The organism is Burkholderia sp. JKS000303 (assembly GCF_002563755.1).
Lineage (GTDB): Bacteria > Pseudomonadota > Gammaproteobacteria > Burkholderiales > Burkholderiaceae > Burkholderia > Burkholderia anthina_B.
On sequence record NZ_PDBZ01000001.1, the window covers coordinates 3,990,270 to 4,047,940 of the forward strand.

At 68.0% G+C, this 57,671-nt stretch carries 53 protein-coding genes (2 of these 53 cut by a window edge); 19 read left to right on the plus strand and 34 right to left on the minus strand.

Annotated elements, in window-relative coordinates; all coding sequences use genetic code 11:
- The 3 genes from shiA to BX604_RS18805 all read left to right on the plus strand — a co-directional run.
- Positions 1-724: the 3' portion of a shikimate transporter gene (shiA, locus tag BX604_RS18795; protein ID WP_098552116.1), read on the plus strand. The gene continues 584 nt to the left of window position 1, outside the view; the window shows 724 of its 1,308 coding nt (coding positions 585-1,308); its start codon lies off the left edge, out of view; it ends in the stop codon at positions 722-724.
- 209 nt (positions 725-933) lie between these two features.
- Positions 934-2,235, plus strand: a complete 1,302-nt coding sequence (locus tag BX604_RS18800) for a UDP-N-acetylglucosamine 1-carboxyvinyltransferase (protein WP_098552117.1) — start codon at positions 934-936, stop codon at positions 2,233-2,235.
- 275 nt (positions 2,236-2,510) lie between these two features.
- A complete protein-coding gene (locus BX604_RS18805) occupies positions 2,511-3,281 on the plus strand; it encodes an IclR family transcriptional regulator domain-containing protein (protein ID WP_098552118.1) in 771 nt (256 codons plus the stop codon).
- Between the two features lie 45 nt (positions 3,282-3,326).
- Here BX604_RS18805 and BX604_RS18810 read toward each other — a convergent pair whose 3' ends face one another.
- From BX604_RS18810 to BX604_RS18830, 5 genes are all read right to left on the minus strand, one after another.
- Complete coding sequence (locus tag BX604_RS18810) at positions 3,327-5,627, minus strand: ATP-dependent DNA helicase (RefSeq protein WP_098552119.1); 2,301 nt, start codon at positions 5,625-5,627, stop codon at positions 3,327-3,329.
- Positions 5,624-7,318, minus strand: coding sequence for a VRR-NUC domain-containing protein (locus BX604_RS18815; RefSeq protein WP_098552120.1), 1,695 nt, complete (start codon positions 7,316-7,318; stop codon positions 5,624-5,626). Before BX604_RS18815 ends, BX604_RS18810 begins: the two co-directional genes overlap by 4 nt.
- Before the next feature lie 96 nt (positions 7,319-7,414).
- Positions 7,415-8,296: a MipA/OmpV family protein gene (locus BX604_RS18820; RefSeq protein ID WP_098552121.1), complete on the minus strand. Its 882-nt coding sequence runs from the start codon at positions 8,294-8,296 to the stop codon at positions 7,415-7,417.
- Between the two features lie 203 nt (positions 8,297-8,499).
- Entirely contained in the window at positions 8,500-8,811 is a 312-nt protein-coding gene (locus tag BX604_RS18825) for a hypothetical protein (RefSeq protein WP_096498664.1), read from the minus strand.
- A gap of 306 nt (positions 8,812-9,117) precedes the next feature.
- A complete protein-coding gene (locus tag BX604_RS18830) occupies positions 9,118-9,417 on the minus strand; it encodes a hypothetical protein (protein WP_098552122.1) in 300 nt (99 codons plus the stop codon).
- A gap of 139 nt (positions 9,418-9,556) precedes the next feature.
- On the opposite strand from BX604_RS18830, the gene BX604_RS18835 reads away from it, so the two are divergent.
- Both BX604_RS18835 and BX604_RS18840 read left to right on the plus strand, forming a co-directional pair.
- On the plus strand, positions 9,557-9,805 hold the full coding sequence (locus tag BX604_RS18835; RefSeq protein ID WP_098552123.1) for a hypothetical protein: 249 nt from the start codon (positions 9,557-9,559) through the stop codon (positions 9,803-9,805).
- A 341-nt stretch (positions 9,806-10,146) separates the two neighbouring features.
- Entirely contained in the window at positions 10,147-10,578 is a 432-nt protein-coding gene (locus BX604_RS18840; protein ID WP_098552124.1) for a CBS domain-containing protein, read from the plus strand.
- Between the two features lie 170 nt (positions 10,579-10,748).
- Here BX604_RS18840 and BX604_RS18845 read toward each other — a convergent pair whose 3' ends face one another.
- The 4 genes from BX604_RS18845 to BX604_RS18860 form a co-directional block, all read right to left on the minus strand.
- On the minus strand, positions 10,749-11,321 hold the full coding sequence (locus tag BX604_RS18845) for a DUF4142 domain-containing protein (protein WP_257146357.1): 573 nt from the start codon (positions 11,319-11,321) through the stop codon (positions 10,749-10,751).
- A gap of 134 nt (positions 11,322-11,455) precedes the next feature.
- Complete coding sequence (locus tag BX604_RS18850; RefSeq protein ID WP_098552126.1) at positions 11,456-12,001, minus strand: hypothetical protein; 546 nt, start codon at positions 11,999-12,001, stop codon at positions 11,456-11,458.
- A gap of 82 nt (positions 12,002-12,083) precedes the next feature.
- Complete coding sequence (locus BX604_RS18855; RefSeq protein WP_098552127.1) at positions 12,084-12,494, minus strand: BON domain-containing protein; 411 nt, start codon at positions 12,492-12,494, stop codon at positions 12,084-12,086.
- A gap of 37 nt (positions 12,495-12,531) precedes the next feature.
- Positions 12,532-14,517 carry a hybrid sensor histidine kinase/response regulator gene (locus tag BX604_RS18860; protein ID WP_098552128.1) on the minus strand — a complete coding sequence of 662 codons (1,986 nt, stop codon included), beginning with the start codon at positions 14,515-14,517 and terminating at the stop codon, positions 12,532-12,534.
- A 396-nt stretch (positions 14,518-14,913) separates the two neighbouring features.
- Between BX604_RS18860 and BX604_RS18865 the strand changes: the two genes are divergently transcribed.
- Positions 14,914-15,888: a sigma-54 interaction domain-containing protein gene (locus tag BX604_RS18865; RefSeq protein ID WP_257146358.1), complete on the plus strand. Its 975-nt coding sequence runs from the start codon at positions 14,914-14,916 to the stop codon at positions 15,886-15,888.
- 76 nt (positions 15,889-15,964) lie between these two features.
- On the opposite strand, the gene BX604_RS18870 is transcribed toward BX604_RS18865, so the two are convergent.
- Together BX604_RS18870 and BX604_RS18875 are read right to left on the minus strand one after the other, a co-directional pair.
- On the minus strand, positions 15,965-17,764 hold the full coding sequence (locus BX604_RS18870) for a methyl-accepting chemotaxis protein (RefSeq protein WP_098552130.1): 1,800 nt from the start codon (positions 17,762-17,764) through the stop codon (positions 15,965-15,967).
- 194 nt (positions 17,765-17,958) lie between these two features.
- Positions 17,959-18,213: a DUF3562 domain-containing protein gene (locus BX604_RS18875; RefSeq protein ID WP_098552131.1), complete on the minus strand. Its 255-nt coding sequence runs from the start codon at positions 18,211-18,213 to the stop codon at positions 17,959-17,961.
- A gap of 584 nt (positions 18,214-18,797) precedes the next feature.
- Between BX604_RS18875 and BX604_RS18880 the strand changes: the two genes are divergently transcribed.
- Positions 18,798-19,214, plus strand: a complete 417-nt coding sequence (locus BX604_RS18880; protein WP_098552132.1) for a hypothetical protein — start codon at positions 18,798-18,800, stop codon at positions 19,212-19,214.
- 512 nt (positions 19,215-19,726) lie between these two features.
- Here BX604_RS18880 and BX604_RS18885 read toward each other — a convergent pair.
- The 5 genes from BX604_RS18885 to BX604_RS18910 all read right to left on the minus strand — a co-directional run bounded on the left by BX604_RS18885 (position 19,727) and on the right by BX604_RS18910 (position 25,310).
- Positions 19,727-20,662, minus strand: coding sequence for a universal stress protein (locus tag BX604_RS18885; protein WP_098552133.1), 936 nt, complete (start codon positions 20,660-20,662; stop codon positions 19,727-19,729).
- 251 nt (positions 20,663-20,913) lie between these two features.
- Positions 20,914-22,296, minus strand: a complete 1,383-nt coding sequence (locus BX604_RS18890; protein ID WP_098552134.1) for an amino acid permease — start codon at positions 22,294-22,296, stop codon at positions 20,914-20,916.
- 438 nt (positions 22,297-22,734) lie between these two features.
- Positions 22,735-23,763, minus strand: a complete 1,029-nt coding sequence (locus BX604_RS18900; protein ID WP_098552135.1) for a DedA family protein/thiosulfate sulfurtransferase GlpE — start codon at positions 23,761-23,763, stop codon at positions 22,735-22,737.
- Positions 23,764-23,983: 220 nt separating this feature from the next.
- Positions 23,984-24,490 carry a cupin domain-containing protein gene (locus tag BX604_RS18905; protein WP_098552136.1) on the minus strand — a complete coding sequence of 169 codons (507 nt, stop codon included), beginning with the start codon at positions 24,488-24,490 and terminating at the stop codon, positions 23,984-23,986.
- 349 nt (positions 24,491-24,839) lie between these two features.
- Complete coding sequence (locus BX604_RS18910) at positions 24,840-25,310, minus strand: universal stress protein (protein WP_098552137.1); 471 nt, start codon at positions 25,308-25,310, stop codon at positions 24,840-24,842.
- Positions 25,311-25,629: 319 nt separating this feature from the next.
- On the opposite strand from BX604_RS18910, the gene BX604_RS18915 reads away from it, so the two are divergent.
- Together BX604_RS18915 and BX604_RS18920 are read left to right on the plus strand one after the other, a co-directional pair.
- Positions 25,630-27,741, plus strand: a complete 2,112-nt coding sequence (locus tag BX604_RS18915) for a PAS domain S-box protein (RefSeq protein WP_098552138.1) — start codon at positions 25,630-25,632, stop codon at positions 27,739-27,741.
- Positions 27,738-28,385 (plus strand): response regulator, encoded by a 648-nt coding sequence (locus BX604_RS18920; RefSeq protein ID WP_006755659.1) that lies wholly within the window; start codon positions 27,738-27,740, stop codon positions 28,383-28,385. The genes BX604_RS18915 and BX604_RS18920 overlap by 4 nt, the downstream gene beginning before the upstream one ends.
- 67 nt (positions 28,386-28,452) lie before the next feature.
- Here the strand turns inward: BX604_RS18920 and BX604_RS18925 are convergent, their stop codons facing one another.
- The 7 genes from BX604_RS18925 to BX604_RS18955 form a co-directional block, all read right to left on the minus strand.
- Positions 28,453-28,857 (minus strand): lysozyme inhibitor LprI family protein, encoded by a 405-nt coding sequence (locus BX604_RS18925; protein ID WP_098552139.1) that lies wholly within the window; start codon positions 28,855-28,857, stop codon positions 28,453-28,455.
- A gap of 286 nt (positions 28,858-29,143) precedes the next feature.
- Positions 29,144-29,473 (minus strand): DUF4148 domain-containing protein, encoded by a 330-nt coding sequence (locus BX604_RS18930; protein WP_098552140.1) that lies wholly within the window; start codon positions 29,471-29,473, stop codon positions 29,144-29,146.
- 290 nt (positions 29,474-29,763) lie between these two features.
- Positions 29,764-30,639, minus strand: coding sequence for a PilZ domain-containing protein (locus tag BX604_RS18935; protein ID WP_098552141.1), 876 nt, complete (start codon positions 30,637-30,639; stop codon positions 29,764-29,766).
- 79 nt (positions 30,640-30,718) lie between these two features.
- Positions 30,719-33,292, minus strand: a complete 2,574-nt coding sequence (locus BX604_RS18940) for a penicillin-binding protein 1A (RefSeq protein WP_179894826.1) — start codon at positions 33,290-33,292, stop codon at positions 30,719-30,721.
- Between the two features lie 199 nt (positions 33,293-33,491).
- Positions 33,492-34,499, minus strand: coding sequence for a trans-3-hydroxy-L-proline dehydratase (gene lhpH, locus BX604_RS18945; protein ID WP_098552143.1), 1,008 nt, complete (start codon positions 34,497-34,499; stop codon positions 33,492-33,494).
- Between the two features lie 63 nt (positions 34,500-34,562).
- On the minus strand, positions 34,563-35,684 hold the full coding sequence (locus BX604_RS18950; protein WP_098552144.1) for a branched-chain amino acid ABC transporter substrate-binding protein: 1,122 nt from the start codon (positions 35,682-35,684) through the stop codon (positions 34,563-34,565).
- A gap of 120 nt (positions 35,685-35,804) precedes the next feature.
- Positions 35,805-36,542 (minus strand): FadR/GntR family transcriptional regulator, encoded by a 738-nt coding sequence (locus BX604_RS18955; protein WP_098552145.1) that lies wholly within the window; start codon positions 36,540-36,542, stop codon positions 35,805-35,807.
- 264 nt (positions 36,543-36,806) lie between these two features.
- On the opposite strand from BX604_RS18955, the gene lhpI reads away from it, so the two are divergent.
- The 3 genes from lhpI (at position 36,807) to BX604_RS18970 (ending at position 39,117) form a co-directional block, all read left to right on the plus strand.
- On the plus strand, positions 36,807-37,742 hold the full coding sequence (gene lhpI, locus BX604_RS18960; protein WP_098552146.1) for a bifunctional Delta(1)-pyrroline-2-carboxylate/Delta(1)-piperideine-2-carboxylate reductase: 936 nt from the start codon (positions 36,807-36,809) through the stop codon (positions 37,740-37,742).
- 173 nt (positions 37,743-37,915) lie between these two features.
- Positions 37,916-38,320, plus strand: a complete 405-nt coding sequence (locus BX604_RS18965) for a response regulator (protein ID WP_098552147.1) — start codon at positions 37,916-37,918, stop codon at positions 38,318-38,320.
- Between the two features lie 17 nt (positions 38,321-38,337).
- Positions 38,338-39,117, plus strand: coding sequence for a helix-turn-helix domain-containing protein (locus BX604_RS18970; protein ID WP_098552148.1), 780 nt, complete (start codon positions 38,338-38,340; stop codon positions 39,115-39,117).
- Between the two features lie 23 nt (positions 39,118-39,140).
- On the opposite strand, the gene BX604_RS18975 is transcribed toward BX604_RS18970, so the two are convergent.
- The 6 genes from BX604_RS18975 to BX604_RS19000 form a co-directional block, all read right to left on the minus strand.
- Positions 39,141-39,494 (minus strand): metal ABC transporter ATPase, encoded by a 354-nt coding sequence (locus BX604_RS18975; RefSeq protein ID WP_098552149.1) that lies wholly within the window; start codon positions 39,492-39,494, stop codon positions 39,141-39,143.
- 176 nt (positions 39,495-39,670) lie between these two features.
- On the minus strand, positions 39,671-39,910 hold the full coding sequence (locus tag BX604_RS18980) for a UDP-glucose 4-epimerase (protein WP_098552150.1): 240 nt from the start codon (positions 39,908-39,910) through the stop codon (positions 39,671-39,673).
- 16 nt (positions 39,911-39,926) lie between these two features.
- Positions 39,927-40,217, minus strand: a complete 291-nt coding sequence (locus BX604_RS18985) for a DUF1488 domain-containing protein (protein ID WP_098552151.1) — start codon at positions 40,215-40,217, stop codon at positions 39,927-39,929.
- A gap of 115 nt (positions 40,218-40,332) precedes the next feature.
- The gene (locus tag BX604_RS18990; protein ID WP_098552152.1) at positions 40,333-40,731 is read right to left on the minus strand and encodes a DUF488 domain-containing protein; all 399 of its coding nucleotides are present in this window, start codon (positions 40,729-40,731) and stop codon (positions 40,333-40,335) included.
- A gap of 127 nt (positions 40,732-40,858) precedes the next feature.
- Positions 40,859-42,061, minus strand: coding sequence for an amino acid aminotransferase (locus BX604_RS18995; protein ID WP_098552153.1), 1,203 nt, complete (start codon positions 42,059-42,061; stop codon positions 40,859-40,861).
- A 64-nt stretch (positions 42,062-42,125) separates the two neighbouring features.
- Positions 42,126-43,511, minus strand: a complete 1,386-nt coding sequence (locus BX604_RS19000) for an amino acid permease (protein WP_098552154.1) — start codon at positions 43,509-43,511, stop codon at positions 42,126-42,128.
- Between the two features lie 321 nt (positions 43,512-43,832).
- Between BX604_RS19000 and BX604_RS19005 the strand changes: the two genes are divergently transcribed.
- Positions 43,833-44,306, plus strand: a complete 474-nt coding sequence (locus tag BX604_RS19005; protein WP_006479071.1) for an Lrp/AsnC family transcriptional regulator — start codon at positions 43,833-43,835, stop codon at positions 44,304-44,306.
- A 45-nt stretch (positions 44,307-44,351) separates the two neighbouring features.
- On the opposite strand, the gene BX604_RS19010 is transcribed toward BX604_RS19005, so the two are convergent.
- Positions 44,352-45,263: an EamA family transporter gene (locus BX604_RS19010; protein ID WP_098552155.1), complete on the minus strand. Its 912-nt coding sequence runs from the start codon at positions 45,261-45,263 to the stop codon at positions 44,352-44,354.
- A gap of 349 nt (positions 45,264-45,612) precedes the next feature.
- Here BX604_RS19010 and BX604_RS19020 point away from each other — a divergent pair, with 349 nt between their 5' ends.
- Together BX604_RS19020 and BX604_RS19025 are read left to right on the plus strand one after the other, a co-directional pair.
- A complete protein-coding gene (locus tag BX604_RS19020; RefSeq protein ID WP_098552156.1) occupies positions 45,613-47,286 on the plus strand; it encodes a phospholipase C in 1,674 nt (557 codons plus the stop codon).
- A gap of 114 nt (positions 47,287-47,400) precedes the next feature.
- On the plus strand, positions 47,401-48,819 hold the full coding sequence (locus BX604_RS19025; RefSeq protein ID WP_098552157.1) for a cytochrome-c peroxidase: 1,419 nt from the start codon (positions 47,401-47,403) through the stop codon (positions 48,817-48,819).
- Between the two features lie 24 nt (positions 48,820-48,843).
- Here BX604_RS19025 and BX604_RS19030 read toward each other — a convergent pair whose 3' ends face one another.
- On the minus strand, positions 48,844-49,575 hold the full coding sequence (locus BX604_RS19030) for a class I SAM-dependent methyltransferase (RefSeq protein WP_098552158.1): 732 nt from the start codon (positions 49,573-49,575) through the stop codon (positions 48,844-48,846).
- Between the two features lie 76 nt (positions 49,576-49,651).
- The gene (locus BX604_RS19035; protein WP_098552159.1) at positions 49,652-50,095 is read right to left on the minus strand and encodes a type VI secretion system amidase immunity protein Tai4; all 444 of its coding nucleotides are present in this window, start codon (positions 50,093-50,095) and stop codon (positions 49,652-49,654) included.
- A 357-nt stretch (positions 50,096-50,452) separates the two neighbouring features.
- Between BX604_RS19035 and BX604_RS19040 the strand changes: the two genes are divergently transcribed.
- From BX604_RS19040 to BX604_RS19055, 4 genes are all read left to right on the plus strand, one after another.
- Complete coding sequence (locus BX604_RS19040) at positions 50,453-51,163, plus strand: GntR family transcriptional regulator (RefSeq protein ID WP_098552160.1); 711 nt, start codon at positions 50,453-50,455, stop codon at positions 51,161-51,163.
- A gap of 73 nt (positions 51,164-51,236) precedes the next feature.
- On the plus strand, positions 51,237-52,034 hold the full coding sequence (locus BX604_RS19045) for an SDR family oxidoreductase (protein ID WP_098552161.1): 798 nt from the start codon (positions 51,237-51,239) through the stop codon (positions 52,032-52,034).
- A 36-nt stretch (positions 52,035-52,070) separates the two neighbouring features.
- A complete protein-coding gene (locus BX604_RS19050; RefSeq protein ID WP_098552162.1) occupies positions 52,071-53,003 on the plus strand; it encodes a 3-keto-5-aminohexanoate cleavage protein in 933 nt (310 codons plus the stop codon).
- 229 nt (positions 53,004-53,232) lie between these two features.
- Positions 53,233-54,561: an MFS transporter gene (locus BX604_RS19055; RefSeq protein ID WP_098552163.1), complete on the plus strand. Its 1,329-nt coding sequence runs from the start codon at positions 53,233-53,235 to the stop codon at positions 54,559-54,561.
- Between the two features lie 66 nt (positions 54,562-54,627).
- On the opposite strand, the gene BX604_RS19060 is transcribed toward BX604_RS19055, so the two are convergent.
- Together BX604_RS19060 and BX604_RS19070 are read right to left on the minus strand one after the other, a co-directional pair.
- Positions 54,628-55,950 (minus strand): TIGR00366 family protein, encoded by a 1,323-nt coding sequence (locus BX604_RS19060; RefSeq protein WP_098552164.1) that lies wholly within the window; start codon positions 55,948-55,950, stop codon positions 54,628-54,630.
- 413 nt (positions 55,951-56,363) lie between these two features.
- Positions 56,364-57,671: the 3' portion of a chloride channel protein gene (locus BX604_RS19070; RefSeq protein ID WP_098552166.1), read on the minus strand. Its footprint extends 27 nt past the window's final position; 1,308 of the gene's 1,335 nt are visible here — the last part of the coding sequence; its start codon lies beyond the right edge, outside the window — the gene reads right to left on this strand; the stop codon is at positions 56,364-56,366.

The window sequence follows — 57,671 nt, forward strand, 5'->3', positions numbered from 1 at the left end:
GTGGGGCTGGCGCCTGCCGTTCCTGTTCAGCATCGTGCTGGTGCTGATCGGGCTGTGGGTCCGCAAGAGCATGGACGAGTCGCAGGAATTCGTCGAGAAGGTCGAGCACGGCAACCGCAAGCTGCGCCTGCCGGTGCTCGAAGCGCTGACGCGTCATCCGAAGGCGTTCCTGCTGATCATCGCGCTGCGTCTTGCCGAGCTGTTCACGATGTACATCGTCACCGCGTTCGCGCTCAGCTACTCGACGACCAACCTGGGCATGTCGCGCGACCTGTTCCTGAACATCGGCCTGCTGGTCGGCGCGGTGAGCTGCGTGACGATCCCGTGCTTCGCGTGGCTGGCCGACCGCTTCGGCCTGCGCCGCATCTACCTGATCGGCGCGCTGATCGGCGTCGCGGCCGCGGTGCCGTTCTTCGTCGCGCTGGAGTCGCGCTCGACCGTATGGATCGTGATCTGTTCGATCCTGCTGGCGAATGCCGCGCACGACATGGTCGTCAGCGTGCAGCAACCGCTCTTCACCGAGCTGTTCGGTGCGGAATACCGTTACAGCGGCGCGGGCGTCGGCTACCAGTTCGCGAGCGTCGTCGGCGGCGGGTTCACGCCGTTCATCGCGGTGGCCCTCGTCAGCATGGCCGGCGGCTCATGGCACCTCGTCGCCGGCTATCTCGCCGTGGGCTGCCTGATCTCGCTGGTGGTCGCCGCGCGGATGCGGGCGGCGCAGTAATCAGGTGGGCTGAATGGCCGGCGCGCGCCGCCGGTCATTCCCTCGCGAACCACCCTCCTCGGGCAAACCGGACGGCACCGCCATCCCCCAACGTCAAACACCGTCAATCACACGCGCAGAACCCCTTTTTCCCCTCTGAACATTCCACGCCGCCCGCCGACCAATGGCATCATATGGGCCTACGTCAGTCACCGATACGCCCCCATATCATGTCGAATCTCATCGTCCACGGCGGCACCCCGCTGCGCGGGGACATCAAGCCGTCCGCGAACAAGAACGCCGTCCTGCCGATTCTGTGCGCCACCCTGTTGACCGATCAGCCGCTGCGCCTCGTCGGCGTGCCGGACATCACCGACGTACGCAAGATCCTCGACATCTTCCGCGCGCTGGGCAGCGACGTGTCGGTCGACTTCACGACAGGCATCCTCGAACTCCACCATCGCAACACGACGTTCGATCCGGCCGTCCACCGGCTGCCGGAAGCGATGCGCTCGTCGATCATGCTGATTCCGCCGCTGCTCGCGCGCTTCGGTGTCGCACGCCTCGAGAACGACGTGAAGGGCTGCACGCTCGGCGTGCGCGAGATCGACCCGCACGTCGAGGTGTTCGAGCGCTTCGGTGCGCACATCGAGCGCACGCCCGATTCGCTGATCGTCCGCGCCGACGGCCCGCTGACGGCCAACGATCACTGGTTCGACTACGCGTCGGTGACGACCACCGAGAACTTCGCGCTGTGCGCGACGGCCGCGAGCGGCACGTCCACGCTGATGAACGCGGCATCCGAGCCGCACGTGCAGGAGTTCTGCCAGTTCCTCGCGATGATCGGCGTCGCGATCGAGGGCATCGGCACGTCGCGCCTGTGCGTGACGGGCGACGGCAAGCTCGGCGGCGGCGAATTCCGCTTTGCCGAGGATTTCCACGAAATCGCGACGTTCCTCGCGCTCGGCGCGATCACGGGCGGCGACATCACGGTGCGCAACTCGTCGCCGGAGCATTTCCCGCTGATCGACCGCACGTTCGCGAAGTTCGGCGTGAACGTCACGCACCGCGACGGCTGGTCGCGCGCGGAACGCGACGGCCCGCTGCGCGTGCGCCGGCCGTTCACGCAGAACATCCTGACCAAGGTCGAAGCCGCACCGTGGCCGTACCTGCCGGTCGACCTGCTGCCGATCTTCATCGCGCTCGGCGTGCGCGCCGAAGGCAGCGCGATGTTCTGGAACAAGGTCTACGACGGCGCGCTCGGCTGGTCCGGCGAACTGTCGAAGTTCGGCGCGCACGTGCTGCTGTCGGATCCGCACCGCCTGATCACGTTCGGCGGGCTGCAACTGACGCCGGCGCGCGTCGAAAGCCCATACATCATCCGCGTCGCGATCGCGCTGCTGATGGTGGCCGCGAGCATCGAAGGCCGCTCGGAAATCATGAACGCGCTGCCGATCCGCCGCGCACATCCGCATTTCGTCGAAAACCTGCGTTCGGTCGGTGCGAACGTCGAGTGGACGAGCAGCGAGTAACGTCCTTCCGGATGCGGCGCGACTGACGTTCGCGCCGCTGTTCCGCGCCGCTCCCCCGTTCGCACTCGCCCGGCAGCTTCCACCGGCCGCCGGGTGATTCCCCCTGGCAGCGCCCCCTCCGACTGCCACGCTGGTGCCACCCCGGCATCTTTCTCCGCCCCGCACCCCGCTTCCAGCACCACGACCGTATTCGCACGGTTTTCGATCTGCGCGATAATCGCTCACTCCTGCGCGAACACCGCCCACCGACTGCCTTACCCGGCGCCTCACCGACGATGAAAAAGCCCGAACTCGACCGACGCGACTGGATTGCCGGCCTCGAAAAAGGCCTGATGATCCTCGAGGCGTTCGACAGCCAGCACGCGCGCATGACGCCCACCCAGGCCGCCGCCCGCACCGGCCTCACGCGCACGGCCGCCCGCCGCTACCTGCTGACGCTCGAATCGCTCGGCTACGTGTACACCGACGGCAAGCTGTATGGCCTCACGCCGCGCGTCCTGCGGGTCGGCTGGTCGTACTTCGACTCCGCGCGCCTGCCGCGCACGGTCCAGCCGTATCTGCAGCAACTGAGCGCGTCGCTGAACGAATCGGCGTACGTGAGCGTGCTCGACGGATGGGAGCTCGTGTTCATCGCGCGCAACGGCGTGTCGCGCGTGATGACGACGGGCTTCGTGCTCGGTGCGCGCGTGCCGGCGCCGCTGACGTCGCCGGGCGTCGTGTTGCTCGCGCATCATCCGGATCGGGAAGCCGTCCGCACCTGGCTCGACGACACCGCACTCGCGCCGTTCACGCCGCACACGATCACCAACAAGGCGCGCCTGCTCGAACAGGTCGACCACGCCCGCGACGCAGGCTTCGCGGTGATCGAACAGCAATTGCAGGTCGGTGTGCGCGGGATCGCGGTGCCGCTGAAGAACCGTCATGGCGAAGTCGTTGCCGCGCTGAGCACAAACATGCCGATCGGCGCGGAGACGACCGATGCGGCCGTGCGGCGCGTGCTGCCGCATCTGCAGGAAGCCGCGCTCGCGATGCTCAACGTGCTGTAGACGCAGGCACCCGACGCTTCCGGCGCCGAGACCCACTCCACGACCTCATCCGATCCGCCACCACCTCGGCAGCAGGTCGCGCACCTCGCGCCGCCGGTAACGATCGTCGATCAGGTGCACGACGCCCTCGTCATGCTCCGTGCGGATCACGCGCCCGGCCGCCTGCACGACCTTCTGCAAACCCGGATACAGGTACATGTAGTCGTATCCGTTGCCGAAACGCGCATCCATCGCGCGCCGCATCTGCTCGTTGACGTCGTTGACCTGCGGCAACCCGAGCGTCGCGATGAACGCGCCGATCAGCCGCTCGCCGACCAGATCCACGCCTTCCGAGAACGCCCCGCCCAGCACCGCGAAGCCGACGCCGCGGCCGCCCGCATCGAAGCGGGCGAGAAACGCGTCGCGCTCGCTTTCGGCCATGCCAGGCGCCTGTGCCCACACGGGCACGTCCGGATGGCGAGCCTGCATCAGCGCGACAACACGCCCGAGATAGTCGAAGCTGCTGAGAAAACCGAGGTAGTTGCCGGGCCGCGTCGCGTACTGCGCGGCGATCAGGTCCGCGATCGGTTCGAGCGAACGGTCGCGATCGCGCCAGCGCGTCGACACATGGCTCGCGACACGCACGGTCAGCTGCTCGGCGCGAAACGGCCCGTCGACGTCGAGCCAGCCGGTATCGGCCGGCAGCCCGAGCGTGTCGCGATAGAAATGGAACGGGCTCAGCGTGCCGGAAAACAGCACGGTCGCACGTGCGGCCTCGTAGCGCGACGCCAGAAAACCAGCCGGAATCACGTTGCGCACGCACAGCGTCGACTGGATGCGGCGCCGGCGCGCGGCCGGCGCAACGCCGTCGAGCCCCGATTCGCGCGGCAGCGGCTCGCCGTGCAGCGTCGCATCGAAGATCGACGCGCTGTCGAATGCGTCGGCGAGCACGCCGAACTGGATCGCCTCGAAATGAAAGCGCAGCAGCGCGTCGCCGTTCGCACGCGGTGCATCGGTCAGATGTTCGCCGATCGCCGAGACGAGGTTCTGCACGGCCGATACGATCGGGCCCGGAATGTCCGGATACGCGGCATAGCGCTCGGTTTGCGCACGATTGAGGGTGCCCCACGCGCGCGCGAGCCGGTCGAACGGTTTGCGCAACGCCACCGGCGCGGCCTCGCGCGCGGCGGCGAACGCGAACGGGTCGAGCGACGCGCTGTACATCTTGCGTGCGCGATCGAGCAGGTTGTGCGCCTCGTCGACGAGCACGCCGACGCGCCACTGGTTCTGCTGCGCGAGCGTGTGCAGCATCGCGCTGCCGTCGTAGTAGTAGTTGTAGTCGCCGATCACCATGTCCGACCAGCGCGCCAGCTCCTGCGCGAGGTAGTACGGGCAGACATCGTGCGCGAGCGCCGCCTCGCGCACGGTCGCGCGATCGAGCAAGCCGGCATCGATCGCCGCGTCGCGCGCGGCCGGCAGCCGGTCGTAGAAGCCCTGTGCGAGCGGACACGATTCGCCGTGACATGCGCTGTCCGGATGCTCGCACGCCTTGTCGCGCGCGACGAGCTCCAGCACGCGCAGCGGCAGCGCCGGCGTGCCGGCGCCGAGCGTCGTCGCCGCTTCGAGCGCGAGCGCGCGCCCGGGCGTCTTCGCGGTCAGGAAAAACACGTGATCGAGTTCGCCCTCGCCACACGCCTTCAGCAACGGAAATACCGTGCCGACCGTCTTGCCGATACCGGTCGGCGCCTGCGCCATCAGGCAGCGTTCGTCGCGCGCCGCGCGATAGACCGACACGGCCAGTTCGCGCTGCCCGCTACGGAATTGCCCGTGCGGAAACGTCAGCGCGCGCAGCGCCGCATCGCGAGCCGTGCGATGCGCGGTTTCGCGCTCGGCCCAGCCGACGAAACAGGCGCACTGCTCGGCGAAGAACGCGGCGAGCTCGCTCGCGCCCAGCGTGTCGGTCAACACGGTCTCGCGCTCGGACACGATGTCGAAATACACGAGCGCGACGTCGATTTCCGGAAGGCCGCGCGCGTCGCACATCAGGTGCGCATAGACCTTCGCCTGCGCCCAGTGCAGCGCGCGGTGATTGGCCGGCATCGCATCGAGGCTGCCGCGATAGGTCTTGATTTCCTCGAGCCGGTTCGCGACCGGATCATAGCCGTCCGCGCGTCCGCGCACGGTGAGCGTGCCCCACGTGCCGGTCAGCGCGATCTCGGTTTCATAGCGCGCGCCGCGCTTCGACGTGACGGCGCCGTGGCCCGCGATCCCTTCGAGCGCGGTCGGCGCGGGCGTGAAGCGCAGGTCGAGATCGCCGCGCCGCGCGGTGAACTCGCACATCGCCCGCACCGCGACGACATAGCTCATGCGGACAGCCCCGCCGCTTCGGCCGGCTCGACACCGACACCCGCCCACTCGACGTCGACGACGCGCACCGGAATACCGTGCGCGATGCAGTATGCGAGCCAGCGCGTCTGGTTGTCCTGCAGCCGGTCGCCGGGGCCCTTCACCTCGATCAGCTCATAGCGCCGCTCGCCGGGCCAGAAGCGGACGAGATCGGGCAGCCCCGAGCGGTTGCTGCGGATATCCGCGAGCAGGCGCGTGAACCACAGCCGCAGATGCTCGGGCGGCAGGCATGCCAGTGCCTCGTCGAGCAGTTCGTCGGTCAGCACGCCCCAGAACACGAACGGCGATTGCAGCCCCGCCTTGGTCGCGTAGTGACGCTGGATCGTGTCGCGATAGGCGCCCGAGTCGAGCTGCGCGAAGCAGGCGGCGAACGCGTCGGTGCGGCGCATCGCGAAATCGGGCGCATGCAGATCGGCCGGCCCGCGCTGGAACGGGTGAAAGAACGCGCCGGGCACGGCCGCGAACACGGGCTCCCAGCACAGCAGCCCGAACAGCGAATTGATCAGCGTGTTCTCGACGTAATGAACCGGCGCTTCAGGCTGCGCAAGATGATCGCGCACCGCGAATTCGACGCTGACGAACGCGTCGGGGCGCGCCAGCACGAGCGTCTCGCGCGGCACGTCCGCCGCGGCACGCGCGCGTTCGACCTGCTGCCCGGCACGCCGCTGCAAACGCGGCAGCATCCGTTCGACGCGCTGGCGCTCCTCGTCGCTTTCGAAGCCGTTGCGCGCGTCGAGCGCCAGCGCGAGCGCGTCGTCGTCGCGGCCGCAGCGTTCGAGCACACGCATGCGTCGATGGCGGCTGCCCGGCCATGCGCTGCGCACATACGCATCGAGCGCGGCGGGCCAGTCGGCGCGGCGCTCGCAGATTTGCCCGAGCGTGAACAGCAGCTTCGCGCGGCGCGTCGCGAGCCACGGCTGCGTGCAACTCACCGCGTCGATGGCACGCAGCAGATCATCGAACGGCAGGTCGTCGGGCCATGCGTCGAGCGCGTCGCGGCAGGTCTGCAACGCGAGGTACGCATCGACGTCGTCGCGCTGCTGGAACGCGCGCGACGACGGCGCGAACGGCACGCTCTCGTACTGGAACACGCCGAGATCGGCGAGCACGAATTCACTCCAGTCCTGATGCAGATTGCCGAAGAACATCAGCCGCAGCCGGTCGCACAGTGCGCCGACCGTCACGCGCAGCACGCGATCGTCGGCCGGTTCGAACCATGCATCGAGCGGTTGCGCGACATCGTGTGCGGGCCGCAGCCGCTCCAGCCATTCGGGCTTGCGTTCGCCCGCGTGCGCGGCGAGCGCCGGGAACACCTTCAGCAGATCGGCCTTGGTCGACAGTGCGAACAGTTCGTCGAGCGAGAGCGCGGGCGCCGGATCGACCCAGCCGAGCGCGACGAGCGGCCCGGCCGCGTCGTGCGGGCAGCCGATTTCGTCGTAGACGAGCTTGCTGGCGCGGAAGTCGGACCCGTTGCGCATCAGCATCCGCACGAGCAACGCGCGCGATGCCTGCGGCAACTGCGGGAAATGACGCAAAAACGCGTGCTCGCGCTCGTCGATCAGGTCGTCGTAACGCTCGCCGAGCCAGGTCAGCGCGCGCTCGAAATTGGTCAGGTAGTAAAACGCCGGAGGCGTCGGCGATGCAGGCGTCACGGGGATCGATCACTGTACGTTTGTACAGGTCGGAATCATATCAAATGTGACGGAAAATGCCGCACGCCGCCGATGGCCTGCCCGGCCCGATTCCGCTCAGAACTGGTAATTCACCGACATGTCGAACACGCCGTTCGTCGACTGCTGCGTGATCGGGCTGCGCCGCGCGCGACCCACCAGTTGTTCGATCGCGCCGTCCATCGTCACGAACCAGTGCTTGTTGACGAACCAGACCATCGTCACGCCCGCGCCGTACGACTTCATCCCGGCGCTCGCCGAATAGGTCGGCAGCCCGGAACGCGCCGACGCACCCGGACTCACGCCGAACCAGCTGTTCATGTAGCGCGAATCGGCGAACGACACGGTCGGCCCCGCAAACCAGAAGAAATTATCGTTGCTGCCCGGCATCGGCATGTACGCGGAGAAATCGCCGACCCAGCCGTTCGAGCCGCCGATGCTGCGGCGGACATCGGCGCGCAGCACGAGCGGGAAATCCTTCGAGATCACGTAGTCGGCCGCGAGCTTCATCACCGGCGCCGCATTGATGTTGTCGAGGCCGTTCAGGTGTTCGAGATCGTCGGCCGAACGGCGCCCGAGGTCATAGCCGACCGACATGCTCACGCGCCAGTTCGGCCCGCGCAGCACGTTCGCGCCAAGCCCCTCGCCCGTCGACAGGAAGAACAGGTCGCGATAGCGCACGTCGAAATTCGGGCCGCCCAGCACGCGATAGCGATCGGAGCCCGCATAGCGCGGCTGCAGCGTCATCGCGGCACCGACGCTCACCTGCCACGTGGGCACGTCCGGATTGAACAGCTTCTGCAGCGGGACGCCCGCCGAGTATTGCCATTCGCCGAGCGGCGAAGGCGTCTGCGCCGACGCGTCGCGCGCGCCGGATGCCGCGAGCGCGGCGAAGGCCGACAGGCCGGATACGAACCGGCGCGTGGCGGATGACAACGGCGGGCGAGCAATGGTCGTCAAGGCGGTCTCCGTCGGTTGCGCAAAACGAACCTCAGGGAAAGCGCGTCGCGCTTGATCGGCTGCCACGACAGACTGCCGACGGCGCGAACGTAGTGTGCGCTGAATTAAGGGACATCCTACGCGACACGCGCGAAGCCGCAAAGCGCCCATTGCATGCGGGCACTTTGCCGGACTCCGGCACGCGCCGGTGGATCGTTGCGGAATCAGAAACGCTCGACGTGGTAATCGCCGGCGAGCGCGGCGGGACTGCGTGTCGACATCATGCGCGAGAAGCCGTCCGCGAGCCGTCCGAGCGCGAGTTGCTTCTGGCTCGCGTCCCAGTGCGTGTAGGTGTCGTACGCGGAATCGTCGAACGATACGGTGACGGCAACCGGGCGGCCGCTCGCGCGAAAGCCGATATGCAGCACGCCGCCCGGCAATTCCTCGATGTGATAGCGCAACGAACGCGACTCGAAATAGCGGCCCAGCACCTGAGCGATCGCGCGCTTGTCCGGCGATTGCACGTGAATGTCCATGATGGTCCTCCTTTCAATGATCGCGCGGCCGGCTGCGGTTCGCTGCATCCGCCCGGCATCCGCATCGGCGGCGGTCGCGACGGCGGGTCGCCCTGCGGCGGCCCCGCCGGCACGGGCGGATCCACCGGATCGTCGTGCTCGGGCCACGTCGGGTCGGGCTCGACGTCGGGGATCGGTTCGGGACGGTGCAGCGTGGCTGACGTGTTCATGTCACTCCTGCGCGGCGGCTCGCGCGTGTCGATTGGCGCGGCGAGCGCGCGCAAGCGACATGCCTGCCCGGTGCCCCCAGCGACACCATGCGGTCGCTCACCCGTCGCAAGCCGCCATCACGAGCCACATCGTGCGCCCTTTCGCGGCAAGCTGCACGGCAAGCGCGAACGGATCGGACGGCGCGCAGCGCGCGACCAGCGCCCGCTGCGCGCTTGCCGGCCCCTCGTAGACGGCATGGTTCAGTTCACGCACCTCGTCCTTGCCGGCGAACAGGCGCCGCTCCGGGCGACAGGTCGGCGATTCGCGCTTCCAGGTATCGAAACGCGCGCGCACCTGACCGAAATCGCCGTCGCACACGTTCGCGTCGTAACGTATCCTTTCCGTGGGTTCATTCATCACGATTTCCTCTCGTCCACGCCGGCGGCGGGCGGGCCTCGCGTCCGTCGGTCCCGGCGGCTCGATCGCTGCAAGGGTCATGCCGCCGCTACGCGGCACGGCGCTTGCGTCCGTCGCTACCCGTAAAGGAGGTTCGATCATGACCGCTCACGCCACCGGCCGCCGCGACGCCGTGTCACCGGCTGCCGGAGTATTCCGGCTCGCCACGTCGCGCCCGCCGTCCGAAGACAAGACGGAGGAACGCATCGACGAAGGGCTCGAAGAGACGTTTCCGGCCAGCGACCCGCCCGCCGTCGGCGGCGCGACCCGCATCGACCCCGCCAAACCGTCCGGCGAGCGCGACCGTCGCGCACCCGACACCCCACCACCGCCCCGCGATCACGGCTGACGGCGGCATCCCGGCCCGAGCTGCGCGCCAGCGTATCGACAGGCCGGATCGCCTGGAGCGAAACAGATGAAACGCATGGAACGCGCGTGGCATGAAGTCAGCGGCGCCGCGGGCGTCGCGGCGCTGGCCGCGATCGAGAGCGCGCTGGTCCTCGCAATCGTCGTGATCACGGGCGTCGGCCACTGACGTCGCACGCGGCCCGGCCACGGCTCCCGCCGTGGAAGATGTACAAGCGCGCTGGCAAATTTCTCCGTGGCCCCGGCCGCGCAGGCCCGGCGCGTGCCGGCTGAACGCTGCACGCATCCTGCTCACGCATCGTCTCGCTCACGAAGGAGGCGTTCATGTATCGCGTCAACGAGATCATGTCGCGCGACGTGGTGTGCGTCGCGCCCACCGACACGATTCGCCATGCGGCCCAATTGATGCAGCGCTTCGACATCGGCGTGCTGCCGGTCTGCGACGGCACCGGGCTCGTCGCGATCGTGACGGATCGCGACCTCGCGGTGCGCGCGCTGTCGCACGGCCATTCGCCCGATACGCCCGTGACGGCGGTCGCATCCGCGCCCGTGCAGTGGTGTGTGGAGGACGATGGCGTCGGCGACGTGCAGCAGCGGATGGCCGACGTGCAGTTGCACCGGATGCCGGTACTCGACGGCAACAAGCAACTCGTCGGCATCGTGTCGCTCGGCGACATCGCGACCCGCGCGGGTGGCCCGGCACGCGACGAGCTGGCCAACACGCTCGAGGACGTGTCATTGCCGCGGCGTCGCTGAGCGGCGCCCCTTCGTCCGTGCGGCCCCGCGGCACGCGCGGCGCCCCTTTGACCCGGACACTGCGATGACAACGGACAGAGCGTCGCCGGGCGGCCCGGAGAGCGATACCCGGCGGCCCTGACTCATGACGTGGCGCAGCGCCTCGCGCGGTTCCGGCCACGCTCACACGCTCAGTGCGCGGCCGCGACCGTCTGCGCGAGCTGCCTGGCGGCCGTCAGGTGTGCCTTCAGCATCGGCAACGTATCGGCCGCGAATGCGCGAAGCTGCGGGTCGCGGCCGCTGTGCGCTTCCGCCTCGTAGAGCCGGATCATTGCCTCATGCGCATGCGGCCCCGCCAGTTGGACGTATCCGATATCGAATGCCCGGCCCTGCTTGATTCGCAGCGCGCTCACGGCCGGATCGACGAGCATCCGCGCCTGCACGGGCACGCCCTTTTGCGCGCCGAGCCGGCGCAATGCGCTGGCGACACGGCCGTGATCGTCGACCATCCGGCGCGCGAACGCCGTCACGTCCGGGTTCGACGACCGGTCGAGCGCAAGCTGGCTCGCCTGCAACTGCGCCCTGCCGACGATGCTCGCCTTGTCGACGAATTCGGCGTCGATGCCGGTGGGCCGCCGTGTCATGTCGGCCTCGTCGGCGGTCTCGCCGGGGCGCACGACGCCCGGCGCGACCCGCACCGACGAGGCGCTCGCCGCCTGCGCGCACGCGGGTACGACCGCCAGCGCGCAACACGTCGCGAGCATGCCCGATACCAGCCTGCGCGCGATGCCTGCGCGTCCCGTGGATCGGCATCCGCTCCGGTTCTTCTCGTCCGGTTCCATCCCGCTCCCCGGCTCCGCCGAAGGCTCCGGCGGCCCGAACGCCGCAGATGCGCGCGTCATGCGGGGCGATGCGCGGACGTGAAGAAATCGGTCCACGCACCTTTTTGCCATGCGCCTTCGACGCGCTCGATCGACAATGCGCCGCCCGCCAGCAGCGTGCGCTCCGCGAACATCGCCGTGCGCCGCGTGACGTGCGCCGCCAGCACGACGCCGTTCTCGCATTGTTTCAGCGCACCATGGCCTTCCGGCGCATCGCCGCTCATCTTGCCGAGCGCACCGCACAACGCGCCGACGTAGCCGCCGACCAGCGGCACGCCGATCCACGCGAGCGGCGAATGGAGCCCGCCGAGATACAGCAGCGCGGCGCCCGCCAGCCCGACGACCGCGCCGATGGCCACGCCCTCCAGCGCACCGATGCCGCCCGGGCGCGCCGCGGAATCCGCATAGGCGTCGCCGCCGAGCCAGAACAGCGCGTGTTGCCCCGGTGGATTGAGAAAGAAGACCTTCACGTCGTCCCGATGCATGGTGTGGCCGCGCAGTTGTTCCGCGCAGCGCTCCGCCCGCTCGAGCGTCGAGAAACGGCCCGCGATGATGGTGTCCATGTCGAACCCTCCTGCCTGGTGCCGCGCAGGGCCGCGAGGCGCGCGACGCCCGATCGGCCCCGACGCTTGCCCGCGCATCACGTTACTTCCGGCGAATCTGCAGCGTGTCGCGCACGCTGCGCACGCCGTCGACGTCGTGCACGGCCCGAACCGCGGTCGCGTGTTGCGGCGCGTCGGGCACACTGCCCGTCAGCTCGGCCACGCGGCCGTGAACCTGCACGTCGATGTCGTCGGACGCCAGCCCCCGCTCGGCGACGAGCACGGCCCGGGTACGGGACGCGAGCGTCGCATCGCGAAGCTGGCTGCCGACGGCCGACGCCTGGCTCGCGAGCTTCGCCCGAACGCTTTCGTCCGCCGACGCGTAGCGAGGCAGCGCGACCCATGCACACGACAGCATCAGTATGCTCGCGATCCGCACGACCGGCGGTATGCGCCGGATGCGTGCCAACGCCCGGGGGACGCCCTCGCGCAGCGTGTTTTCCGATCCTTTCATCTCGCCTCCCGATGGGTGAGCGGATGCGGCCCGCACGTCAGCGACGGGGGCCGCTCCCGGCCTTCCGGTCGCCCGGCGATACGTCGACGATCACGCTCGCCAGCGTCGGCATGTCGACCGGTTTGCACAGATACGCATCGAAGCCGGCGGCCATCACGCGGTGGCGGTCCGTGCTGCCCGCATGCGCGGTCACCGCGACGACCGGCAAGCATGCGCGGCCGTCCGGCAGATGCCGGATATGGTCGAGCAGCCAGAAGCCGTCGCCGTCCGGCATCGCGAGATCGGACAGCACGACGCTCGGGCGCTGCTGCGCGACGACATCGAGCGCGTCGTGCCCCGATTGCGCGGTCGACACCTGCGCGCCCAGCGTTTCGAGCGCCGCGGCGAGACTCGCGCGCGACGTCGCGTCGTCGTCGACGACCAGCACGCGCTGGCCGTCGAGCGCGACCGCGGTCGATGCGCCGCTCGGCCGCATCGGGTGGCCGAACGACTCGTCGCCGTCCGAATCGACCGGCAGCATGACCGCGACCGTCGTGCCGCGCCCGGCGCCGTCGCTCGTCGCCGCGACTTCGCCGCCATGCAGCCGTGCGATGTTGCGCACGATCGACAGCCCGAGCCCGAGGCCACGCTTGGGCGACGCCGACGCGCCTGCGGGCCGGTTGAACGTATCGAACAGATGCGGCAGGCGTTCCGCGGAAATGCCCTGTCCCGTATCGGCGACCGACAGCCGGACGCGCGCGCCGGCGCGCGTCAGCGAGATCCTGACGCGTCCGCCCGGCGGCGTGAACTTGATCGCGTTCGACAGCAGGTTCGACAGCACCTGGCGCAGACGCTCGCCGTCGGCAGAGATCACGCAGTTGGCCATCGTGCAGTCGGTCGACAGCTGGAGCCCGTTCGCCTCGGCGCTCGCACTGAGTTCGCGCACCGCTTCGCGCACGATGCGCACGAGGTCGACCGGCATGCGTTCGAGGCGCATGCGGCCGGTCGCGAGCGACGATGCGTCGAGCAGGTCGCCGACCATGTGCGACAGCGATCGCGCGCTCCGGTCGATCGCGTCGATCGCCTGGTGCGCGAACCCCTGACCGTCGGCGCTGCGCAGCACCTCGACCCAGCCGTAGATCACGTTCAGCGGCGTGCGCAACTCGTGCGACACGGTGGCCAGCAGCTCATCCTTCATCCGGTTCGACTCGTCGGCCTGCACGCGTGCATCGCGCGCGCCACGCAACGAACGCGTGTCGCGCCGCTCTTCGCGGCGACGCTCGCCCGCCTCGCGCAGCGTCATCGACAAACCGCTGCAGGTGCCCTGGGCGTCGACGATCGGCGATGCCGCGACGGTCGCGCGAAAGCGGCCGCCGTCGCGGCGCAAGCAGAGGATATCGAGCGGGCCGGAGGGCGCGCGCGCGTTCGAGAACGAGGCAGGGACGGGGTGCCGGCGCAGCCAGCGCGGCGCGATCAGCGTCGTCATGTCGCGTCCGATCACCGTCGCGGCGTCCATGCCGAAGAGGCGCCGGGCGGCCGGATTCCAGCTCGTGATCCGCCGCGCGGCATCGACACCGACGATCGCGTCGGGCGATGCATCGACCACCCGGCGCAACAGGGTGTCGTCGAGCGAGCGCGCCGCGGGAGCCGGTTCGCGTCGCGGTATCCGCGCGGCGTCCTCGTCGGCATCGACCGCACCGCGCAGCCGGTCGCTCGCGAGCAGCGGCTTCACGGCCATCACCAGCACGCACTCGACGAAACTGATCGCGATGAACGCGCCGGCCTGCGCGAGCAGCGCGGCCAGCGGCGCATCCGGCCACCACAGCACGGCGATCACGGCCACGCTGGCCGCCGTCGCGGCCAGCCCGCCGGCGAACGACGTCAGCCATGCGGCAGCTGCGACACCTGCATAGAAAGGCAGCGGTGCAAACGGTTCATGCACGCCGACGGCGCGAATCGCCCACGCCTGCAGCGCGGACGCCACCCCGACGGCCAACACGACCCATGCGCCCTGCCGCAACAGCTCACGGGTAAAGGTCCTCATCGTTTCCTTGCATCGCGCCGGCGACCGCCATGCAACGGCATGCCATCGAGCGTGCCGGGCGAGCCTACAAGCCTCAGCAACGGACGTACCCGGGACGAGAACGCTCGCTACCGCGCGCCACAGCCCCGGACACCGGGCCACCGCCGGCGCCGCCGATCGGCCGGACGCTGCATTGGCGCGCGTGCGATTGCACCCGCCTTTCGATTTTTCATTGAAGCGCTGTAAAAACGCACCGCCGGGAGAACTGACCGCAGCGATCGAGCATTCCTTGCACCATCGGCCCGCGCATTGGAAATTTCTATACTACGGCACCTTCCGTTGCGTTTCGCTGTCATGATAAATATTGCAACGAAGGAAACGCGCGGTGCCGATTTTCAAACCGGCCCGCCTGAACCCATGGCTGAATCCGCCAACCGTTCGAAACAGCGCGCCGACGCACGCCGGCTGTCCGGCCGCTCCGCCGCGATGCGCACGCTGCTCGGCCGAATCGAGAAAATCGCGCCGACCCGCGCGAGCGTGATGATTGCCGGCGAAAGCGGGGTCGGGAAGGATATCGTCGCGCGCCGGCTGCACGACCTCAGCACGCGTCGCGACGGGCCGTTCGTGCCCGTCAACTGCGGTGCGATTCCGGCCGATATCGCCGAGGCGCAATTGTTCGGTCACGAGAAAGGCAGCTTCACCGGCGCGGTCGCGCAGCGCGAAGGATTCTTCGAAGCCGCGTGCGGCGGCACGCTGCTGCTCGACGAGATCGCGGAAATGCCCGCGTCGCTGCAGGTGAAGCTGCTGCGGGCGCTCGAATCGAACACGATCGTGCGGGTGGGCGGCACCGAGTCGATTCCGCTCGACGTGCGCATCCTGTCGGCGACCCGTCACAATCCGGCCGAAGCCGTGCGCGACGGCCGGCTGCGCGAGGACCTGTTCTACCGCCTCGCCGCGTTCGCGTTGTACGTGCCGCCGCTGCGCCAGCGTGACGGCGACGTCGAGACGATCGCACACGAATTCGTCGACACGCTCAATACGCGGCACCGCTCGCACAAGCGGCTGACCGATGCGGCGATCGCGGCGCTGCGCGCGTATTCGTGGCCCGGCAACGTGCGCGAGCTGCACAACACGCTCGAGCGCGCGTACATCCTTGCGGACGACGGGATCGACGTCACGCTGCCAAAGCCGACGATGCTGCCCGACCACACGTCGGACGATGCGATGGCGCTGCCGCTCGGCGCGACGCTGCACCATGTGCAGCAGCGCTTCATCGCGGCGACACTCGATCACTTCGACGGCAACAAGCCGCAAGCCGCGAAAGCGCTCGGCATCAGCCTGAAGACCCTCTACAACCGCCTCGCGCTGATGCGCGACGACGGCAACCCGTGACGGCGAGCACCGTCACGCGCAGCGCGGGCGCACGGATCGACTGATTGCCGATCCGCGTCGCCCCGCTCCGCTCAGGTCAGGCGACCTTGAACTGCCCGACCGTCGATGCGAGTGCGTTCGCCTGCGTCTGCAGCGCGGTCGCGGCCGCGGTCGACTGTTCGACGAGCGCCGCGTTCTGCTGCACCATTTCGTCAAGCTGCGTGACCGCGCGATTCACTTCCTGAATCCCGCGCGTCTGCTCATTCGCCGCGTGCGTGATCTCGGAGATGATCGTCGTCACGTTGGTGACGTTCGACACGATCTCGCGCATCGTGTCGCCGGCCTGGCGCACCTGCCCCGACCCGGCCGACACGCTCGCGACCGTCGATTCGACCAGCACCTTCACTTCGCGTGCGGCCTGCGCGCTGCGCTGCGCGAGGCTGCGCACTTCCTGTGCGACCACCGCGAACCCACGGCCCTGCTCGCCCGCGCGTGCCGCTTCGACGGCCGCGTTCAACGCGAGGATGTTGGTCTGGAACGCGATCCCGTCGATCACGCCGATGATGTCGCCGATCCGGCCCGACGCTTCCTCGATCTTCTCCATCGTCGTCACCACGTCCGACACGACCACGCCGCCGTGCGACGCGATCCGCGACGCAGCGGCCGCGCGTTCGTCGGCCTGGCCGGCGGCAGCGGCCGACTGGCCGACCGTCGCGGTGATTTCCTCCATCGACGCGGCCGTTTCCTCGAGGCTCGCCGCAGCCGATTCGGTGCGCGACGACAAGTCCTGGTTGCCGGCGGCGATTTCGTTCGCGGCCGTGCGCACCGACTCGCTCGCATCGCGAATCTGACGCATCACGTCATTCAGCTTGTCGACGAAACTGTTGAACGAGCGCGCGATGTCGGCCACCTCGTCGCGGCCTTCGGCCGGCAGGCGCTGCGTGAGGTCGCCCGTGCCCGAGCCGATCGACGCCATCGCCTGACGCACCTGCGACAGGCGGCGGAACGCGGTCGTGGTGATCGCGCCGACGATCAGCGACGCGACGCCGACGATCACCACCAGCGTGATCAGCGACGCGGTCAGCAGCGAGCGCATCCCGGCCGTCGCGTCGGCTTTGTCCAGCAGCACCAGCGCATACCAGTCGGTGCCCGGCACGGCCTGCGCGCGCACCAGCTTCGCGTCGCCGCCGACGTGCACTTCGACCGGCGCGCTCGCGCCGGCGAGCGACGCCGCGCTGATCGCGCCGAGTTCGGGCGACACGTCGGTGACCGGCTTCAGCGTGAGCTTCGCGTCGGGATGCGCGACGATGTGGCCGCTGCTGTCGATCAACATCCCGAAGCTCGCGGGCGTCGGGCGAATCGACTTCACGTTCGCGATCACGCTGTCCATCGCGACGTCGGCTGCGACGACGCCCTTCAACCCGCCGTCGCGCAGGATCGGCACCGCGAACGTGACGACCAGGTTGCCGGTGCCGGCGTCGATGTACGGCGGCGTGACGACCGGCTTGCCGGCCTGCGCGGCCTGCTTGTACCACGGACGGCTGGTCGGATCGTAGTCGGACCCGATGCCGGTCGGGTCGGAGAAATGGAACACCTTGTCCGCGTAGCCGACGTAGACGTTCGTGAAGCCGCCGGCCGCGGCCATCTGCTTGAAGACCGGCACCGGATCGGGCGACAGCGCGGCGTCCTGCAGCGACGCGATCATCTGGCTCCGGGTCGCGACCCAGTCGCCGATGCCGACCACGTGGCCGCTGGCGACGGACGTGAGGTTGCGGTCGATCGCGTCGTCGTTGTACGAGTGCGCGATGAAGTAATTGATCAGCGTGGTGGCGACGAGCGCGAATACGACGATGGCAACGCACGCGGCGAGGATACGGGTCCGGATGGACGAGAACATGGCAACGACTCGGTAAGGGAGCGCGAACGCCCGGTGGACGAATTCACCGGGTATACGGCATTCGCGCCGCTTACTTGAGGCCGTCGCGACAATTTAGTAAATCGTCTGACGAAAGCCGATGATGACTGTCAGTCCGCTGTCAGGACGATTGCGCAGACGCCGCAGGGAACGGGCCGGCCCGCGGCGCCCGTCTTTCACAGACGGCGACTCATCGCCTGATCCGGTTCGCGATGCGGCGTGCCGGACGGCGTGTCGCCTTCGAGTTCGTCCTGCCTGCGCATCCGTTCGCGCAGGTGGCGAATCGCGAACACATGGATGTAGTCGTGCACGCGCGCGTCGGACGACAGCGCACGCACTTCGTCGTCGAGCATCGTACGCAACTGGTCGGCGCCGATTGCGCGCCGTTCGGCGACTTCCTTGAGTGAATCGAGCAAATTGTCCTGTGACATCGACGGGCTCCTGACGGTCGAGGAACGAAAAGATGACGCTACCGGAAGTTTGGAGACTGGACGGCCGCCCGGCGTGCGATGCGCCGAAGCGTGTTTGCGCTCGATCAACGGTACGTTGCATACCGTCGCCCCGATCCGCCGAAGGACCAGTGCGCGCACAGCGCCCGCGGTGCAGATCGCCCGCGAACCACTGGAAGCATTGCCACGCCACCCCGAGGCGCGGCACCGTCGATCGAGCGGGAAATGAAACGCCGCGCGACGTCGATGCAGTGGGAAAGTTAGTCCGGCCGAAAACCTGCGTCAAGCCCGGCAGCGGCGGCAATTCGTCAGTCGGAATGCACCGGATCGAGGCGCCGGTGCCGTGCGCGGCGGTGCCGAACCGCGGCGCCGCGGCGGATCGTCCGCCTTGCGTGTCAGCGGATTCCGATAGGTCGCGCGCAATGCCTGACAACGACTTCAGCGCGCGCCGATTGGCAACGCCCGCCGCCGGGTCGATACTGACGTCATGAACTGAGCGTTCATACCGGGTCATCGCTCAGCCGGCCGTCGAGCCGGCACGCGGGGTCCGGCGCAGGAGACCAACCATGGCACCTCGTAACTTCCGGGCCCGGGACGGACAGCGGCGCACCCGTGCGCACGCCGCTCCCGCGGCGCAGGCCGGCATCCGCCCGCCCGCAGACCTGGACGCGCTGCTCGCGCTCGCGCGCGAGTCGGGTTTGCTCGTCACGCTCGACGGGCAGATCGGCCGCGAAAAATACCAGAGCGTCGCAGGGTCGGTGCTCGCGCTGCAGCGGTTCGCCGCCGCACTGTGCGCACGGGCCGATGTCGCTGGCGATGCGGCGGTCGTACCGGAACCGCGCCGCAAGACCCGCCCCGGCTGGCCGCGACTGCGCAATCGCTCCCCCAGCACACGAGGACGATTGCATGGCGCACATCGTCGCGCACGCGTATGCCGCAGCGCCGGCCGCCGGCACGACCTGCGCGCGCTTCGCATCACGTAGCGGCCTGACAACCCACGCCTGCACGCACGAACGCAGCCCACGCGGCACGAGGCCGCATCGCGGCTGCGTCGATACGTCGGCAGCGAGCGCCTGCCGCCGTCCACACCGATCCGCAACCGCGCGATCGCGTGCCAATACCTGCCATGACACGCCGTTCCGCACGGCGACATCAACGAAGAAAATTCCTGCGAGGAAAGCGGTTCGACGGGGCCGGGGAAGCGGACGGGGTGATCGACACCCCGTCCGTCGCCCAAGGCAGCAGTCTGCTGCCTACCCTCGTGCCAGAGAGTTCTGGATCGGATCGCGCCATGCGATGCATGGCCCGGTTCCGGAAAATGATCGGCGCCAAACGACGCCGGACGCCGCACGACGGATGCATCCGGCCGCACGTATCGCGCTCGGGCGCGAACCCTCTGCCACGTGCGACATTGCGTCAATGTCTCACGCGCGATTCACGCCGTTTCTGATGCAGGTCAACGAATGTCCGCTTCGTATGTGCTTCGCCGCGACATTCACGCGGCACCGCGCACCAGCAGCACCGGTACCTGCGCGAGATGGGCGACGCGGCGCGCGACGCTGCCGATCAGCCACGCGGCGATACCGCGCCGGCCGTGCGTGCCGACCACCAGCAGTTCCGCATGCCAGTGCACGGCGTCGCGCATCAGCGCGTGCGCGACGTCGTCGCTGGTCGGACGGGTTTCGACGATGCCGCGCTTGGTCGGGTTCCCGGTGGCATGCAATACCGGGCCGATGCGCGCGAGCGCATCCTCGCCCTCCGCGCGATACGCATCCTCGAGCGCGCGCACCGGCACGATATCGGTCAGACGAACCGCGCGATCGACGACATAAGCCGCGTACAGCAGCGTCGTCGGCGCCGCGAAGCCGAGCCCGACATGAACCGCATGCAACGACGGCTCGCTGCCGTCGACCGCGAACATCAGACGCTGCAGCGGCCCGTCGGACGGCCGCGCATAGTTGGCCGGCACGATCAGCAACGCGCAGCGCGCACGTGTGGCGAGCGTGTCGGACATCGCGCCTTCGACGAGCCGCAGCAGCCCGTGATGCGGATTCGCGCCGACCACGAGCACGTCGGCCTGCCAGGTCGACGTGTCGTTCGCGAGCGCATTGGCCACCGTGCCGCCCGTGACCGACGTATCGATGATCGCCTGCTCGAGTTCCACGCCGGCGCCGGCGAACAGCGCGGCCGTGCGTGCGAGCACCGTCTGCGCTTCGCGCACCATGTCCTCGCGCGCCGACGTCAGCAACGCGTCGATGCGCGGGATGTCGGGCAGCACGAGACGCGGATTGTCGATTGCGCAGACGATGCGCACCCGCATGCCGGGACGCAGCAGCGTGCTCACGTAGCGCGCGGCGGACAGCGATTCCGGCGTCGGGTCGACGGCCAGCGCGATCCGGGCAAGCGGCGGGACGGACTGGGTGGATTGCATGGCGAAGGCCTCCTTGCGGGTGCATCGTCGTGAAACGACGCCCGGAGCTTCGCGTGGCAGCGACACGCGGCGGCCGGACGGCCGGCGCGGTCGCAGGAATCGGCGGATGGCCACGCGAAGCGCGGACAGCGATTCAAACAGCATATGACGCCCGGGCCGCGCGTGCATGATCGCGATCAACACGCGTGCGGACCGCGCTGCGCCGCGTCCCCATTTCCGGCGCGTGGCGCAGCGCGCGTTGCCCGCGTCGCTTATGACTTCGTCGATACCGACGTCGCCGGGCGGTTCGCGTAGAACACCGCGTACGCGATGCCCAGCAGCACGATCCACACGGGGCCGATCACGAGCGCGACGCGCGTATCCGGCGAGAACGCCATCAGCACGACGACCAGCGCGAGGAACGCCAGCGCGACGAACGAGCCGAGCGGATAGAACGGCACGCGGATCGGCAGGCGCGCGATCTTGTCGGCCGACAGCGTGCGGCGAAAGCGCATCTGGGCGACCAGGATCACGCACCACGTCCAGATCGCGCCGAACGTCGACACCGACGTCAGCCACACGAATACGTGCTGCGGCGCAAGATAGTTCAGCAGCACGCCAATCAGCAGCAGCGCGACCGACAGGAGCACGCCGTACACCGGCACGCCGTTGCGGTTCACGCGGCCGAGCCTGGCCGGCGCCTGGCCCTGCTGTGCGAGGTTGTAGAGCATCCGCGCGGTGCTGAACAGGCCGCTGTTGCACGACGACAGCGCCGCCGTCAGCACGACGAAGTTGATGATGCCGGCGGCGGCCGGGATCCCGAGCCGCGAAAACGTCATCACGAACGGGCTGCCCTGCGTGCCGATCTGGTCCCACGGATACAGCGACATGATCACGAACAGTGCGCCGATGTAGAAGATCAGCACGCGCCAGAACACCGAGTTGACGGCCTTCGTCAGCGACTTCTCCGGGTTGCGTGCCTCGCCGGCCGTGAGGCCGAGCATCTCGACGCCGAGATACGCGAACATCACGATCGGCAGCGCGCCGATCACGCCGTCGATGCCGTGCGGCATGAAGCCGCCGTGCGCCCACAGGTTCGAGATGCCGGTCGCGACGCCGCCGTTACCGATGCCGAACGCGATCATCAGGCCGCCGCCGATGATCATCAGCACGATCGTGACGATCTTGATCAGCGCGAACCAGAACTCGAATTCGCCGTACAGCTTGACCGCGATGAAGTTCACCGCGCCCATCGCGGTGAGCGCCGCGAGCGCCCAGATCCAGTTCGGCACGCCGGGGACCCACATGTGCATGTAGACGCCGACCGCGGTGATTTCCGCCATGCAGGTGACGATCCACACGAACCAGTAGGTCCAGCCGGTCAGGTAGCCCGCGAGCGGGCCGAGGTAGTCGCGTGCATAGCGGCTGAAGGCGCCTGCGACCGGGTTGGTGATCGCCATTTCGCCGAGCGCGCGCATGATCAGGAAGATCACGATGCCGCCCAGCAGGTAGGTCAGCAGGATGGCCGGGCCCGCCGTGCGGATCGCGGTGGCCGAGCCGAGGAACAGGCCGACGCCGATGGTGGCGCCGAGCGCCATCAGGTTGATGTGCCGCTCTTCCAGCCCGCGGTGCAGCTGGTCTTCTGGTTGTTTCAAGTCCGTCTCCTGGCAGCCGCGAACCGGCCGCCGTCATTGTCGATGTCAATGCGCGACCGTTCATGCCGATACCGGCAAACCGAAAACGAAAAATCCCCGCCGCCGTTTTCCAAATGAAAACGTTGCGGATACTGCGTCACTCCGATTGGAATCACCGACGATTATCGGCATTTTCCGGAACAATCCGGAAAACGGATCGGGCCTTTCACGGAATACGCCCGTGTGGCCCGCACGACGCGGCTGTGCGCGTAGCGGGCGGCAACGGGATCAATCGCTTTCGGCGCGAACGGATTCGCGTCGAATGTGCGCAATCAAGCGCACGCAATATGCAGGCGGGATTATATGGATAATCAGACGTTTCGTGCCACCCGATTTTCGTAGTGATCGGAGCGCGTGAAATCGGGGGATGAAATTCGAAGCTGCGGCGCGGTATGCGCTTTATTTGGACAACGTCGCGCGCACCGTATATTCGCCGTCGAGCGCGGCGCCGTGATCCTGCCGCACGAAATACCGCGACGCGTCGAGATCGGCCGGCAGCGGCTCGACCGGATAGCCGTGCTTCTCCCACGCATCGAGCCCGCCCTTCAGCGCCTTGATGTTGTGGATCATCTTCTTGCGCTGCATCTTCGCGATCAGGCGCTTCGCGGTGGCCTCGTTCGGGCACACGCAGTACACGACGATCGGCCGCTTCAGCATTTCCGGATCGAGCAGGTCCGGCGAATCGAGATCGACCGGCACCGCGCCGGAGATCCTGAACGGCTCGCGCTCGCGCACCGCGCGCGGACGCGCATCGAAAATCAGCGGCGGTTCGTTCGACGTCATCATCTCGACCAGCTGCGGCGGCGAGATCCGCACCTGCGCCAGATAACGGCGGAATTGCAGGCGGCGCACCCAGCGATACAGCAGGAACGTGATGAAGATCGCGAGGAATGCGTCAAGGATCGTGCCGCCGCTCGCGCGCACCCACAGCACGAACTGCACGATCTGGTCGTGCACGGCCGCGCCGCCGACGAGCCACACCGTGGCCCACAACGACGCACCGGCCAGATCCCAGAACAGGAACACGCCGACGCCGATCGCGGTCGTGCCGAGCAGCGGCGCCGACACGAGCCCGAGGCCCGGCAGGAATTTGGACAGGACGAGCAGCGGTGCGCCGTATCTTTCGAATACGTTACGCGCGAAGCGCAACGTCGTGTCGAGCGACAGCGAGAAGCGCACGAGCCCGTTCAGCAGGCGACGGCCGCGCGTGCGGCCCATGAAGAACCACAGCGAATCGGCGAGCATCGTCGCGCCGATCGCGGCCGCGAACATGCTCGTCCAGGACGCCTGCCCCATCGCCGCCATCGTACCGCCGAGAATCAGCATCGGCACGGCCGGCACCGGCACGCCGAGCTGCGTGATCAGCACGCTCGCGAACACGGCCCACGGGCCGAGCGACGAGGGAATCGCGATGGGAAAGTGCCACACGGCGGCGCTCCTGGAAGACTGGCGAACCGTGCGGCGGGGGCGGCCGCCGATACGGCTGGCAGCGGTCACCGCGGCACGCCCGCAGCCAACCCTGCATCACGGGCATTCTAAACGGGTTTGGCCAATGCCGCGCGGAACGACCGCGTTCGACCGCGGCCGCCAGCGTGGTCGGCGGTCGGCGGTCGGCGGTCGGCGGTCGGCGCGATCGTCGCCAGCGTACTTACGCGTCGGGGCGCTGCGCGAGCCGCGCGACGTACTCTGCGTACTCGGGAAAGGCGGCACTCAGCGCTGCAGCATCCGCCAGCTCGAATTCCGCGAACTCGAAGCCCGGCGCCACCGTGCAGCCGACGAGCGCGACGTGCCCGGACGACGCGCAGCGCGCGCCGAACCAGCGTCCGGCCGGCACGACCGCCTGGAACACGGTGCCCGGATGCGTAAGCGGATTGCCGAGCCGGTGGATCGTCAGCCCGTCCTGTTCGTCGAGCACCCACACTTCGAGCGGATCGCCCGCGTAGAAATGCCAGACCTCGTCGGAACGGATCCGGTGCCACGACGAATACGCGCCGTCGCACAACAGGTAGTAGATCGCGGTGGACGCTGCGCGCGGCGCACCGTCGGCCGGGCGCACGACCGCATCGGTCGCGCGGTAGGTTTCCCTGAAATAGCCGCCTTCAGGATGCGGCTGCAGGTTGAACTGGTGAATCAGGTCGGCGGCGGAAATCGGCATGGCGGATGACGTGGACGAAGTATGGAACCGGTATGCGACGCACGGCCGATCGACGAGGCGAGGCCGTGCGTGGCGTACCGCTGCGCCGGTCGCCGCGGCCATGCACGCGGCAACCGGATCGCGCGCGCAAGGCAGCGCGCGACGATGGAAGCGAACCCGGGTCGATGCTGCCAGAAGGACGGGGCGTGGCGCAACCGGCCGCGCCGCACGGCGGCCATGCCGACCTGCGCCTGCGCGCTGCGACGATCGGCGCGCACGACGCGCGATCGCACGATCACGCGGGCAGCCGCGACCTGCTCACGACAGCCCTGCCCGTCACCGCCCGTGCATCAGCCCCGCCAGTCGACCGTCACGCAGTCGCCGCTACTGCCGGCTCGCTGTGCCGCACCAGCAGCACGGGCCGATCGGCCGCGCGCAGCAGCGATTCCGCGACGCTGCCGAGCAGCAGCCGGCGCAGGCCGTGCCGCCCGCTCGTCCCCATCACGATCAGATCGGCGCCGGCTTCGGCGGCCGTGCGCATCAGCACCGCGGCAACGTCCTCGCCGTACGCGTCGAGCGCCCGCACGGTGCCCGGCACATGCTGCCGCGCGAGCACATCTTTCGCTTCGTCGAGCACCGGCGTCGCCGCACCAGATGCCACCGCATCGCCGTCGCGTTCGGCCGCAAAGCCCGCGTCGACGTCGACGAGCTGCGGCCGGTGCTCGACGACGTACGCACACATGACTTCACCGCCGGACGCCGCCGCGATCCGGATCGCCTCGTTCAGCGCGAGACGCGCGCTCGGGCTACCGTCGAGCCCGACGAAAATCCGCTTGTACATGGTCCGCCCTCCGACCGGGCCTGCGCCGCGCTTCGCGCCACGGCGGCCCGTCACCGCGCGCCGGCCCGATGCCGGCTCGCCTGCCGAACAGTCTGCCCCACGTGCCGACGCGCCGGTTGATGCGCGTCAAGCGCGGCCGGTACGCGCGCTGCAACGCCCGGTCATCGTCTTTTTAGCTGACCCCTATTACAAAAAGCAGGTAAACCGCGCACAATTTCATCTCGAAAATAGACGCCGCACGTGGCCGGTGCGAGTTTTTCCCGGTTTTGCCGCGCCGCCTGCGTGCCACAGGCGGCCCCGACACCAGAATGGCCATCGAATGACCGCCAGCGGAACCCCGCCGCGTGATGCCCGAGGGCCCACGCGCCTCAAGACCATGTTACGCCAGCCGCTCGCGGCCGGCGTCGTGACGCTGTTCGCCGGCGCCGCGCTGTCGCTCGGCGTTGCGCTGCTCGTTCGCGAGCAGTGGCAAGGCGCCGTCCATACGCGCTTCGAACGCCGCACGGCGCACGTGACCGCAATGCTGCGCCACGAACTGCAGTCCGGCGTCGCCGTGCTCGAAAGCGCGCGCGGCGCGTACGGCCTCGCACCGCAGATGACGCCCGACCAATGGCGCCGGTACGCCGACACGCTCGATCTCGACAGCGGCTATTCGCCGGTCCGGCAGATCGGCTTTGCGCCGTTGTCGCCGGCCGCGCGCAGCGCCCTCGCCGGCAACGCGCCGATGCCGGCCGGCGCGCTGGCCGTCGCCACGTTCAGCGCGCCGACGTCGAGTTCGGTCGTCGTCCGCTTCGGCGCGTCGGACGCCGCACCGCTCGCGCGTGCGCTGCACACCGGCGACGTCGCGCTCGGCATCCACCCGGCCGACGACGATACGTCCCGCGACACACGCACCCTCACGCTGTTCCTGCCTGCGACGACCTCGCCGCGCGCGGCCGTCGCGCCGTCCGTCCCGCACGAGCCCGGCAGCGACGGCGTGCTGTTCGCGGAAGTGAGTCCGAATCACCTGGTCGAGCGCGCGCTCGACGCGGAACGCGGGCTCGATCTGCAGATGAGCGCCGGCGACGACCCGCACCCGTTCGCGAGCGCCGAGACGACGACCGACGAGGCGTCGCTGTCGCCCGACCTGATGCGGCGATCCGAACAGCTGAATTTCGGCGGCACCGTGCTGACGCTCACCTATTCGGCCGACGGCCGCCCGAGCGCGACCGGCGCGCAGCGCGCGGCAGGCACGGTGCTCGCGGCGGGACTGATCGCCTCGTTCGTGTTCGCGGCGCTCGTTCACGCGCTGCTGCGCGGTCGCGCCGGCGGCGCCGACTCCGGCGCCAGCAGCCGCGGCATCCTCAACGAAGCGCGGATGATGGGCATCATCCGTTCGTCGATGGAAGCGATCATCACGATCGACGAGAAACAGACGGTCGTGATCTTCAATCCGATGGCCGAGCAAGTGTTCGGCGTGTCGGCAATGGAAGCGATCGGCGCGCCGCTGTCGCGCTTCATCCCCGAGCGGTTCCGCTCGGCACACGCGAAGCACGTCGACCAGTTCGGCGTGACGGGCGTGTCCGAACGGCAGATGGGCCGTCAGCGCGTGCTGTTCGGGCTGCGCGGCAACGGCGAGGAATTCCCGATCGAGGCGTCGATCTCCCAGATCCGAGATGCGTCGGGCAAGCTCTACACGGTCATGCTGCGCGACATCACCGAGCGGCAGCGCGCCGAGAATGCGCTGAAGCAGTCGCGCGAGGAACTGCGCGAACTGTCGGCGAACCTGCAGAACGTGCGCGAAGAGGAAAAGACCCGCATCGCGCGCGAGCTGCACGACGACCTCGGCCAGCAACTCACCGCGCTGAAGATGGACCTGTCCGTCGTCGAACAGCAACTGCGCGCGCCCGATCGCGCGCAGCCCGACGACGGCATGCTGTCGCACCTGCAGGCGATGCGCCGGCTGATCGACGCGACGGTCGCGTCGGTGCGGCGCATCGCGGCCGACCTGCGGCCCGTGATGCTCGACGATCTCGGCCTCGTGCCCGCGATCGAGTGGCTCGCGAACGACTTCACGAACCGCTACGGCATCGATGTCGAACGCCACATCGAAACCGGCGGCCTGACGTTCACCAGCGCGGGCGCGACCACGCTGTTCCGCATCGTCCAGGAAGCGCTGACGAACGTCGCGCGCCATGCCGATGCGACGCGCGTCGCGCTGCGGCTCGACGTCGAGGAAGGCTTCTGCGTGCTGCGCGTCGCGGACAACGGCCGCGGCGCGGCGCCGGGCGGTCCGGCCCACGAGGACAAATCGTTCGGCCTGATCGGCATTCGCGAGCGCGCACACATGCTGGGTGGTACCGTGACGATCGACACCGCGCTCGCGCGCGGCTTCTCGATCACCGTCGCATTCCCGCTCAGTACCGTTCAACAGGAAACCACCCTCACATGATCAAGGTGCTCATCGCCGACGACCATACGCTCGTGCGAGACGGTCTGCGGCACATCCTCCAGAACGCCACCGGATTCGAGGTGGCCGGCGAAGCGTGCGACGGCCCGTCGACGATCGCGCTCGTCCGCTCGACGCCCGCGCAGGTGCTCGTGCTCGACCTGTCGATGCCGGGCCGCAACGGCGTCGAACTGATCAAGCAGATCAAGGACGAGAAGCCCGCGCTGCGCGTGCTCGTGCTGACCATGCACGCGGAGCAGCAATACGCGGTGCGCGCGTTCCGCGCAGGTGCGTCGGGCTACCTGACGAAGGAAAGCGCGAGCGCGGAGCTGGTCGGCGCAGTCACGAAGGTGGCGTCGGGCGGCGTCTACGTGAGCCTCGCGATGGCCGAACAGTTCGCGCAGAGCCTGAACGAGCCGGCCGAAACGCTGCCGCATCAGCGGTTGTCCGATCGCGAGTTCGACGTGTTCCGGCGCATCGCCGCCGGCCAGACGCTGACCGAGATCGCCCAGGCGCTGTGCGTGAGCGCGAAGACGGTCAGCACCTACAAGACGCGGATTCTGGAAAAGATGCAGATGCCGCACGAAGCGGCGCTGGTCCGTTACGCGATGCGCCACAAGCTGCTTGATGAAACGGACGACGTGTAACGGCGACGTGTAACGGACGAAGCCGGCACGCTGCGGCGAGCGGCCGGCCGAACGAAGCGTGGTTGTGTTACCTGGCAGGCACCGGGCACGCGAGATCGCCTTCCTCGCAGGCCAGATAGCCCTTCAGCGTCTCGGTGCGCGTCTTCGTCAGATCGTCGAGGCAGGTCGACACGACCATCGGATACACGCTGCCGCCCTCGGCGTTCGCGCTGGAGAAGTTGCATTCGGCATCGCGGTAGGTGATCCACGCGCGCTGTGCGTTCACGAGCTTCTCGGCGAGCGGCCGGGCGTCGTGCAGCCGGGCGGTGACGGCCTGGTACGTACGGTTCAGTTCCGCATCGGATTTCTTGTATGCACGATCGGCACACGCGGTCATCGCCGCCTGATCCGTCGCGTCCGCGCAATTCGCTTGCGCATGGGCGAGGCTCGCCGTCAGCGCCAGCGAGCACAGCAGACCGGTCAACACACGCATGGATGCTCCTGGATTGTTTGTCGTTCGTTGATGTCGCGGAACCGGATGCCTGACCGGCGATGCTGCCGCGCGTCGGCACGCGGTGCTGCGGACAGGCCGGCGCTGGCCCCCCAGGCGCAACGGCTGTCGTACCGCGTCGGTACCGACCGCGATGCTAGCGCACGCGCAGCGGATTGTCAGCCGGCGCCGCGCGGGCCGCGGACGCAAAAAAGCCCGCGCTCGATCAGAGTGCGGGCTTTTCGATACGACCGGGTGGCGGTTCGGAAACCGCCGTGCAGCGAGCGGCTTAGTGGCCGAAGTACACCGACGAACGATCGGCTGCGGCCGGCACGACCACGCGCTGGCCGGACTGCGACGTCGCGCTCGGGTTCGAGCCGTAGCCCGTCGCGTCAACCGACGCGCCCGTGCCTTGCGCTGCGGCGATCTTTGCCTGTGCAGCCTGGATGTTTTCCGGGTAGTTCATCCAGTCGTTCGGGTTGTAGCCGGCTTTCTCGAGCTGGACCAGCTCGGCACGCACTTGAGCGCGCGTCAGCGGCTGCTGGTTCGATTGGGCAAACGAGACGATCGGTGCGGCCACCAGAGCGGCCAGTGCAACTGCCTTGATCAGCGATTTCATGATGCTTACCTCCAGATTGTTTTGTCAGGCGCTTAAGACTCGTGGTCTGTTGCGCATGAACAGAAGTCTAGGCTCGGCCAGCATCAGGGTAAATACCTAAATCGCTAATTCACTGTTGACGTAAACCGTACAATCGGCGCGCATTCCACTCAATCATCAGATGATTACCATTACATCCAAATGCAATCCGGTCGAACGGACATCGGTTGGCCCGACCGACGCGGATCGGCCTGCCGCGTATGGGCGGCCGCCCGGTCGGTCTCGGGTCGAACGGCTGTCTCGAGCCGACTTCAACTGGCCGGATCGGCGTCGCCCAACCCCGTCGACAGGTCGAACAGCAACGCCTTGAGGCGGATCCGGTCGGTCTCGGCCGTTTCGCCGAACGCCGCGTGGTGAAGCGTCCAGGCCGGCGCGGCGGGATCGGCGTGCACCGCGCGCACCGTGCCGGCGAGCGTCAGCAGCTCGACGCGGTCGGCCACCCTGCACGGAAGCTGCACGTGCAGCGGCTCGCCGGTCGCCGCGATCGGCCGGTCGATGGCGATCGACAGTCCGCTCAGGCTCAGATCGCGGACGATCCCGATACTTTCCGTCCCCGCCGGGCCGCCTGAACAGCACGCCGCGATCCGGACCGGCACGCGCGGCTCCGCACGCGTCCGCAGCCGGTCGACGAAGCCCGGCCGCGACAGAACCATGAACGGCGCGGCACCGGACAGCTGCACCGATTCGACGGTCGCGCCGAAACGCGACACTGCCGAGCGGCCGATCGCGACCGCCTCGACATCGTCGCCCTGGGCGAAATCGAGCACCGTCGCCGGCTGAGGCTCGACGAACAGCACGCCCGACGCGCCGACGCCGATCAGGCGGCAACGCTGCAGCACGCGCGTCGTGCCGACCCGGCGGCGAATGCCGATCGCGGCGCCCGCCGACAGCCCCATCCGTGTCGCGGCCGGTGCGGTGTCGGGCGTGCACGGGTCGTGCTCGGTGCCATCGCGCTTGCGCACGGGACGGAAATGATCGAACAGGAAGGCGTGCTGCGCGGGATCGCGCAGCGTCGTGCCGGCCGGCAGCAGCGCGGCGCCGCTCGCATCGTAGAGATCGAAGCCGAGCGGGACGCCGGCGGAGAAGTCGTCGCGCGCGAGCGTGACGTGATCGGGGATAAGCCGCATCGGAAAGGCGCGGGGTGAGCGCGCGAGCTGTCGTAATCCCTTCATTACGGCAACTTCGCGCGAAAACTGAACGGCCTGGTTACTCCGAACCGCCGGTGGCGTCCGGCGAAGCCGGTGCTGGTGCCGGTGCCGGCAATTGAGCCGGCGCGGCCGAAGGCGCGACAGCCGACGCGGCACCGATACCCGCGCTGCCCGCGCCCGACGTGCTACTCCCCACGGCAGGCGGCTGTACGGGTTGCACAGGCGGCGTCGGTTGCAGTTGCGACGCCCCCGCCGACAACGCAGCCGCCGACGCCGCCACCTCGGACGCCGGCACCCACTCCTCGACCACGCCACCGGACGCCGCGTCGGGCGCCGATGCGGCGGAAGCAGCCGATGCAGCAGCAGCATCGGCCTCGGGTTGACGCTCGATACGCTGCGTCCTGACAGGCGCAGGCGGCTTCGGCTCGGGTTTGAACCAGCCGTCGAACAGGTCCGTCACGCGGTCGCGCACGATCGCGAACCAGCCTGGCGACGGCTCGGTGTCGAACTTCACCTTGGCGTCGACGATCCGTGCACGCTGCGCGCGCTGGAAGAAGTCGCCGACGATCGGCAGCGCGCTGTGCGCGCCTTGCCCCCAGTAATCGCTGCGCAGCGTCACACGGCCGTCGTCGAAGCCGACCCATGCACCGGCGACGAGGCCGGGCTGCATCAGGATGAACCAGCCGTCCGCGTTGTCCTGCGTGGTCCCGGTCTTGCCGGCCACGTCGCCGCGAATGCCGAAGCGCGTGCGGATGCTGCTGCCGGTGCCGCGCGTGACGACGTCGCGCATCACGCTGAGCAGCGTCTTGTCGGTCTCGGCGTCGAGCGCGCGTTCGGGCGGCGCCGGCGCGAATTCGGCCAGCACGTCGCCCTGGCGATTCTCGATGCGCGTCACCATCTGCGGCGCGATGTACAGCCCGCCGTTCGCGATCGTCGCGTACGACGCGACCATCTCCTTCAGCGTCACGGGGCTCGTACCGAGCGCGAGCGACGGCACGCGCTCGAGCGGGCTCTCGCGCACGCCCATGTCGCGTGCGAGCCGTGCAACGGCGGCCGGCCCGACCTTCTCCATCACCTGTGCGGTGATCCGGTTGCGCGACAGCGCGACCGCGTCGCGCAGCGTCATCGGCTTGCCCGACGGCGGCACGTCGTCGTTCGGGCGCCAGATCTCGCCGCCCTTCAGCGGAATCTCGACCGGCTGGTCGATGAACGTGTCGTCCGGCTTCATCCCGTTCGCGAACGCGGCGCCGTAGACGAACGCCTTGAACGTCGAGCCCGGCTGGCGCCGCGCCTGCGCGACGTGATCGAACGGCTCGTTCGCGAAGTCGCGGCTGCCGACCCACGCACGGATCTGCCCGTCACGCGGATCGATCGCGACGAAGCCGGCCTGCACGTCGGTCTTCGCCTTGCACAGCGCGCGCATGAAGCCGCGATCGGACGCGAGCTGCTTCATCGCCGCCGCATCGTTCTTGCCGGCATCCAGCGCGGCCTTGTACTCGGGCGACTCGCGCATGAAGGTCCGGAACACCTCGTTGTCGGTGCCGCAGCCGTCGCGACCGCTCCATGCGTTGTTCGCGATACCCTGCAGCTGGTTCGCCTGCTGCGTCAGCGCCTGGGTCGCCATCTGCTGCAGCCGCGAGTCGATCGTGGTGCGCACGATCAGCCCGTCGGAGTAGATGTTGTAGTCGTTGCGGTCGGCCCAGCCGATCAGCCATTTGCGCAGTTGCTGCGCGAAGTGCGGCGCGGGCCCCGGCTGCTCCTTCTGGCGCTCGAAGTCGATGCGCAGCGGCCGGCGCTGCAACTGGGCGAACTGCGCGGGCGACAGCTTGCCGTACTTCACCATCTGGCCGAGCACCGTGTTGCGCCGCTGCAGCGCGCGCTCCGGGTTCAGCACCGGGTTGTAGTAGCTGTTGCCCTTCAGCATCCCGACGAGCGTCGCGCTGTCGAGCACGTCGAGTTCGTCGGCCGACTTGTCGAAGTAGGTGCGCGCGGCCATCTCGACGCCGTACGCGTTGTACAGGAACGGCACCGTGTTCAGGTAGGTCTCGAGGATCTGGTCCTTGCTGTAGACGGCCTCGATCTTCAGCGCGGTGATCGCCTCCTTCACCTTGCGCGTGAGCGTCGGCGCACGGCCGATCTCGTCCGGGTACAGGTTGCGCGCGAGCTGCTGGGTGATCGTCGAGCCGCCCTGGCGGTCGCCCGAGAACGTATGGAGCGCGGCCGACGCCGTGCGCTTCCAGTCGAGGCCGTGGTGCTCGTAGAAACGATGGTCCTCGGTCGCGATCAGCGCGTCGACCATGTGCGGCGAGATCTGCTTGAGCGGCACCCATTCGCGGTTCGACGGCTTGAACTCCGCCAGCAGCTTGCCGTCGGCGGACAGCACCTGCGCGGGCTGGTCGACCCGCGCCTTGCGGATGTCGCCGATGCTCGGCGTGAACGGGATCAGCAGCAGTACGTACAGCGCGAACAGCGCCGGCACCGCGGCGGCCGCGAGCAGTACGCCGCGGCGCGTCGGATGACGAAGATGGTGCCAGGCGACGGCCAGGACACGCTTGACGGGCACGGCGGCAGCGGCCGCGACGGGTTGGGCGCGCGCGACCCACTTGGCACAGAAGTCACGCACAGACGACACGTTTCGGCGATTCACGCGGGTGGGGGATCTGCTGGAAAGGCTGCATCGTACCAAAACTCACGCGGCACACCGGCAGGTGGCCGCCCTGCGCACGCGAGAACGGCGTCGCGCCGCGGGTGTTGACGTGCAAAAAAGGCGCGCGTCCCGCAACGGGACGACGCGCCAAGCCTGGTACAACGGGGGAGCCGGGCGCCGACGATCAGCGCACCAGGAAACCGTAGGTCAGCGGATCGCGCTCGTCGATGATCCAGTTCGCGAACCCGCAGATGTGCGCACTGCCCTCGACTTCCGGGATCACGGCCGGGATGTCGCCGACGGTCGTCTCGCGCAGCACGCGCCCCTTGAATACGGTGCCGACGATCGACTCGTTGACGAGCGTGTCGCCGGCCGCGAGCAAGCCGCGCTGGTACAACTGCGCGACGCGCCCGCCGGTGCCGGAGCCGGTCGGCGAGCGGTCGACCTCGCGATCCGCGAACACGCAGCAATTCGCCTGGGTCGAGCCCGGATGACGCGGCGCGTTCGCGATGATCGTGCCGTAGATATGGTTGATTTCCGGGATCTCCGGATGCACGACCGGATACTTCGCGTTCGCGGCGGCCTTCACTTCCGCACCGAAGCGGATCAGCTTTTCCACCGCTGCTTCGCGCACCGGCAGGTCGAACGGCGCACCGTCGACATAGAAATAGAACGCGCCGCCGTATGCGATGTCGCCGGTCACGGTGCCGAACGACGGCGTGTCGACCGACACGTCGCGCTGCCAGATGAACGACGGCACGTTGACGAAGCGCACCGGCCCCGCGTGCTCGCCGTCCCATTTGACGAACGCCTCGATGAAGCCGCACGGCGCGTCGATGCCGACCCGCGTTTCCGGCACCGTGCGCTGCACCCAGCCGAGTTCGACCGCCGCGGTCGACAGCGCGATCACGCCATGCCCGCAGTGGTCGCTGTAGCCTTCGTTGTGCAGGAAGATCACGCCGAAATCGGCGTTCGGCGATACGGGCTCGGTCAGGTAGCCGCCGTACATGTCGGCATGGCCGCGCGGTTCGAACATCAGTGCTTTGCGGATCTCGTCGGCGTTCTCCTTGAGCCACGCGCGACGCTGGACGATCGAGTCGCCAGGCAAGCGCGGCAGCCCGCTCGTGACGATACGGAACGCTTCGCCGCCGGTATGGACTTCGACGGTCGAAAGGGAGCGGGAAATTTTCATGGTCGATCAAATGCGTGAAAACGACGGACGGCGGCATCGCCGCCATCCGGTGACGGTTGACGATTACTTCGCGTACGGCTCGGGCAAGCCGTTGCGGATCACGTAGACGGTCGTCGGCGCGCCCTTCAGGTCGCCGTTGGCATCGAACGAATAGGTGCCCGCGACGCCGACGTAGTTCGTCTTCGCCAGCTGCGCGATCAGCTTCGCCTTGTCGGTGGTCGTGCCCGCCTTGACCATCGCGTCGGCGAGCAGCTTCATGCCGTCGTAGTAGTTGACGCCGTAGACCTGCGTATCCGTGTGATAGGTGTCGTGGTACTTCTTCAGGAATTCGCGGCCGGCCGCGGTCTTCTCGAGCGCGACGCCGCCCTGTGCGCAGTAGACGATGGATGCCGCGTCGCCCGCGACCTTGCCCATGTCGGCCGAGCAGATGCCATCGCCGCCGAGCAGCTTCGCGCGCAACCCGCGCTGCCTCATCTGCTTGGCCATCGGCGCGCCCTGCGCCGCATAGCCGCCGAAGAAGATCACGTCGGGGTTGCTGGCCTTGATCTTGGTGAGAATGCCGAGGAAATCGCTGGCCGACGAGTTCGTATACTCCTGGTCGACGATCTTGATCCCGCTCTCCTTCGCGACCTTCGAGAACTGCTCGGCAACGCCCTGCCCGTAGGCGGTGCGGTCGTCGATCACGGCGGCCGTCTTCGCGTGCAGCGTTTGCGCGGCGAACGTGGCCATCGTGCCGCCGAGCTGTTCGTCGCTCGCGCCGATCCGGAAGATGTTCTTGAAGCCCTGCTTGGTCAGCGCCGGATTCGATGCGACTGGCAGCATCGGTACACCTGCGGTGTTGTACACGCGCGATGCCGGGATGGCGACGCCCGAGTTGTACGGCCCGAGCACCGCGACGACGCCCTTGTCGACCAGATTCTGCGCGACCTGCACGCCCGCTTTCGGGTCGGCCTGGTCGTCCTCGGACAGCAGCTTGAACGTGACGGCCTTGCCGGCAACCTTCACGCCCGCCTTGTTGAGCTCGTCGACGGCCAGCCGCGCGCCGTTTTCATTGTCCTTGCCGTTGGCGGCCTGCGGGCCGGTCAGCGGCGCCGAATGGCCGATGATCACGACTTCCTGCGCGTGGGCGGAAGTCAGCGCGCCGGCGGCGATGGCCACCGAAAGCGCGGTCAAGACGTGTCGCATGGTGTCTCCTGATTGGTTTTGTGTGAAACCAATGTAGGTCACGCGTGGTCACCATGCAAGCAATTTCAAAATTATTTTTCCGAATCTGGTTTCTTTCAATACCAGAACAACGCGACGCCGTTACTTCGGCGCGATGTCGCGCCGCACGCGGCAGATGTGCTGCTCGACATAGAACGCGGCCGCGTCGCCATCGCCGGACACGATCGCCTCGTAGATCAGCCGGTGCTCGGACACGTAGAGCCGGATGCGGCCCGCGTCGTAGATCCCGTCGTCCTTCAGTCGCCGCCACAGCGGCTGGTCCATCGTCTTCGCGACTTCGTCCGCGATCTTGACGATCAGCGCGTCGCCGGTCATCAGCGCGAGCTGCCGGTGGAACAGCCGGTCGCTCTCGTTCCACACCGCGCGCTGCTGCGGATCGTCGATGTCGGTGACGGTTTCCATCTGCGCAAGATAGCTTTCGGCGACCGGATCGGCGCGGCCGTGCGCGGCCGCGAGGCGGGCGATCGCGGGCTCGAGAATGAGCCGCACGTCGAGCGTCGAGGTCGGGCTGAAGTCCGCGTCGGGCGTACTGTGCGTGTCGCCGCGCTGCGCGAGCACGTCGAGCGGCGCCGACACGACGTAGGTGCCGGAATTGCGCTTCGTGAACACGAGCCCTTCGTTCTGCAGCGCGCCAAGCGCCTCCCGCACGGCCGGCCGGCCGACCTGGAACAGCGCCGCCAGTTCGCGCTCCGACGGCAGCCGGGAATCGGCCGCATAGCGCCCCGCGCAAATCTCGTCGCGGATCTTCTCGGCGACCTGCTCGTAGATCTGCAGCGGCCGAAAACCGGCTTCGAGCGATTCGGGACGGGCGGACATCATCGGCAGGCTCCTGCCCGGGCGGGCGTGGACGTGAAATGGGTTCGCACTATACCGGAGCGACACCAGTGCCGATACGCGCAGCGCCCCATCTGGATGGATATTAGAACCAAAATCGGCCATTCGCTCGATTTTCCGGATTGCGGAATGCCCTGCAATTGGTATAGATTCGATCCAGAATATCCGCTGTCGCGGTATCCGGCAGCCTCCGTGGCGAGCGCACCCTGCGCCCGTCGTCCATGCCCACCGACGCAACCGATCCACACGATGACCGCCCTCTCCCGGATTCCCGCTTTCGACGCGACCGAAACGGCCGCACTGCTCGACTACCCGGCGTTGCTCGCCACGCTCAGGCAAACCGTCGCCGACTACGCGGCAGGCGAAATCGTCAGCCCCGAGCGGCTGGTCGTGCCGCTGCAGGCCGGCGGCGTGATGCTGTCGATGCCGTCGAGCGCGCGCGACCTTGCCAGCCACAAGCTCGTGAACGTGTGCCCCGGCAACGGCGCACTCGGACTGCCGACGATCCTCGGCCAGGTGAGCGCGTACGACGCGACGACGGGCGCGCTGCGCTTCGTGCTCGACGGCCCGACGGTCACCGGCCGCCGCACGGCCGCCGTCACGGCGCTCGGCATCCAGGCGCTGCACGGCGCCGCGCCGCACGACATCCTGCTGATCGGCACCGGCAAGCAGGCCGCCAATCACGCGGAAGCGCTCGCGGCGATTTTCCCGGACGCACGCCTGCACGTGCGCGGCTCGCGCGCCGACAGCGCAGCCGAGTTCTGCGCCGCGCACCGCGCGCAGGCGCCGCGGCTCGCGCCGCTCGACGGCGACGCGATTCCCGATGCGATCGACGTCGTCGTCACGCTGACGACGAGCCGCACGCCCGTCTATCGCGAAGCGGCACGCGAGGGCCGGCTGGTGGTCGGCGTCGGCGCATTCACCGCGGACGCCGCCGAGATCGACGCCGACACCGTGCGCCATAGCCGCCTCGTCGTCGACGACCCGGTCGGCGCCCGCCATGAGGCCGGCGACCTGATCGTCGCGCAGGTCGACTGGCAGCAAGTCGCGTCGCTCGCGGACGTGCTGCGCGGCGCATTCGAGCGCCGCGGCCCGCTGCTGTTCAAGAGCGTCGGCTGTGCGGCATGGGATCTCGCCGCGTGCCGCACGGCGCGCGACGCACTGGACGCGCGCTCGCGCAACTGATTCAGCGGCAGCGCCCCGCTGCCCGCCTGCCGTGCGCCCGTCATCGCGACGTGCGCGCGCCGCCGTGTGCCGGTACGCGTTGTAGGAATCGCCCTACAACGCGGCGAAGCGGCCTACACAAACTTCCAATTCGGCCGATTTTCTTTTCGGCGGCGGGCCACGATACTGCCCGCATGAATGCCAGCCTGCCACCCACCGCACTGAGGGTGTTCCTCGTCGATCATGCCGTCGCCGTCCGGCAACGGATCGCGCTGCGCGTCGGCGCGATCGGCGGCGTCGTGGTCGTCGGCGAAGCGGAAGACGGCCACGACGCGCTGCCCCACATCCGCAGCAGCCACGCGGACGTGGTGATCGTCGACCTGCGGCTCGCGGACGGTATCGGTCTCGACCTGATCGGGATGCTGTCGAAGGCGGCACCGCGCGTCGTCACGCTCGTGCTGACGAATCATTCGGCAGCGGCATTCAGAGAGGCATGCGCGGTGGCCGGCGCCGATTACTTCTTCGACAAGACCACCGAATTCGACGCCGCATGCCGCGTCATCGAATCCCTGGTGCACGCTCGCGCGCAGCACCCCTGACCGAGCCAGAGTGACCCATGTCTACCGCCGCCACCTGTGCAGCCGACCCGTACGTCGAGCCCCGGCCAACGATTCCCCTTCGGGCGGTTACGTCTGCCGACGCCGCCAAACATCCGGCCGCGCGCTGCTCCGTCTGCGCGATGCGCTCGATGTGCCTGCCGCCGGACCTGACGGCCGCCGAGTACGGCCGGCTCGACGCGATCATCTGCGCGACGCGGCAGATTCGCCAGGGCGATGCGCTGTTCCGCTCAGGCGATCCGTTCCATAGCATCTATGCGGTGCGTGCAGGCTCGTTCAAGACGGTGATGATGCATCGTGACGGCCGCGAGCACGTGACCGGTTTCCAGATCGCCGGGGAAACGCTCGGGATGGATGGGATCGGCGGCGGCCAGCACTGCTGCGATGCGATCGCGCTCGAGGACAGCGTGGTGTGCATCATCCCGTTCGGCGCGCTCGAAGCGGCGTGCCGCGAGATGAAGTCGATGCAGCATTTTCTCTATCAGATGCTGAGCAGCGAGATCGTCCGCGAATCGAGCCAGATGCTGTTGCTGGGCACGATGTCGGCCGAACAGCGTGTCGCGCATTTCCTGCTGAACCTGTCGGCGCGCTTCGAGGCGCGCGGCTATTCCGCATCGGAATTCAACCTGCGGATGACGCGCGAGGAAATCGGCTGCTATCTCGGGATGAAGCTCGAAACCGTCAGCCGGATGTTCTCCCGGTTCCATCGCGACGCGCTCGTCGAAACGCGCGGCAAGCGCGTGCGGATCATCGACGCGCAGGCGCTCGCGCAAGTCTGACCGGCGTCAGGGTCGCGTTCGCTTCATCGCGACGCATCGCCGGTCGCGGCGCCCTGCAGCGCAAGCGCTTCGATGTCGCCGGTCTGCCACGCGTCCAGCATTCGTTCGGCCTGCGCGAACGCACAGCGCATCGCCTCGGCTACGTCGTCACCGCTGCAGCATGGCAACGATGCCGGTGCGCGGCCGTACATGAGCAGCTCCAGCCTCACGTCGTAAGTCCGGCCTCCGTCGACGGACGGGCGCGCCTCGATCGCCAGGCGGCAATCGCCGAGCCGCGCGCGGAATCGTTCGAGCCGCACCAGTTGCGCACCCGCTTCGGCTTCCAGCGCGGCGAAGCGCGTGCAACCGACGCAGACGATCTGCATGCCCACGCCCATTTCGCTCCTCCTGACGGCGTTGCCCGCTCGTCGCCCGCATTGCCTGTCCTGCTGCCGCGCCTGCGCCGGAATCCGGCGGCACCGCGCGTGTTTCCCGCCGGCCCGACGGAAGGCCGGAGATACGCGTTCACGCCGCTACCGGCATGACGCGCCCGCCTCGATCGACGCGCGGCCGTTCACACGCTGAACGTCTGCGACGTCTTCATTTCGATCCACGTCATCCCGGCGCGCAGCCCTTCGATCGCCGCTTCGTGCTCGGTCGGATACGCATGACTGTGCTCGAACGTGTGATGAAAGCGCGCCGGCCCGGTGCCATGCTCGACCGACACACGACAGCGGAACTGGCCCGATTCGCACGGCCGTGTCTCGACTTCGACCGACCAGTCGCGTTCATGAATAGTGCCCTGCAGTGCCATGCGCCCTCCTGCGGTATCAGTCGTCGAGCCGGAAGTGACCGCTATGCAGCAACACCGGCCGGCCGCCGATTTCGTCGAGCATTCGCCGTGCCATCGCCTCGATCGCGGACCGGTGCGCGTCGAATGCGTCCAGTAAATCCCGTTCGAGCAGCGAGCGCGCGCCGAAATGGTCTTCCAGTGCTTCGGCCGTGACCGCGCACTGCACACAGCGACCGTCGACCAGCGCCGAAAACGCGACGACCAGATCACGCGCGCAGTATTCGGGCGGGTCCGGTGGAAAGGCAATCTGCATCTGTCCGCCTGTCATCGTCGTAACGACTCCATGACCAGAGCATAGTGGTGTGCGCCGCCGCGTGCTTGACCCACGTCAACCGGTTCGCTGGACCACGCGATGCCACGCAACATGATGCGGCCGGGCGGATTCAGCCCGCGTCCGCGTCGATCGTCGCCCCGCGCTCCGCCAGCAGCTCGCGCAGCACGCTGCGATGGCAACGGTGCGCGTCCTCGCAGTAACAGCCGATCGAGAATGCGCTCGTTGCGGACAACGCCGCAAGCAGATCCAGCACCTTCGGCGCGTCGCCATGCGCCATTTCCGCACGGAAGTGGCGCGTGAACGCATGCCATTGCGCGTCGGTTTCGGCCGTCAGCGCCTGCGCGACGAGTTCGGCGCTCGGCGAGAGCGTCGGCAGCCATACATCATAGTAGTTTCGCGACGCGAATTCCGCCTTCGGCACACCGCGCGGCGGCCGCCGCACCGTGCCGATCCTCAGGCCCTCGCCGGGCGCGCGCGGCGTGCCCAGCCGTACGATTCGAATAGCCATGCCGCTCCTTCGTCGCGTTCGATCCCCCATCGTACCGCTGCGCCGCCGCCGCGCAAGAAAAAACCGGCTGCCTCCGCATGGAGACAGCCGGTTTCGGCGATGCAGCCGGCGAGCGCCGGCGCGCCGGTCAGACGCCGCTCTTCAGCACCTTGCCGATCGCATCCGCGACGATGCCGACGTTCGAGTCGTTCAGGCCCGCGACGCACATGCGGCCCGAACGCAGGATGTACACGCCGTGCACTTCGCGCAGCGCTTCGACCTGCGATTCGGTCAGGCCCGTGTACGTGAACATCCCGCGCTGCTTCACGTAGCGCGTCAGCGCTTCGCCGCTCACGTGGTCACGCAGGCCGTCGTGGATCGACTGGCGCATCCGCGCGATGCGGCGGCACATCGCCGCAAGTTCTTCTTCCCACTGCTTGCGCAGCGCGGGCGTGTTGAGCACGGCCGCCACGACCTTCGCGCCGTAGGTTTGCGGGTTGCTGTAGTTCGAGCGCACCGCGCCGGCCAGCTGGCCGAGCACGCGGTCGGCCGCGCCGGCATCCTCGCAGACGACGCTCAGGCCGCCGACGCGCTCGCCATACAGCGAGAAGTTCTTCGAGAACGAGTTCGCGACGAGCGCCGGCACGCCGCGGCGGGCCAGCTCGCGCACCGCGAACGCGTCCGCGTCGAGCCCCGCGCCGAAGCCCTGGTACGCCATGTCGACGAACGGCAGCAGCCCGCGCACCTCGATCACGTCGATCAGCTTCTCCCACTGGCCTTCGTCGAGATCGACGCCGGTCGGGTTGTGGCAGCACGCGTGCAGCAGCACGATGCTGCGCGCCGGCAGCGCGTCGATCGCCGCGAGCATCGCGTCGAACTTCAGGCCGCCCGTCGCTTCGTCGTAGTACGGGTACGTATTCACCGTGAAACCCGCGCGCTCGAAGATGAAGCGGTGGTTTTCCCAGCTCGGATCGCTGAGCCACACCTGCGCGTCCGGGAAGTAGCGCTTCAGGAAGTCCGCGCCGACCTTCAGCGCGCCCGAGCCGCCGAGCGTCTGCACGGTAGCGATGCGGCCGGCCGCACGCGCCGGGTGATCGGCGCCGAACACCAGCGACTGGACGGCGTCGCGATACGCGGCCAGGCCGATCATCGGCAGGTAGGGCTTCGGGCCGATGTCGCGCTGCAGCGCGGTTTCGGCTTCGCGCACGGCGCCCATCACGGGAATCCGGCCTTCGGCGTCGAAATAGATGCCGATGCTCAGGTTGACCTTCTGATCGCGCGGATCTTTCTGGAAGTTCTCGTTGAGCGTCAGGATCGGGTCGCCGGGGTACGCGTCGATGTGTTCGAACATGGCTATGTCGGTCTCGTTTGGAAGAATGATCGGTTGTGGCCTGGCCTGCGTGTCAGCGTCGGTGTCAGCGGATGGACGCGCCGTCGCGCACCGCGTAGCCCGCATTCTTCTGACGGAAGCGATACCCGATCGCGAGCACCGCGAGCCATACCGGGATCAGGTACACCGACAGACGGAGATCCGGCGTCAGGTACATCACGACGAGAATGCCGGCCATGAACGCCAGGCACAGGTAATTCGTGAAAGGATAGCCCAGACTGCGGAACACAGTCTGCTCTCCGGCGATACGCTTGGCCTGGCGGAACTTCAGGTGGATCAGCGTGATCATCGCCCAATTGATGATCAGCGCCGACACGACGAGGCCCATCAGCACCTCGAACGCCTTGCCCGGCATGAAGTAGTTGACCAGCACGCACACGCCGGTCGCAAGCGCCGACGCGCCGAGCGCGGCGAGCGGAATGCCGCGCTTGTTCACCGAGCACAGCACCTTCGGCGCATTGCCCTGCTTCGCGAGGCCGAACAGCATCCGGCTGTTGCTGTACACGCCGCTGTTGTAGACCGACAGCGCGGCCGTCAGCACGACCACGTTCAGCACGTTCGCCACCATGTTGCTGCTCAGCGCGTGGAAGATCAGCACGAACGGGCTGCCGCCGGAGACGACCTTTTCCCACGGATACAGCGACAGCAGCACGGCGAGCGCGCCGATGTAGAAAATCAGGATCCGGTAGATCACCTGGTTGGTCGCGCGCGGAATGCTGTGCTTCGGATCGTCGGCTTCGGCCGCGGTGATGCCGATCAGCTCCAGCCCGCCGAACGAGAACATGATCGCCGCCATCGACATCACGAGCCCCGACACGCCGTTCGGGAAGAAGCCGCCGTGCTGCCACAGGTTCGCGACGGTCGCTTCCGGCCCCGCATGACCGCTCGCGAGCAGCCAGCCGCCGAAGCCGATCATCCCGACGATCGCGGCCACCTTGATGATCGAGAACCAGAATTCCGTCTCGCCGTACGATTTCACGCTCGCCAGGTTCAGCAGGTTGATCGCGACGAAGAACACCAGCGCCGACACCCAGGTCGGCACGCCCGGCCACCAGTACTGCACGTAGATCCCGACGGCCGACAGCTCGGCCATGCTGACGAGGATATACAGCACCCAGTAGTTCCAGCCGGACAGGAAGCCGGTGAAGTGGCCGACGTACTTGTCGGCGAAGTAGCTGAACGAGCCGGCGACGGGCTCGTCGACGACCATCTCGCCGAGCTGGCGCATGATGAAGAATGCAATGATGCCGGCCACCCCGTAGCCGAGCAGCACGGACGGGCCAGCCATCTTGATCGTCTGCGCGATGCCGAGGAACAGCCCCGTGCCGAGGGCGCCACCGAGCGCGATCAGCTGGATGTGGCGATTCTTCAGCCCCCGCTTCAGGCCGTCCTTCTCGTTTCCAGAAACCATGTCTTCTCCACTCTCTCCGCTTCCGCCGGAAGCGGTGCGGCGCGCCTCGGTGTGCCGGGCGCTGTTTTGCTGTGCCGGCGACCGTTCGTGGAGCCACCGGGTTGGGGACTGCAATCTTCGCGTGGCAACGCCCGATGATTCGCGTCGACGGGCCCGCCAGACCGGCCGCCGACTGTCGTCTTCGCCGCATTGCTGCGGTCGCACACGAAAATCCGGCGTCAGTTTAGCGTCGCGACGACGAAATCGGGTTGCGTAACCCGCTCATGCAAACCCTACATTATGAGATAAGATTGCATCCGGGAGACAGATGAGGAAACAAAAATGCCTGAACCGGTTCTCGATCGGATTGATCGCCACTTGCTGTCGGTGTTGCAGGAGAACGGTCGCGCGTCGAACCTCGACCTGGCGAAGGCGGTCGGCCTGTCGCCCGCGCAGACGCTGCGACGCCACCGCCGGCTGGAGGAGATCGGCGCGATCCGCCGTTACGAGACGCGCCTTTGCCCCGATACGCTCGGTTTCGGCGTCACCGCGTTCGTGCACGTGACCATGGAGCGCGGGCATATCCGCGACCTGTCGAAGTTCCAGAAACTGGTGTCGGATCTCGCGCAGATCCAGGAATGTTTCTCGGTGACGGGCGATATCGACTACGTGCTGAAAGTGGTCGCGCACGACCTGAAGGGGCTGTCGACGTTCCTGCTCGAGACGCTGATGCGCATTCCCGGCGTGAGCGGCGTGCATTCGAGCGTGTGTCTCGACGAGATCAAGTGCACGAGTGCGATGCCGGTGGAGAGCTGAGGCGTCAGGCGATACGCCGAGCCATGCGTCGTTCGATAGCCGTGTTCACCGCACCGCCTCAAACGCGCTGATCAGCAGCGCCCCCGACGCAATCACCACACACCCGCCCGCGCGACGCGGCGTCAGCCGCTCGCCCAGATACACGCGCGCGATGAGCGCCGCGAACACCACGCTCGTCTCGCGCAACGCCGACACCGGGCCCATCGGCGCGCGATCCATCGCCCAGATCACGATCCCGTACGCGAGCGCCGCAAATACGCCGCCGCACGCGGCCTTCGCCGTTTCGCCGACATCCTGCGCGAGCCGCAGCGACCCCGCCCGCAGCCGGTAGTACACGGCCATCAGCAGCCCGGTCAGCACGAACATCCACGCGGTATAGCCGATCGTGCTGCCGCTTTCGCGCACACCGATCCCGTCGACCACGCTGTACGCGGCAATCGACACGCCGGTCGCAAACGCGGTCGGCAACACCTGCGTCATCCGGTGCCGCGCACCGCGTCCGCCTTCCAGCCCGATCGCCATGATCCCCGCGCAGATCAGCACGAGCCCGAATTGCGCGCCCACGTTCAGCCGCTCGCCGGCGAACGCCGCCGCGCCCAGCGTGACGAGCAGCGGCGCGGTGCCGCGCGCGACCGGATACGCGACGGTCAGGTCGCCGTGTTCGTACGCGCGCACCAGCAGCAGCGTATAGACCACATGAATCACCGCCGATGCGACGACGCAGATCCAGCTTGCGGGCGAGATCGGCGCGGCGGCCGGCAGGAACAGCAGCGCGAACAGCCCGATCGCGATCTGCAGCACGGTGGCCGACCGCAGCCGGTCGCCGCTGCTGCGCACGAGCGCATTCCATGACGCGTGCAGGAACGCGGCGCACAGCACGGCAAACAAAACGGGAATCGGCACGCTGAATACTCGCTGACGGTCGGCAACGCGAAATCGTCGCCGCGGGCCGTCCATCGTATGAATGCGTCACGCGATTGTCAAAAACGACCGGCTGCGCGGCCACGCGACCGACCCTGCCCGCAGCGCGCTATCGCCCGCCGGACATGGCGTTTGGCGCCGTGACGAGGGGCCTGGCCGAATGTGTCGCCAAGGTGGCAGACACCACATCCCTTTCCGTTGTCTTTCGTCACTCTCCGCGCCGTAATGAAATCGATACCGCAACGCAACCGTCGCGAAACCGCTCCGCCCCCATATCTTCATACCGGACTGTTTCAATGCCGGTGCTCTATCAACGAGCTTCGCGCCGAACCGACACGGCGACGAAGCCGATCCCCACCATCGCAAACCTATCCGGAGTTTCCCGATGTTCCGTCAAGCCTTGCTCGTCACCGCCTGCGCCGGCGCAGCGCTTGCGCTGTTCGCCTGCGGCGGCAGCGACGATCCCACGTCGACGCCCGCCGTGTCGTCGCAGGACGCGCTGAAAACCGCCACGCCGATCAAGCACGTCGTCGTGATCTACGGCGAAAACGTGTCGTTCGACCACTACTTCGGCACCTACCCGAACGCGTCGAACCCGTCCGGTGAACCGGCCTTCACCGCGAAGTCCGGCACGCCGACCGTCAACGGGCTGACGGGCACGCTGCTGACCGCGAACCCGAACTTCACGAACACGGCCAACGGCACCGACGCCGCAAACCCGTTCCGCCTCGATCGCACGCAGGCCGCGACCGCCGACCAGAACCACGCCTACACGGCCGAGCAGCAGGCCGAGGACAACGGCCTCGCCGACCTGTTCCCGAAATACACCGGCAAGGGCTCGTCGGGCGGCGCCGGCGCGTTCGGTACGAAGGGCCAGGTGATGGGCTTCTTCGACGGCAACACCGTCACCGCGCTGTGGAACTACGCGCAGCGCTTCGCGATGAGCGACAACGCGTATACGACGGTGTACGGCCCGTCGACGCCGGGCGCGCTGAACGTCGTGTCGGGCCAGACCAACGGGATGCAGATCGTCAAGACGTCGGCACAACCGTCGACGCTCGCGAAGAGCTCGTACTACATCAACGACGGCCAGGGCGGCCTGACGATGATCAACGACGTCGACCCGGGCTACGACGTGTGCTCGAGCACGACCGACCAGGCGATGATGACCGGCAAGAACATCGGCGACCTGCTGAACGGCGCGAAGATCACGTGGGGCGGCTTCATGGGCGGCTTCAACCTGTCGACGACCAACGGCAACGGCACGACGGGCTGCGCACGCAGCACGATCGCCACCGCCGTGAACGCCGCAACGGCCGACTACATCCCGCACCACAACTGGTTCCAGTACTACGCATCGACGTCGAACCCGCAGCACACGCGCCCGAGCGCGGTCTCGGCGATCGGCTCCAGCCTCGAAGCCGACGGCAAGACCGCCGAGCCGGCGAACCACCAGTACGACACCGACGACTTCTTCTCGGCCGTGAAGGCCGGCAACTTCCCGTCGGTCAGCTTCCTGAAGGCGCCGGCCGCGCAGGACGCGCACGCGGGCTATTCGGATCCGCTCGACGAGCAGGCGTTCGTGACGAAGGTCGTCAACTTCCTGCAGCAGCAGCCCGACTGGCAGAGCACGGCCGTGATCGTCACCTATGACGACTCGGACGGCTGGTACGACCATGCGTACACGACGCCGACCCGCTCGTCGTCCGACGCGGTCGACCAGGTGAACGGCAACGGCAAGTGCGGCTCGGGCGGCACCACCGGCGTGAACGGCGGCACCGTGAACGGCCGCTGCGGCCCGGGTGTGCGCATTCCGCTGGTCGTGATCTCGCCGTATGCGAAGCAGAACTACGTCGACCACACGCAGATCGACCAGGCGTCCGTCGTGCGCTTCATCGAGGACAACTGGCTCGGCAGCCAGCGCATCGGCGGCGGCTCGTTCGATGCGTCGGCGGGCGACCTGCGCGGCCTGTTCGACTTCTCGTCGAAGCCGAATACGGCACCGCTGTATCTCGATCCGACGCAAGGCACCGTGCTGAGCTCGGCACCGGCGAACTGACCGGCATGGCGTAACACGTAGCAGCAAGCAGCAGGCCGGCGCATCGTGCGCCGGCCGTTTCCATTTCACGCGCCGCGTCGTGCGGCGCCCGAACTCCGACTTCCGACCGACAGCATGACAGCTCGTCCCGCGTACCCGTCTCCCGACGCATCCGGCGCCACCGCGCCGCGTTCCCCTTCCCGCGCGCTGCGCCGTGCGGCGCTCGCGCTCGGCGCGGCCGTGCTCGGCTACGGCGCGTTCGCGATCGCGTTTCCGGCCCGCACGCCGGCGGCGATCGGCGACGTCGTCGCCGACTGGACGGGCGCCAATCCGCATCCGGTCGTGCTGCAGCGCCCGGCCGCGCAGCCGCTGTCCGCGGTCGCGCAACTGGGACGCGCGCTGTTCATCGATCCGTCGCTGTCGGCCTCCGGCAAGCAGTCGTGCGCGTCATGCCATAGCCCCGATCACGCGTACGGCCCGCCGAACGGGCTCGACGTGCAGCCGGGCGGCCTCGCGATGACGCAGCAGGGTTATCGTCCGCCGCCGTCGCTGATGTACCTGTACCGGCAACCCAACTTCAGCATCGGCCCCGATGCCGGCGAAAACGACGCCGCGCCGAGCGTCGCGCAGCAGGCTTCGGCGGCGGCCGGCGTCGTCAAGGCACAGAAGGTGGCCGGCACGTCGGCGGCACCGCAGCTCGTGCCGCAAGGCGGCATGTTCTGGGATGGCCGCGCCGATACCCTGCAGCAGCAGGCGTTCGGACCGCTGCTGAATCCGGTGGAAATGGCGAACGCAAGCATCGACGACGTCGTGCACAAGCTCGCGCAGTCGTCGCATCGCGCGCAGTTCGAGCAGCTGTTCGGGCCGCGCGTGTTCGACAGCCCGCAGCTCGCGGTATCGGAGGCGATGTTCGCGATCGCGCGGTATCAGGTCGAGGATCCGTCGTTCCACCCGTACAACAGCAAGTACGATCGCTGGCTCGAAGGCCGCGCGCGCCTCACGCAGGCCGAACTGCACGGGCTGCGGCTCTTCAACGATCCGGACAAGGCCAACTGTGCCGGCTGCCACCTGTCGAAGCCCGGCAAGGACGGCTTGCCGCCGATGTTTACCGACTATCAGTACGAAGCGCTCGGCGCGCCGCGCAACCGGCAGCTCGCGCAGAACCGCAACCCGGCGTTCTACGATCTCGGCGTGTGCGGACCGTTCCGCGAGGACCTGAAGGACCAGACGCAGTATTGCGCGATGTTCCTCACGCCGACGCTGCGCAACGCCGCGACGCGCCACGTGTTCTTCCACAACGGCGTGTTCCATACGCTCGACCAGGTGATGGCGTTCTACAACGAGCGCAGCATCTCGCCGCAGAAGTTCTATTCGCGCGGCGCGGACGGCAAGGTCGACGAGTACGACGATATTCCGGCGAAGTACCGCGCGAACGTCGACGTGACCGATGCGCCGTTCGATCGCAAGCCCGGCGACAAACCCGCGATGACCGCGCAGGACATCAAGGATATCGAAGCGTTTCTCGGTACGCTGACCGACGAGCCGGCGCACTGAGCGCCGACGATCCGCCGCGCGGCGTCAGCAGCGCGCGCGGATGCAGAGGAAGGCCGGCGCCAGCGACAGCTCCGCATGGAGCCGTTCCGACACGGCCTGCATCTCGGGCAACGGCCGCGGCTCGACGAAGCGCTCGAGCCGCCAGCCGGCGTCGGCGAGCGCGTTCAGGATGTCGGCGAGCGGGCGGCGCCATGCTTCGACATACGGCTTCGGTTCGCCGAAACCCGACCAATGGATGCCGAACCGGTTCGTGTCGTAGTACGTGCCCGCCCCGTGCGTGCGCTCGTCCATCCAGTCGCGCATCGGATGCGCCATCGAGAACACCAGCGTCGCGCCCGGCCGGGCGACGCGCCGGAATTCACGCAGCGTCGGCGCGAGATCGCGCAGATAGTCGAACGCGAGCGAGCACAGGATCTTGTCGAACGACTGATCGGGCAGCCAGTCGAGCGGCGCCGCGAGATCGCCTTCCACGACGTCGACCGCGAGCCCCGCGCAGCGGGATTTCGCGAGTGCGATCATTTCGGGCGTAATGTCGAACGCATGCACGATCGCGCCGTGGCGCGCGAGGTGCTCGCTGCAGATGCCGGGCCCGCAGCCGGCGTCGAGCAGCGTCAGGCCGTCGACGTCGCCGAGCAGCGCCATCGTCGCCGGCCGTTCGTAGAGTGCGTTGTGCGCCTTGGTCGGCGCGATGTCCGCGTAGCGTTGCGCGAAGCTCGCGTACGCGCGGCGCGCGGACGGTTCGTTCGGGTCGGTCATGCGGTGTCCGTCGGGAGAATCGGAGTGTCGATTCTGCCCGATCGGCACGCGGATGGCGACGTTCGAACGCGGCCGCCTATCGCGGGTTCTCGGCCCGGTACGTGCTGTTCGGGCGCAGGACGAGCTTCTTCGCGGCGGCGTCCAGTTCCTTGCCGTGATACAGATCCATGCACTTCAGGTAGTCGAACCTGACGACCCTCACTTCCGATTCGACGATCGGATTCCGGTAATCACGTGCAAGGTATTTCGCCACCAGCGCGTGCACGACGTCCGGTGCGCGCTCCAAGTCGTAGTAGGTCCAGTCGCGCAACGCGTTCGTGCTGCTGCCGATATCCTTGCTCACGGCGGGTGCCTGCTCGTAGGCGGTAGCCAGGCACTGCGCGAGCACCATGTCCTTGAAGTTCTGGAGGTAGGTCCGTGAACCGGCTTCCGGCGACGTTCGGGGTGCCTCCTTCGCCGACACCGTTGCAGGATGAAGCGCAGCGCATGCCAGTGCGATCGCGATCCAGGCGCCCTTCATGACAGACTCCCAAAATTCGCAGGATCCGTACCCCACGCAACGGCAAACGAAGGTCGTTTCACTTCGACTCCTTGTCATTGGAATTAACTTGGTTGGCTCGCGTGCATCGGAAAATCACCGCGACTCATGGTTTCCCGAAACCCTTCGGGTCCTCCATCCCGCGCATCATGATGCGCTCAAAGAAAGGTTTTCGTAATAATCATCTGGCGACACCTGTCGTACCCTCGCCCACCTCCCGCGAAGCACCCCTCGTTTTCCCCACCCCCGACCATCTTGACTCCCGTCGCCCGATCGACAACACTTCGCACATCGCAAGTGTGATCACAGATCGCAGATCAAACCCAGGAGAACCCCGCCTTGGCGCCTCGCATCGTCCCGCCCGCACTGAAAGCCATCGAATCGGAAACGATGGCCGACAAGGTCTATCAGCAACTGCGCGAAGCGCTGATGAGCGGCCGTTTCGCGCCCGGCCAGGCGCTGAGCCTGCGCAGCGTCGCCGAGGCAGTCGGCTCGTCGACGATGCCCGTGCGCGCCGCGCTCACGCGGCTGCGCGCCGAGCGCGCGCTGGTCGACGGCCCGAACCGCGCGCTCGTCGTACCGCCAATGACGCTCGACATGCTCAACGAACTGCGCGACGTGCGGATCGCACTCGAAGGCTGCATCGCCGAACGCGCCTGCGCACGCATGACCGACGCCCAGATTGCCGCCGTCCGCAAGACCTGCCAAACGATGCAGGCGCAGGTCGAGGCCGGCCGTTCGCGCGCGTACCTGCAAAGCAATTTCGCGTTCCACAGCGCGATCTACGCGCACGGCGCGAGCGAAAGCACGCTCGCGATCGTCGAGAACCTGTGGATGCGCGTCGGGCCGTTCCTCAACATGGTCGCGCTTGATATCCCGCACATGCAGCGTTCGATGGATGCGCACCGCGCGATCGTGGATGCGCTCGAGCGGCGCGACGGCGCCGGCGCGCGCGCCGGCATCGCGCTCGACATCGGCGGCGCGGCGCACGATCTCGCCGAGACGTTGCGTGCCGAGCAAACCCCTCGGCGCGTGAATGCGAAGCCGTAGCGGTCGCTCTGCATGGCAGCCAGCCCCCGGGCGGCGCCACACCCGATCACTTCAACGATGGAGACAACCCGGCATGACCGCTTCCGACCTGCTGAAACCCTATGACGGCCTGCGCGTCCTCGTGACGGGCGGTGCCTCGGGCATCGGTCTCGAGATCGCCGACGCGTTCGCCGAATGCGGCGCGCGCGTCCATGTGTGCGATGCATCGCAAGCCGCCATCGCGGCGCTGGCCGACCGGCCGTCCCGCCCGACGATCAGCGCAACGCTGGCCGACGTATCCGATCCGGCCGCGGTCGAGCGTGTGTTCGCGGATGCCTCGGCGACGCTCGGCGGCCTCGACGTGCTGGTCAACAATGCAGGCATCGCGGGCCCGACAGCGGGCATCGACGAGATCGACCCGGTGCAGTGGGAGCAAACGGTCGCGATCAACCTGAACGCACAATTCCAGTTCGCGCGGCGTGCGGTGCCGCTGCTGCGTGAGGCCAGGCACGGCGGCGCGATCATCGCGTTGTCGTCGGTCGCGGGACGGCTCGGCTACGCGTTCCGCACGCCGTACGCGGCAACCAAGTGGGCCATCGTCGGCCTCGTGAAAAGCCTCGCGATCGAGCTCGGGCCACTCGGCATCCGCGTGAATGCGATCCAGCCCGGCATCGTGCGCGGCCCGCGGATACGCCGCGTGATCGAGGCGCGCTCGCAGCAGCTCGGGATCGGCTACGACGAGATGGAAAAGCGCTATCTCGAGAAGATTTCGCTGCGACGCATGACCGATCCGGCCGAAATCGCCGCGACCGCGCTGTTCCTGTGCTCGCCGGGAGGACACGGCATCACCGGACAGGCGATCTCCGTCTGCGGCAACGTCGAAGTGCTCTGAAGCCTCCTGCACCGCTCACATTAAGGAATCCTGTCCGTGGCAAACGCTCGCAAAGTCATCATCACCTGTGCGCCGACCGGCGCGATCCACACGCCGTCGATGTCGCCTTACCTGCCCGTGACGCCCCGGCAGATCGAGACGGCCGCTGTCGCGGCTGCCCAGGCCGGCGCCGCCATCCTGCACCTGCACGCGCGCAACCCGTCGGACGGCAAGCCGACGCAGGATCCGGCCGTGTTCGCCGAATTCCTGCCGCGCATCAAGGCGCAAACCGACGCGGTGATCAATCTCACGTCGGGCGGCAGCCCGCACATGACCGTCGACGAACGGCTGCAGCCCGCGCTGCATTTCCAGCCCGAGATCGCATCGTTGAACATGGGCTCGATGAATTTCGGGCTCTATCCGATGCTCGAGCGCTTTCGTGAACTGAAGCATCCGTGGGAACGCGAACATCTCGAGAAGAGTCGCGACCTGGTGTTCAAGAACACGTTCGCCGACATCGAGACGATTCTCACGCGCTGCGGTGCGAACGGCACGCGCTTCGAATTCGAGTGCTACGACATCTCGCACCTGTACAACCTCGCGCATTTCGTCGACCGCGGGCTCGCGAAGCCGCCGTTCTTCGTGCAGAGCGTGTTCGGCCTGCTCGGCGGCATCGGCGCGCACCCGGAAGACCTGATGCACATGCGCCGCACGGCCGACCGCCTGTTCGGCGACGACTACGTGTGGTCGATTCTCGGCGCGGGCCGCAACCAGATTCCGCTCGCGACGATCGGCGCCGCACAGGGCGCGAACGTGCGCGTCGGGCTCGAGGATTCCCTGTGGATCGCGCCGGGCAAGCTCGCCGAATCGAGTGCCGCGCAGGTACTGAAGATGCGGCAGGTGCTGGAGGGCCTGTCGCTGGACATCGCCACGCCGGCCGAGGCGCGCGCGATGCTCAGGCTCAAGGGCGGCGACGCGGTCAAGTTCTGATCGCCGGGCCCTACCCGAGATCCGCCGTACACCAGGACCCGCAAGCGCAGAGACAAGGCGACGGCCCGAGCCGGCGCCAGGACGCCCTTCATCGCCCCGCTCCCGTCGAGCGCCGCCGGCGCGGCTTTCGTCGTCTGCCCCTCCGCTGCGCGCGACGCAGCGACCTCTGTCGAACGCGGTGCGCCGTGCTTGCCGTGTGCCCCCGTTCGCCTTTACCGGAGTCGTCCGCATGTCCACTCACCACGCCCAGGCACTGCCTTCCGCCGCCTGCGACACAAGCGCGTCGCTGAACCGGCTGCTGTTTCGCAAGTTGATGCCGCTGCTGATCGCCGCCTATGTCATCAGCTTCCTCGACCGCACCAACATCGCATTCGCCAAACACTCGATGAGTGTGGATCTCGGCATTTCATCCGCCGCCTACGGGCTCGGCGCGGGTTTGTTCTTCCTCACCTACGCGCTGTTCGAGATCCCGAGCAACCTGATCATGCACCGCGTCGGCGCGCGCTTCTGGATCACGCGGATCATGATTACCTGGGGTGCGCTGTCGGTCGCGATGGCATTCGTCGGCGGCCCGACGTCGTTCTATGTGATGCGCCTGCTGCTCGGCGTCGCCGAAGCCGGGCTGTTTCCGGGCGTGATGCTGTACCTCACGTACTGGTTCGGTCGCGAGGAACGTGCGCGAGCGACAGGCTATTTCCTGCTGGGCGTGTGCATCGCGAACATCATCGGCGGGCCACTGGCCGGCGCGCTGATCGAACTCGACGGTTCGCTCGGCCTCCACGGCTGGCAATGGCTGTTCGTCGTCGAAGGGATTCCGGCGATCCTGCTCGCCATCGTCGTCTGGATGCGCCTGCCGGACCGCCCCAGCAGCGCACCGTGGCTCTCGCCGGAAACCGGTCGGGCTCTCGAACGCGCGCTGGCGGCAGAACAGGATGCCGGCGTGGCCACCCGCGGCGCTCACGCGTTCGGCTCCGCGCTGCGCGATCCGCAGATCTGGCTCGCGATTTTCGTGTACTTCTGCCACCAACTGACGATCTACACGGTGATCTTCTTCCTGCCGAGCATCATCGGTGCATCCGGGCATTTCTCGCCGTTCGCGGTCGGATTGCTGACCGCGTTGCCGTGGCTGGCCGCCGCGCTTGGCGCAGCCACGCTGCCGCGCTTCGCGCGCGAGTCGCGCCACTCGCGCCGGATACTGTGCGCCGGGCTCGTGGTCATGGCAGCGGGGATGGTGGGCGCCGCGCAAGCGACGCCGGTGGCCGGCCTCGCTTGCGTGTGCGTTGCCGCGTCGATGTTCTTCGTCGTGCAGTCGATCGTCTTCACGTTTCCCGCGTCCCGACTCGCGGGCAGCGCGCTGGCCGGTGGTCTCGGTCTCGTGAATACGTGCGGGCTCCTCGGCGGCTTCGTCGGCCCGACTGTCGTCGGCGCCATCGAACAGGCGACGGGAAATGCAAGGAACGGGCTCACGCTGCTCGCCGCGGCGCTCGTCGTCGCGGCGTTCGCGAGTCTTGCGCTGCGTCACGGGCACGAACTGCGCGGTGCGCGCTCGACCGGCTGAACGTCCGCGCGATTCAAGCCGGCGCGATGCGGCGATTCAATTTCGTCCGCGTCGCGCCGCGTTTCATCAGAACAGATACATCCCTGCGACGAACACCACGCCCGAGAACAGCAGCGTCGTCACGCAGTACCCCATGATGTCGCGCACGCCGAGCCCGGCGATCGCGAGCGCAGGCAGCGCCCAGAACGGCTGCGCCATGTTGGTCCACGCCTCGCCGTACGCAATCGCCATCGCGGCCTTGCCGAGATCGGCGCCGAGCGCCTGCGCGGCCGGCATCACGAACGGGCCCTGCACGACCCAGTGGCCGCCGCCCGACGGCACCGCGAAGTTGATCACGGCCGAGCTGAGGAACGCGAGCAACGGGAACGTGTGCACGTTCGCGATATCGACGAACCACTTGGTGATCACGCCCGCGAGGCCCGAGTGATCCATCAGCGCCTGGATGCCCGCGTAGAACGGGAACTGGATCATGATCCCCGACGCGCCACGCGCCGCGCCGGCCACTGCGCGCGCATAGGCCATCGGCGTACGGTGCAGCAGGATGCCGGCCGCGAGGAACGCAAGGTTCACGGTGTCGATGTCGAGCGCGAAGCCCTTCTGCTTGAACCGCAGCACGAAGAACACCGCGCACAGCGCCGCGACGACGATCGACAGCGCGCGGCTTTCTTCCAGTCGTTCGGCGAACGTCGCGTCGGGTCCGAGCTGACGCTCGACGCTCGGCGGCTCCGCGAGCAGCGCCGGATCGACGCTGACAACGTCGCCGGGCTTCGGCATCATCATCCGTGCGAGAAACGGCAGCATCACGATCAGCCCGATCGTGATGAACGCGTTGTAGCCGGTGAAGATCGTGTGCGACACGGGAATCAGCCCGATGGTCTTTTCCATCGGATTGCCCTTCGTCGCCGCGACGAGCGGGACCGAACCCGACAGCCCGCCGTGCCAGCTCAGGAAGCCCATGTACGCGGACGCGACGAGCAGCCGGTAGTCGCTGCCGGCCACGCGGCGCGCGACTTCACGCGCGAGCATCGCGCCGAGCACGAGGCCGAAGCCCCAGTTGATCGCACACGCGAGCGCGCCGACGAACGCGACGAGCATCACGCCCTGCCCCGGCGTGCGCGCGGTGCTTGCGAGCGCAACGAGCATGCGTCGCACGGGCGGCGAGCTCGCGAGCGCGTGGCCGGTGACGAGAATCATCACCATCTGCATCGAGAACGCGAGCAGGTTCCAGAAGCCCGAACCCCACATCGTCGTGAGTTGCGCGGGCGAGTTCGGCGTGAGGCCGAACGCGAGCGCGAACGTGACGATCGTCAGCAGGATCGCGAAGATCAATGGGTCGGGCAGCACGCGGTGGACCACCTGCGTGAAAAAGCGGGAAATGCGTTGAATCAACTTGAGCTCCTCGTTTCCTGATAGGGACGTCCGCGCGTGTGGTTCGTTGTTCGATGCGCGGAATCGCGCGGATTCTTGCACAGAACCGCGTGGTTTGCCTCGATGTGATCGCCTGCGTTTGCCGGGATGAATCCGAGACCGCCGAATCCGCTTCATGCCGGTCGCTCGATCCGGACATCGGCGCGCCATCGACGGCGCTCAAGCGGAACGCGCTGACGCAAGAACGCCCGCGTGGCTGCTGACCAGGCGGGCGTTCGGCTTGTTTGATGCGATTTGCGTTCAGTGCTTCGGCGTATGGCGCGCCACCGGTCGGAGCAACCAGCGACCGCGCTCGATGGCCTCGTCCATCATGCCGAGCGTCAATGACCGACCGCCCGGCTTGTCGGCAACACACCTGTCACCCGGCATGCAGTTCAGCGAGCCGCCGTCGCCGGCGTACCGACCATCGTCATCGCACTCGCACGCCGCTCCGCCAGCTTCTGCGCGAACCGATACGCAACGAGCGAACCGGCCACGGCCAGCAGCATCGGCACGAGGCTGTCGTGATTCGCATGCGTGAATTCGAGCAGCAGCACGACGGCCGTGATCGGCATCTGCATCGACGCGGCAAGAAACGCGGTCGCACCGATCAGCGCGCATCCGCCGATCGACGCACCCGGCCACACGAGGCTCCACAGCCCGCCGAGCACGACACCCAGCAGCGCGCCATTCGCCAGGCCCGGCGTCAGCAACCCGCCCTCGGCGCCCGCGCGCAAACTGCCCGCCTCGACCAGCACCTTCAGCACGAGCAGCGCAGCGGCAAGACCGATCGTCAGCGAGCCGTCGAATCCCAGCGAAGCCGGTCCCTTGCCATTGCCGAGCAGTTGCGGAAACCGCATCGCCAGCACACCGATCACCGCGAAGTTGATCAGCGCGAGCACCGGCAGCAGCCGGCCCTTCGGCGCATCGGCCCGTGCGCGGGTCGTGAGCCGCACGAAGCCGTATCCGGCGAAGCCGAACAACGGCCCGCAGACGATCGACCAGACGACGAGCGGCGTGCTCAGCACGAACGGCGGCACCACGTACTGGTGTTCGTTGCCGAGACCGATCCATGCGACGACCGCCGCGATCGCCGACGTGACAAGCGCCACCACCAGCGCGCGCATCTCGAACGTGCCGAGCAGCACTTCGAGCACGAACACGGCACCGCCGAGCGGCACGTTGTAGACGGCCGCGAGGCCGGCACCCGCACCGCACGCGACCATCAGCCGGCAGTCGGCGGGCGTGAGCCCCGCACGGTGCGCGAGCCGCCCGGCCAGCAGCGAACCGATCTCGCGCGGCGCGACTTCGCGGCCGAGCGGCGAGCCGAGCGCGACGGTGACGATCTGCAGCAGCGCGTGAACCGTCGTGCTGACGAACGGCATCCGCGGGTCGACCGCGCGAACCGCACGGCGGATGCTGACGAGCGGCCGCCCATAGCGGTAAAGCGCCCACCAGCCGCCGCCCGCGACGAGCCCGCACACGACCAGCACCGCCAGCCTGCGCAGCGGATCGGCCTGGGACACGCCCGCGAGGAAGCTCTCGGTGCCAACCACGTGCGGGAGGCTGTAGCCGTAGGCGACATGCTGGATCGCGTGCAGCAGCAGCGCGAGCAGCATCCCGCCGAAGCCCGCGCCGACGCCGGTCAGTACCGTGACGACGGCGATCCGTGCGAACGGGCTGGTGGACGGCGAAGCAGACGC

Bases quoted from the DNA above. Each gene is read 5' to 3' on its own strand.
- BX604_RS18805 (WP_098552118.1), top strand. From the start codon at position 2,511: ATGAAAAAGCCCGAACTCGACCGACGCGACTGGATTGCCGGCCTCGAA.
- BX604_RS18995 (WP_098552153.1), bottom strand. From the start codon at position 42,061: ATGTTCGAACACATCGACGCGTACCCCGGCGACCCGATCCTGACGCTC.
- BX604_RS18835 (WP_098552123.1), top strand. From the start codon at position 9,557: ATGACCGCTCACGCCACCGGCCGCCGCGACGCCGTGTCACCGGCTGCC.
- BX604_RS18930 (WP_098552140.1), bottom strand. From the start codon at position 29,473: ATGAAATCGCTGATCAAGGCAGTTGCACTGGCCGCTCTGGTGGCCGCA.
- BX604_RS18975 (WP_098552149.1), bottom strand. From the start codon at position 39,494: ATGGGCGTGGGCATGCAGATCGTCTGCGTCGGTTGCACGCGCTTCGCC.
- BX604_RS18840 (WP_098552124.1), top strand. From the start codon at position 10,147: ATGTATCGCGTCAACGAGATCATGTCGCGCGACGTGGTGTGCGTCGCG.
- BX604_RS18810 (WP_098552119.1), bottom strand. From the start codon at position 5,627: ATGAGCTATGTCGTCGCGGTGCGGGCGATGTGCGAGTTCACCGCGCGG.
- BX604_RS19030 (WP_098552158.1), bottom strand. From the start codon at position 49,575: ATGACCGACCCGAACGAACCGTCCGCGCGCCGCGCGTACGCGAGCTTC.
- BX604_RS18860 (WP_098552128.1), bottom strand. From the start codon at position 14,517: ATGAGGACCTTTACCCGTGAGCTGTTGCGGCAGGGCGCATGGGTCGTG.
- BX604_RS18845 (WP_257146357.1), bottom strand. From the start codon at position 11,321: ATGCTCGCGACGTGTTGCGCGCTGGCGGTCGTACCCGCGTGCGCGCAG.
- lhpI (WP_098552146.1), top strand. From the start codon at position 36,807: ATGACCGCCCTCTCCCGGATTCCCGCTTTCGACGCGACCGAAACGGCC.
- BX604_RS19010 (WP_098552155.1), bottom strand. From the start codon at position 45,263: ATGGACGGCCCGCGGCGACGATTTCGCGTTGCCGACCGTCAGCGAGTA.
- BX604_RS19055 (WP_098552163.1), top strand. From the start codon at position 53,233: ATGTCCACTCACCACGCCCAGGCACTGCCTTCCGCCGCCTGCGACACA.
- BX604_RS18850 (WP_098552126.1), bottom strand. From the start codon at position 12,001: ATGGACACCATCATCGCGGGCCGTTTCTCGACGCTCGAGCGGGCGGAG.
- BX604_RS19045 (WP_098552161.1), top strand. From the start codon at position 51,237: ATGACCGCTTCCGACCTGCTGAAACCCTATGACGGCCTGCGCGTCCTC.
- BX604_RS18875 (WP_098552131.1), bottom strand. From the start codon at position 18,213: ATGTCACAGGACAATTTGCTCGATTCACTCAAGGAAGTCGCCGAACGG.
- BX604_RS18885 (WP_098552133.1), bottom strand. From the start codon at position 20,662: ATGCAATCCACCCAGTCCGTCCCGCCGCTTGCCCGGATCGCGCTGGCC.
- BX604_RS19025 (WP_098552157.1), top strand. From the start codon at position 47,401: ATGACAGCTCGTCCCGCGTACCCGTCTCCCGACGCATCCGGCGCCACC.
- BX604_RS18925 (WP_098552139.1), bottom strand. From the start codon at position 28,857: ATGCGTGTGTTGACCGGTCTGCTGTGCTCGCTGGCGCTGACGGCGAGC.
- BX604_RS18990 (WP_098552152.1), bottom strand. From the start codon at position 40,731: ATGGCTATTCGAATCGTACGGCTGGGCACGCCGCGCGCGCCCGGCGAG.
- BX604_RS19035 (WP_098552159.1), bottom strand. From the start codon at position 50,095: ATGAAGGGCGCCTGGATCGCGATCGCACTGGCATGCGCTGCGCTTCAT.
- BX604_RS18880 (WP_098552132.1), top strand. From the start codon at position 18,798: ATGGCACCTCGTAACTTCCGGGCCCGGGACGGACAGCGGCGCACCCGT.
- BX604_RS18855 (WP_098552127.1), bottom strand. From the start codon at position 12,494: ATGAAAGGATCGGAAAACACGCTGCGCGAGGGCGTCCCCCGGGCGTTG.
- BX604_RS18950 (WP_098552144.1), bottom strand. From the start codon at position 35,684: ATGCGACACGTCTTGACCGCGCTTTCGGTGGCCATCGCCGCCGGCGCG.
- BX604_RS18865 (WP_257146358.1), top strand. From the start codon at position 14,914: ATGGCTGAATCCGCCAACCGTTCGAAACAGCGCGCCGACGCACGCCGG.
- BX604_RS18830 (WP_098552122.1), bottom strand. From the start codon at position 9,417: ATGAATGAACCCACGGAAAGGATACGTTACGACGCGAACGTGTGCGAC.
- BX604_RS18915 (WP_098552138.1), top strand. From the start codon at position 25,630: ATGACCGCCAGCGGAACCCCGCCGCGTGATGCCCGAGGGCCCACGCGC.
- BX604_RS18985 (WP_098552151.1), bottom strand. From the start codon at position 40,217: ATGACAGGCGGACAGATGCAGATTGCCTTTCCACCGGACCCGCCCGAA.
- BX604_RS19000 (WP_098552154.1), bottom strand. From the start codon at position 43,511: ATGGTTTCTGGAAACGAGAAGGACGGCCTGAAGCGGGGGCTGAAGAAT.
- BX604_RS18965 (WP_098552147.1), top strand. From the start codon at position 37,916: ATGAATGCCAGCCTGCCACCCACCGCACTGAGGGTGTTCCTCGTCGAT.
- BX604_RS18800 (WP_098552117.1), top strand. From the start codon at position 934: ATGTCGAATCTCATCGTCCACGGCGGCACCCCGCTGCGCGGGGACATC.
- lhpH (WP_098552143.1), bottom strand. From the start codon at position 34,499: ATGAAAATTTCCCGCTCCCTTTCGACCGTCGAAGTCCATACCGGCGGC.
- BX604_RS18920 (WP_006755659.1), top strand. From the start codon at position 27,738: ATGATCAAGGTGCTCATCGCCGACGACCATACGCTCGTGCGAGACGGT.
- BX604_RS18980 (WP_098552150.1), bottom strand. From the start codon at position 39,910: ATGGCACTGCAGGGCACTATTCATGAACGCGACTGGTCGGTCGAAGTC.
- BX604_RS19005 (WP_006479071.1), top strand. From the start codon at position 43,833: ATGCCTGAACCGGTTCTCGATCGGATTGATCGCCACTTGCTGTCGGTG.
- BX604_RS19020 (WP_098552156.1), top strand. From the start codon at position 45,613: ATGTTCCGTCAAGCCTTGCTCGTCACCGCCTGCGCCGGCGCAGCGCTT.
- BX604_RS18905 (WP_098552136.1), bottom strand. From the start codon at position 24,490: ATGCCGATTTCCGCCGCCGACCTGATTCACCAGTTCAACCTGCAGCCG.
- BX604_RS18970 (WP_098552148.1), top strand. From the start codon at position 38,338: ATGTCTACCGCCGCCACCTGTGCAGCCGACCCGTACGTCGAGCCCCGG.
- BX604_RS18935 (WP_098552141.1), bottom strand. From the start codon at position 30,639: ATGCGGCTTATCCCCGATCACGTCACGCTCGCGCGCGACGACTTCTCC.
- BX604_RS18910 (WP_098552137.1), bottom strand. From the start codon at position 25,310: ATGTACAAGCGGATTTTCGTCGGGCTCGACGGTAGCCCGAGCGCGCGT.
- BX604_RS18825 (WP_096498664.1), bottom strand. From the start codon at position 8,811: ATGGACATTCACGTGCAATCGCCGGACAAGCGCGCGATCGCTCAGGTG.
- BX604_RS18955 (WP_098552145.1), bottom strand. From the start codon at position 36,542: ATGATGTCCGCCCGTCCCGAATCGCTCGAAGCCGGTTTTCGGCCGCTG.
- BX604_RS18870 (WP_098552130.1), bottom strand. From the start codon at position 17,764: ATGTTCTCGTCCATCCGGACCCGTATCCTCGCCGCGTGCGTTGCCATC.